The organism is Pauljensenia sp. C0254C2 (genome assembly GCF_056583835.1).
This window is the reverse complement of sequence record NZ_JBWPJO010000009.1, coordinates 1-57671: the sequence shown is the minus strand read 5'-3', so window position 1 is coordinate 57671 and position 57671 is coordinate 1. Positions and strand designations below refer to the sequence as shown.

Below are 57671 nucleotides of genomic sequence, written 5' to 3'. Positions count from 1 at the left end.
AACGCCGCCCTGGCACACGCACTCAGGCACACCCACGAAACGCGTGGTGATAATCGAGAATGCGACATACGTGCCTGTCTCATTGAGCTCGCCAATGACGCCACGCCACTTGGACATGTTGGACAGCAACTCGACAATTTCGTCGAGGCTTGTGCGGTATGGAGGATCGTCGACACGCTCAATGCATGCAATCAGATCGGCCAGTGCGACAGCATGATCAGGCGTGAGAGCTCTCCATGTCACGATATCCGAGTCGCGCTCAACCACTGCTGCCTCCTTCTGATCTAGTGCTCAATCGCATACACAACTTCCGCTCGCTCGTCCACGAACCCGTAATGCTCGTAGATCTCGTGAGCATGTGACGCGTTGTGTGTGTCCACATCCAGACCGAAACGCGTCATCCCCGCGCGGGACGCCGCCACGATCGCGGTGCGCAGCAGCAAGCCCGCCAAACCGTGCCCGCGGTGGTCCGGGTTGACCCCTAACAGTGTCGCATACGCTTCCTTGCGTCCCTCCAGGACCCATCTCAGATCAGGCCTGCCAACAGTCAGATAGCCTGCAAGTTCACCGGAAGGGGAAAGCGCCAGGCATGACCATGACGGAACCAGTTCATCCATTGCCTCGTTCCACCACTGCTCGCGAAAATGCGGCCAGAAGTGAGCGGTAAAGACATCCATGTGGAGCGCTTTGACCTGTTCGGTCGGCACCGAGCCCCACGGAACAATCGTGTAGCCGTCGCGCGGGGTGGGCAGCTGCTCGGAGCCTTCAAGCTCGCGGTACATAAGCTGGAATGTGCGGCAGGCGTAATAGCCTGCGGCGATGTAGAGCCTACGGCGATCCGTCATATGCGAATCGACACCGTTGGCGATGTAGGCGGGCGCATCCGAATCGGCCCCGAAGTGTTCGACCAGCATCTGGCGGGCACGTGCGTCCTGCCAGTACAACAGTGAGCGGCCGATGCCTCGCCCTCGCCAATGCGGATGAACGAACGCGTTGACGATGGCTGTGGCCACGCCGTCGAGGTTACCCATGACACGAACAGATGCAATGGCAACAATCGTGCGCTGCGCATCCAATCCGACGATGACGTCCAGCCAGTCGGTTTCCGTGCAGCCGGCGATCATATCCGCAACGTCGCGAAGCGACGTGCGGTGGATGGCATGGTCATGATCTTCGATTTCGAGGATCAGTCGGTACACGGCGGGACCGTCCTGAGGAAGAATCGAACGCCATCGAAGTCCCAGGTGAGGACCCGGGTAAGAAGCCTGTGCAGGTGGACAGACTCGATCAGCCAAACCAGTCATATCTCTACTTTACCGAGACTTCAGTCCTATTCAGAATCGGATGAGCTGGCTCACGCGTCAATTCGCTCACGATCAACCTGATGTGCACCCTCGACGATGAAGTCACGCCGCGGGGCGACCACCGACCCCATGAGCAATTCGAACACGTCCTCAGCTTCACGCAATGCCTCTTCGTCGGCCAGCGTGACACGTCGAAGAGAACGGTGACGCGGATCCATCGTGGTTTCAGCCAACTGGTCAGCATCCATCTCGCCCAGGCCCTTGTAACGCTGAATAGGTTCCTTCCATGTGCGCCGTACTTTCCTGAGCTCACGCAGTGTGCTGTGCAGTTCCTCTTCGGAATAGGTGTACACGTAATCTCGTGGCTTCTTGCCGTGTGCGGGCAGCTCGATGCGATGCAGCGGCGGCACGGCCGCGTACACTCGCCCGCTTTCCACCATCGGACGCATATAGCGGAAAAAGAGCGTCAGGAGCAGCGTGCGGATGTGCGCGCCATCGACGTCCGCATCCGTCATGAGGATGACTTTGCCGTACCGTGCTTGGTCAATGTCGAATGTGCGGCCGGAGCCAGCACCGATGACCTGGATAATGTTCGCGCATTCAGCATTGGAGAGCATCTCAGCAGTCGATGCTTTCTGCGTGTTGAGGATCTTGCCACGAATGGGGAACAGTGCCTGGAAGCGTGAATCTCGCGCCGCTTTCGCGGTGCCCAGTGCCGAGTCGCCCTCGACGATGAACAGTTCGCAGTGCTCGACATCTTCGGAGCGGCAGTCTGCCAGCTTGGCAGGCAGGGACGATGTTTCAAGAGCGTTCTTGCGCCGCGAAATTTCCTTGTGAACACGCGCCGACACGCGCGCCTTCATCTCACCCACGACTTTCTCAGCCAGAGCCTGCACCTGTTGCTTCACGTCGCGCTTACTGGATTTCAACGTGGATTCCAGAGCGTCGGTCACCACGCGGTTGACGACGGTGCGGATCTGCGGAGTACCCAAAACTTCCTTGGTCTGGCCTTCAAATTGCGGCTCGGGGAATCGCACAGTCACCACAGCGGTCAGCCCCGCCATGACATCGTCCTTCTCCAGGCGACCGTCCTTGGCCGTCACTTTCAGGCGGCGCGCGTTCTTCTCAACGTGGGCGCGCATCACTTTCAACAGTGCCTGGTCGAAACCGGCCAGATGAGTGCCGCCTTTCGGTGTGGCAATAATGTTGACGAAAGACTGCACCTGAGTGTCGTAGCCAATTCCCCACCTCAATGCGCAATCCACCTGGCAGGTGCGCTCCACTTCGACAGGTGCGAGGTGTCCGGTGTCAGGATCGAGTTGCTGGACGGTTTCGTTATAGGTTCCCTCGCCGGTGACATGCCACGTTGCGGTGACAGGCCCGTCGGTGGAAAGCCAGTCAACGAAGTCGACGACGCCGCCGTCAAAACGGAATTCTTCGTGCAGCGGTTCGCCGTCCTCGTTAGTGGTGCGCTCATCCCAGCAGGCGATCGTCAGGCCGGGAACGAGGAACGCGGTCTGGCGTGCGCGGGCAATCAGGTTGTCCCACGAAAAGCCTTCAGAGGAAGGAAAGATCTGAAAATCTGCCCAGAAACGCACGCGCGTGCCTGTCACACCGCGCTTGACTTTACCGACAGTTTGCAGGCGCGAGGATTGCGTATAGGGGCTGAACGGTGAGTTCGGGGTGCGCTGGCGCGAATCATCAAACTCCCCTGGTTCGCCGCGTCTGAAGCACATCTGATAGGTCTTCGAGGAGCGGTCGACCTGCACATCCATACGTGCGGATAAGGCGTTGACGACAGATGCGCCCACGCCGTGCAAACCGCCGGACGAGGCGTAGGAGCCGCCGCCGAACTTACCGCCTGCGTGCAGCTTCGTGTACACCACTTCCACACCGGACAAGCCAACTGATGGAACCGTGTCGACAGGGACGCCTCGACCATTGTCGTGGACAGATGCGGAATGATCCGGGTGCAAGCGCACTTCGATGCGGTCACAGTACCCTTCAAGCGCTTCATCGACTGCGTTATCGATGATTTCCCACAGGCAGTGCATCAACCCCCTGTGATCGGTGGATCCGATATACATGCCGGGGCGTTTGCGCACAGCTTCCAGCCCCTCCAGGACTGACAGGTGCCGTGCGGAATAGGTTGAAGCGTCTGAACTCACCACCCTATTTTAGGGTGCAGCACCGCAAGCTCCTGGATTGCACCGCCGAGATTGTGCCACTGGCGAAAGAAGATGCACGGCGAGCGACCGGTGTGCTGTGATGGAACCATGAACGCAGCGACACTGACACGACCAGACACGACGGAACCGACATTGCGCGCAGTAGACCGATGCGACGCATGCGGCGCCCGTGCATGGGTGCGCGTCACTATGGCCTCAGGGCCACTCCTGTTCTGCGCACACCACGCTCGCCTTCACATGGACGCCCTGCGGGATTCCGCACTGCGCATCGACGACGAGCGCCACCTGATGGATCAGTCCAAGTAATCGCGCAGAACCTGCGACCGTGACGGGTGGCGCAGCTTGGACATCGTCTTGGATTCGATCTGACGGATACGTTCACGCGTCACGCCGTACACCTTACCGATTTCGTCCAGAGTCTTCGGCTGGCCGTCACCCAGTCCGAAGCGCATCGACACGACGCCAGCTTCACGCTCCGACAACGTATCGAGGACGCGGTGGAGCTGTTCCTGCAGCAGCGTGAAGGAAACGGCATCGGCTGGAACGACCGCTTCGGAGTCTTCAATGAGGTCTCCGAATTCTGAGTCGCCATCTTCACCCAAAGGCGTGTGCAGTGAAATCGGCTCACGACCGTACTTCTGAACCTCGACAACCTTCTCCGGCGTCATATCCAGCTCTTTGGCCAATTCTTCCGGGGTAGGTTCGCGGCCCAGATCCTGCAGCATCTGACGCTGAACGCGGGCCAGCTTGTTGATGACTTCCACCATGTGAACCGGGATGCGGATCGTGCGCGCCTGGTCAGCCATCGCTCGGGTAATAGCCTGACGGATCCACCACGTGGCATACGTGGAGAACTTATAGCCCTTCGTGTAATCGAACTTCTCGACCGCACGGATCAGACCGAGGTTTCCTTCCTGGATCAGATCTAGGAACTGCATCCCACGGCCCGTGTATCGTTTGGCCAGTGAGACCACCAGACGCAAATTAGCTTCCAGCAGGTGGTTCTTGGCGTTCTGGCCGTCCTGTGCAATGAAGTGGAGCTCACGACGCGCCTTCGACGTCATCGTGTCCGACTCGTTCTTGAGCTTGTATTCGGCGTACAGGCCGGCTTCAATGCGCCGCGCCAGGTCCACCTCCTGCTCCGCGTTCAGCAGGGAGACTTTACCGATCTGCTTGAGGTAATCCTTGACCGGATCGGCAGTAGCGCCTGCCACGGTGACTTTCTGGACAGGCTCATCGGTCTCATCAGAGTCGGATACGACAAACCCGCCGCGCGTATGGATGCCCTGAGAGGTGCGCTCGCGCAGATCCGCGGCAGCCCCTTTGGCGTCGTCCTCGTCCTCGTCTTCAGGCTCATTGTCCGATTCGGATGAATCGTCCGAATCATCATCCGCCTCATCGACGTCGATTTCTTCCTCGTTGCTCAGATCAATGTTCGAGTCATCAATGTCGTCATCTTCAGGCATCTCTTCTTCTTCGTCGTGCGCCTGAACCGATTTCCTGGGCTTCTCATTGGTCTTCTTAATGGCGGTGCGCTTCGACGTTGTGGACTTCCTGGCAACACTCTTACGGGTCGTCGTCTTCTTCGCAGTCGCGGGCTTCTTAGCGGTCGCTGACTTCTTAGCAGTTGTCGTCTTTTTGGCAGTTGTGCTCTTTTTTTTCTTTGCGGTCGACTTCGACTGAGGCGCGGCCTTCTTCGAGTCGCTTGACGCGGCCGTTTCGGCCGTTGCCTTCTTGGGGCGGGTTGCGCTCACGCTGATTCCCTTCCTCAGATCTGCTTCATACACTGGTGTGAAAGAACCTGAACCATTATAATCCGTCCCCGACAAAACGCCCGTTGGAAACAATAATCACCGGTGTGTAGTGGTCGTTACCACTGGGCACGGGGCATCCAGCAAGATGCGCGAGGCATTCGGGCCGACCGTGGTGCGCCCGGACCCGCCCGGCCGAAGCCCCAGCACAATCAAGTCGGCCGAAATTTCCTCTGCCGCATCCAAGACCGCGTCGGCTACTTCCTGCTCATGCTGCGTGTGGCGGATTTCAAAGGGAATGTCGGCATGGCGCAGATGCGACCACAACAGCTCCTCGGCATCTTCAGCGGTGCGGGCGTCATCTTCACTTTCTCGACGTGCCAACACCACGACCACAGATGTACGCCTGACATCAGCGAGCCTCAACGCTTCCTGCAAAGCTGCTTCCGATTCACGGTTACCGTGATAGCTCAACACAATTGCCATATCGGTCAATCCTTTGTTCCAGCGGATGTTTGTATCTTAGAAGCACTTCATTCGATACGCTTGGCGCATGGAGAATCTCACAGTAGGCGACATGGTGGAGCGCATTGGAGACCACACCCAAGCCGCGCTCACCGACCTGATCAACACCCTCGGCCCCACCCAGGAGCCGGCTGACACCCTCGTTACTGCCGCACGTGACGCCATCGCAGGTGGGAAGCGTTTGCGTGGCCTGTGGGTCATGTTGGGGTATGCGCTCGCCACTGGTCGCGCGTGGGGTGACTGTGATGATTCGATTGCGCGCCTGGCAGGTGCCGCCGAGCTCTACCAAGCGTCCGCACTGGCTCACGACGATCTGATCGACCATGCACAGACTCGACGAGGGCGCCCCACCGCTCACGTTGTTTTCGCGCAGATGCATCGAGACCAGGGGTGGACCGGGGATGCCGGCGAATTTGGAACAGCCGGCGCACTTCTGGTGGGCGATTTCCTGCTCTCGGCCGCTGACTTTACGGCGACACGAGTTGCGAATCCAGCCGTGTTACGCCAGCTCACTCTCATGCATGCTGAAGTCGCCCTCGGCCAGTACCTCGATATTGTCAACGAGCAGCCGGCACTGGACCATTTCGACCTGGACGTCATCATGGAAGTTATCCGCCGCAAGTCAGCGCGCTACTCGGTTGTGCACCCCACGGTCCTCGGATTGCTTGTCGGCGGCCGGGCAGACATGGTCGAGACAGTGCAGCGCGTCATCGAACCGTGGGGCATTGCGTTCCAACTGCGCGACGATGAGCTCGGAGTGTTCGGTGACCCCCAGACCACCGGAAAACCGGCAGGCGGAGACCTGATCGAAGGTAAACGAACGGCACTGCTGGCTTTGACATGGGAGCACGCATCAGCCGAGCAGCGCCATGCGATCGCCACACTGATTGGCAGCCCCGACGGCGTAATCGACCTTCAAGGCATCATCGAGCAAGTCGGGCGGCAGCCCCACGAACAGCTTATTGACACAGTGACGCAGCAGGGGCGCGATGCACTGGCCGCACTTGATGAGCACTCGCGCACACTCCTGAGCGAAATGGAGCCGATGCTGACTACCAGGCGAGCATAGAGGCGATGGCGTTCACCCTGTGCTGACGCCCTTCGAGGAGGGCCTGCATCGGAGTCTGCCCCAGCTCAGCTTCGGGCGTATACAGCCAGGCCACAGCTTCCCGGGGGCTGAAGCCGCCATCAGCCAGCACGGTCAGCGTGCCGGGCAGCGTGTCCAGCGGCTCCCACTTGCCTTCGGACTTGACGATGATCTCGCGCGGAATGGCAGGTTTGCCGTCTTCTCCGGGCACCGTGAACAGGATGCGGTCACGCACCAGTTGCTTGATTCGGCGCGGTTCAATACCCAGCAGTTGTGCAGCAGCGTCCACGCTGATGAGGTCAGTAGGCTCGTTCATGGTCGCTAGCCTAGATGATCGTGCGGCCTTTGGGCGGCGTCTCATCGGGCGCGCCGCAGTCGTATGTAGCCCGCATCCCGTACAATCCAAGACGTGAGTACCAGAAACACAGATGAGAAAGCGTCGTCAGAACCTGACGCGCCATCTTCTGATACCCACGAAACAGTGACTGACCCGCTCATCGGGATGCTCGTCGACCAGCGCTACCGCATCGACCGCAAACTTGCGCGCGGCGGGATGGCAACTGTTTACATCGCGCACGATGAGCGACTGGACCGGCCCATCGCCCTGAAAGTCATGCATCCGCACCTGGCAGAGTCCGCCGACTTCGTCGCCCGCTTCAGACGCGAAGCCCGCGCCGCTGCACGCATCATTCATCCCGGCGTTGTCTCCGTTTTTGACCAGGGCATCGTGCACGGGCAGGGATTCCTCGTCATGGAACTCGTGAGCGGTCCGAATCTACGCACGCTGCTCACCTCGCAGGGCGCCTTTACTCTCTCGCAGGCACTGCGCTACACGCAGGAAATCCTTGATGCTCTGCACGCCGCGCATCGTGTCGGCGTTGTCCACCGCGACATGAAACCGGAAAACGTCCTCATCTCTGAGGACTCGCACGTGCGCGTCACAGACTTCGGCCTGGCACGTGCGGCATCCGAAGTATCGATGTCCACCACTGGTTCCATGCTCGGCACCGTCGCCTACATGGCTCCTGAAATTGCAACCACCGGTCACACCGATGCGCGCACCGACATCTACTCCGTTGGCATGATGCTTTACGAGATGGTCGTGGGCCACGTGCCCTGGGATGGCGCGCCCGCCATGAAAATGGCGTACTCCCATGTCAACGAGGATGTTCCCTCCCCATCTGAAGAGTGTTCGTGGCTTCCTACCGAGATCGATGAACTGGTCGCTACGCTCGCTGCCCGCGACCCGGCAGAACGTCCCCGGGATGCGCGCGACGCACTGGAACTGGTGGCACGGGTGCGCGCCTCCCTGCCGTCCGATCTTGCCGAGCGTCGCGCCGATGTCCAGCCGGTGCAGTCCGGCCAGCCCACGGCACCCATCGAGTTCCACGCGGTCACGACAGCGCTACCTGGCGGCGTCCTCACGCCCTCGTCACAAACCGTCGTCAAAGCATCGGGATCGCTGCCGCGTACCGACCGGCCACACAAGAAGTCGCGTTCGCGTTTGAAAACCGTCATCGCTCTGCTGGCCGTGCTGCTGATCGTCGGATCGGGCGGCGGCTGGTGGTGGTGGAGCCAGTACGGGCCAGGATCCTATCTGACGATGCCGCAAACTGACGGCCGCGCCGTCAAAGCCGTTCAGTCAGAACTCGAAGCTCTGGGATTATCGTCCACGCTCAATGAAGAATTTTCAGATGACGTCAAGAACGGGTTGATCATTCGATCCGATCCGGCCAGCGGGTCGCAGATCCATAAGGACGGCGAGGTCTCCCTCGTCGTTTCCAAAGGTGTGGATATGCGCGCTGTGCCGCAACTGGTAGGCCTGAGTGCGGACCAGGCTCGTGGGGCACTGACCAACGCCGGATTGGCCGCAGGGACAGTGAGCGAGGAATACTCAGATTCCGTTGCCAAGGGACAGGTGATCTCACAATCAGAGGAGGCTGCCGCACAGGTGCGCCACGACACGGCGGTTGATTTCGTCGTGTCGAAAGGTCGTGAGCCGATCACGGTTCCAGACCTAGCGGGAATGACTGGCGAGGAGGCGCGCGCTGCCGTTGAAGAAGCGGGCCTGGCTGCTGAATCCACATCGCAACATTCGGACGCCGTGCCCGAAGGCCAGATCATTTCTCAGTCAGCTGAGGCCGGATCGACATTGCTGCGCGGTGACACGCTGTCATTTGTTGTCTCGGAAGGTCCCGAACTGGTCGAGGTTCCCGACCTGGTGGGCAAGCAGCTCGATCAGGCTGAAAAGACGCTGCGCGATGCCGGGTTCAAAGTGGAGGTCAACAAGATCCTCGGCGGCATTTTCGGCACCGTGCGCTCCACCGACCCCGGGAGCGGACAGATGATCCCGAAGGGATCGACTGTCACGATCACCGTTGTCTAGCGCAGCAGTTCAGCCACCTGGAACGCCATTTCCAGCGATTGCTGGTGGTTGAGGCGCGGATCAACCAGGGTTTCGTAGCGGTCCTTGAGGGACTGTTCATCCAGATGCTCGGAGCCGCCGATAATTTCAGTGACGTCATCACCGGTGAGCTCCACATGGATGCCGCCGGGAACTGTTCCGGCGGCGTCGTGAACCTCGAAGAACCCGCGTACCTCGTCCATGATCGTTTCGAACTGGCGGGTCTTCAGGCCTGTTGAGGACGTGATCGTGTTACCGTGCATCGGGTCGGTTGTCCAGATCACCGGACGGCCATCAGCTTTCACCGCTTCCACAAGAGGTGGAAGCGCATCGCGAATATGTTTCGACCCCATGCGGGCGATGAACGTCAATCGTCCAGGTTCGCCGTCAGGATTGAGGCGGTCGATCAGTGCAATGGCCTCTTCAGGGGTTGTAGTCGGCCCCAGCTTCACCCCCAGAGGATTGCGCACATGTGAGAGCAGCTCCACGTGCGCGCCTTGCGGGTCTCGCGTGCGCTCCCCCACCCACAGGAAGTGGCCGGACGTGTCGTACAGGTCGCCGGTTCGTGAATCTACGCGCGTCATCGCTGCTTCATATTCGAGCAGCAACGCTTCGTGGGAGGAGAACAGGTCGACCTGTCGCAGCGACTCGAAGTCAGCTCCGGCTGCCTCCATGAACTTCACGGCGCGATGGATCTCCGAGGCCAGAGATTCGTAGCGCGCATACGCCGGGTTGGACGTGAAGCCGCGGTTCCAGTGGTGGACCAAGCGCAGATCAGCGTAGCCACCTTTCGTGAAGGCGCGAATCAGGTTGAACGTGGCGGCAGCATGCTGGTAGGTGCCCAGCAGTCGACCGGGGTCGGGTGTGCGCGCCTCCTCGGTGAATTCAAACGAGTTCACCGCATCGCCGCGATACGACGGCAGGGTCACGTCACCGCGTTTTTCGATATCCGATGAACGAGGCTTGGCGTACTGCCCTGCGATACGGCCAATTTTAATGACCGGCAGCGAGGCTCCATACGTCAGGACAACGGCCATCTGCAGGATCGTCTGGATCTTGAGGCGAAGGTGATCAGCAGTGGATTCTGCGAAGGTTTCCGCGCAGTCACCACCAGTGAGCACAAAAGCTTCGCCGCGTCCGGCAGCGGCCAGTTCGTCACGCAGGTCATCCACCTCGCCAGCAAAGACGAGGGGCGGGCGACTGCGCAGTTCAGCGGTCACCGCGCGCAGCGCGTGTTCATCTGGATAGTGCGGTTGCTGGAGGGAGGGATACTGTCTCCACGTATTCCACCCTCCAGCAACCGGTTCGAGCTCTTCAGGCTGTCGCATACTTACTTCTGCGTCGGCGCCAGTGGCTGTCCGATACGATCCATCAGATCAACGAACCACTGCTGGGAGATATCGAAGGGCTTGCCACCCTTGATGCGCGGGAAGGCGATGGCGCACAGACGATCGTCGTTTTCCTCATCGTGACCGATCACGCCGGATTCGCCGCGCAGTGCGCACTCGACGGCAAGGTCTGTCATCGACTGGATCAGACGCAGGTCGTCCTGGTTTGCGCGAGCTGAACGTGAGAAGTATCCGGACTTTTGTACCATGACCTTCTCAGCTCCCAGTCGGTCAGCAAACTGCTTGGCGAACCACTGTCCGGGGTTGATTTCGTCAAGGCGCACATGACCGAACGGGTCGCGCGCCACTTCTTCGCCACGTTCTTCCATTTCAGCGACGATTTCACGCACGCCGGCACCTTCAGACAGGAAGATATTGACATTGCCCTGCTTGTCCATGATGGCGCGCAGGCGGTCGGCCTCCTCGTCAAGGTCGATTGCCATTTCAGGAACGAAGATCGCGTGGATTGACCAGTGTTCCTTGCTCAGTCCCAGCGACGGCACCCATTCCTGCTGGTCGAGCCACTCGGTGTACTTGCGTGAAGCGGCTGCTGTCAGCCATCCGCAGTTACGGCCCATGACCTCGTGGATGATCAGCATGCGTGGTCCCACTCGGTTCTCACCGATGATGTTCTGTGCGAAGACCGAGGCCTGCTCAGCGGCGGTCCAGGCGCCCAGTGACTGACGGATCGGAACCACGTCGTTGTCGATGGTCTTCGGCAGGCCGACAACCGTCAAGTCGTAGTCGTGATCGTGCAGATACTGTGCCAGATCGGCGGCGGTCGTGTTCGTGTCGTCACCGCCAATGGTGTGCAGAACGTCAACATGGTCCTTGCGCAGCTGCTCGGCCGCAACCTGAAGCGGGTCGTCGCCTTCCTTGACCAGGCCACGCTCGACCAGGTTCTTCGCATTGGTCAACTTGACGCGCGAGTTGCCGATCGGTGAACCGCCGAAACGGTGAAGGATGCCGGCCTTCCTGCGGGCCTCCTCGTCGACGACAACGTAGTTGCCAGTCAGCAGCCCGTGGTAGCCGTGCTGGTACGCGATGATTTCAATGGACGGATCAATATCGGTATAACGCTGGATGAGCCCACCAACAGCCGACGACAGGCACGGGGCAAAACCACCAGCAGTGAGCAAAGCTACTCGACGAACCGACATGGCACAAACACCTTTCAGACGATGAAAACTGAACGTCTCTAGTCTACGGGATCGTCAGATGAATCCTCTGGGCGTTTCGGCACAGACACGTCGGGAGCCTTGCGCCCGCCCGGACCTGTCCGACCGTTCGAGGGCACAGGCCCATCAAAATTCCCCTCCTGCGCGAGCTGCGCTTTCCGGTCGGCTGCGTACATGTCGACGTATTCCTGGCCCGACAGCAGCATGATGTTGTACATGATTTCATCGGTGATAGCGCGCAGAACGTAGCGGTCTCGGTCAAGTCCGCGGTAACGCGAAAAGTCGAGCGGCTCACCAATGACCATTCCGATGTCTTCACGCGAGGGGATCCGCTGCCCAATGGGTTGCGCATCGTGCGTGCCGATCATGGCCACTGGGATGACCGGCGCCCCGGAAATCAGTGTTAAACGGGCCACACCTGTCTTACCGCGGTAAAGACGCCCGTCAGGGCTGCGGGTCCCCTCGGGATATATACCGAACAGTTCCCCTTCCTTCAGGCGGTCCACACCGGCCTGCAGCGCGGCTTCCGACGCTCGCCCACCAGAGCGGTCAACTGGGATCGTGCCGACTGCGCGCATGAACTCCTTGGTAGCCCATCCTTTGAAACCGGTGCCGGTAAAGTAGTCAGCCTTCCCCATGAACACCACTTCGCGGTCAATCATGAGCGGCAGAAACACTGAATCCCACACAGCGTTGTGGTTAGACGCCAAAATCGCGGGCCCCTCGCTGGGGATATTCTCCTCTCCGCGAATCCACGGTTTGTATGCGGTGCGAAGAATCGGACCACCGGCAAATTTCAATGTCTGATAGAAAGCCACGAATCCTCCTGGCATCTGCGATGGGCAATCAACCGACTAGGATCCACTGTATGACGATTTCGACTCATCCGGCTCAAGATGGCCATGGCGAGGTCGACCTTCATCCTCACTCCCCGGTTGCACGCCGTTTGGCTGAAGCTGTTCCCGTTGGAGTCCAGGTTGGCCTCGACCAGCTGGGCACGCCGCTGGATGAGGCAACGTGGATCGTCGTTGACTTAGAGACTACCGGCATCGGGACGCGCAGCGCCATCACAGAAATCGGCGCTGTCAAAGTGCACGGTCGGCGCATCACCGACCAGTTTCACACCCTGGTCAATCCAGACCAGCCCATCCCAGCATCCATCACTGCTCTGACCGGCATCAGCGATGAGTCGGTGGCGCAGTGCCCACTGATAACAGACGTCTATCCACAGTTTCACCAGTGGGCAGATTTTGACGAGCAGCCCATCATTGTCGCCCACAACGCACGTTTCGACGTCGGCTTCCTGCGCCGCGCCGCCAATGCGTGTGACATGACGTGGCCGCGCATCCGCATCGTTGACACCCTGGCTCTGGCACGCCTCGCACTCCCCCGCCCCATGATCAGCAACCACAAGCTGGGAACCCTTGCTGCGCATTTTGGTGTCAGCGACTACGACGCGCATCGCGCACTCGGCGACGTACTGGCGACCGTGCAGGTATTCCACGGTTTGTGCGACCTGGTCAGCAAGTCCGGCGCATCAACAGTGGAGGATCTGGTCACACTCGGGCGCCCCGTTCCCCCACGCACACGTCAAAAATCCACACTCGCTGATTCTCTGCCGCAAACACCGGGCACCTACCGTTTCGTCGATGATGCCGGCGGAACGCTGTACGTCGGCTCTGCCCGCAATATCCGCTCACGCGTACGCACCTACTTCACGGCAACTGAGACGCGCCGGAAGGTCCGACGAATGCTGGCGGTCGCCACCGGCGTGGAGGCTCAGTCCACGTCTACTGAACTTGAGGCACGCGTGGAGGAACTGCGTCTGATCCGCACCCTGTCTCCCCTGTTCAACTCCGCTTCGCGCCGTCAAAAAGCCACGCACTGGGTGGTACGGCGCCACGATCGTTTTGAATGCGTGCCGGTGATTGAATCGCACGAAGCCCTCGACGCCCTCGGACCGTATTCGACGCACGCATCTGCACGTGAGGCGATCGACGCACTCCAACAGGCAGGTGCCGACACGATGGATTGTGACGAGTGCAGCGTCATCGATGCGTTGAATGAGCAGATGAATCAGGCTGCAGGCGATGAGCATTTTGAGCGTGCTGCACGTCTGCGCACCCTGCTCGGAACGTATATTCGCGGCATTGAGCAGCAGAGAATTGTCCGGGCGCTCGGGCTGGCTCGGCGGGCCGTATGGGCGCACCATCGCAGTGAAGGCGGGTGGGAGATCGCGCTGACTTCGTTCGGGCGCCTGGTACGCGTCGCGGTCTCGCCGCCGGGTACGTCACCGTTGCCGTGGGTGGAGATGCTCCATGACGAGGATGTCCCCGCTCGCCCAGACGTGTTTCTTGCGGGAACGACGTGGGAGGAGACGCGAGTGCTGTACCGCGATCTGACCAGGCCGGGAGCACGCCTGATTGAATGGGATGGGGTCGTGCCGCTCGGTTCAACGTGGACGTCACCGCTTCGACGCGACACGCTCATCCGCGCCGTTGGACAGGCCAGACGTCCAGAGACCACAATGAACTAGGAACCTACAGGAGAGGATGACCATGCTGACCGCAATTGTTCTTGTCAACGCTGAGATCGACAAAATTCCCGAGGTTGCACAGGCGCTTGCTGACCTGGATGGCGTCAGTGATGTGTATTCAGTGACCGGTGATATCGACTTGGTCGCCCTCGTCAAGGTCCGCGAGTACGAAGACCTTGCCGAGGTCGTGTCAGATCAGCTGGGAAAGGTCCCGGGTGTCACTCAGATGCGTACGCATATCGCGTTCCGCTCATTCGCATCCCAGGACCTTGAAGAGGCGTTCCACCTAGGCCTTGAGTGAGGCCGTCTTGGAGACCTCAATCCACCGCTTGAGCAGATCAGCTGCCTTGCCACTGTCGATCGTCTCGCGCGCCATGTCGATGCCGATGCGCATACGGTCGGTCAGTGAGCCGTGGGTCGGGCCGACGCCATCGTGACGTCCGAATGCTGCCAGTCCGGCTGCGACGTTGAGCAGCACGGCGTCACGGATCGGGCTTTCTTCTCCGTCCATGATGCGGTAGACCACTTTCGCGTTCTCATCGGCTTTGCCACCGCGCAGGTCTTCAAGCGTTCCACGCTTCATGCCGAACTCTGCGACGGGATCGATTTCGCTGAAGGTGATTTCACCGTCGTGCACTGCCCAGATCTGAGCAGGCTCAATTGAGCTGAGCTCATCCAGGCCATGATTCTTTCCGCGGAACACAAGAGCCGACTGGCCGCGCTGAGCGAACACTCCTGCCATGAGCGGTGCGTGACTTTCGTTGGCAACACCAATCGCAGATGTTTCAGGCTTGGCAGGGTTGGTCAGCGGACCGAGGATATTGAACGCTGTTGGGAAGCCAAGAGCGCGGCGCACAGTTGCGGCAAAACGCATTGACGGGTGGAACTTGTTGGCGAACAGGAAGGTAATTCCCAGTTCGTCGAACACCTGAGCCACACCGCTGGGCGACAGGTCGATCTTGATTCCCAGTTCTTCGATCACGTCAGCTGATCCGCACGACGAGGTTGACGCGCGGTTACCGTGTTTGACCAGGGGCACTCCAGCAGCGGCGAGGACAATCGCTGACATGGTGGAGATGTTCACCGTATGTGCCCCATCACCGCCCGTGCCGACAATGTCGAGCACATCGGTGGGAACATCGACAGGTTCGGCGTGATCCTGCATGCCGTCAGCCAGACCGCGGATCTCACTGACGTAGGGACCTTTAGCCGATAGTGCCGTCAGGAAAGCAGCGAGTTTCACGTCGCCCAGTTCGCCCGTCATCACACGGTCCATGACCGCATATGTCTGTTCGTAGCTCAGGTCCTCACCGGCAAGGAGGCGTTCAATAATGTCAGTCCACTCCATGCAAATCACTCCTGAAGGAGGCGTGCCAGAGTTTCCTGCAGCACGATGGGATCAATTGGCTCAGGAACGGTGGCCGCTGCACCGGACCATTGCGCCAGCCAGTCATCTTGCTGGCGTGCCGTGATCATAATGATGGGTGGAACATTATCCATGGTGGTCAGCAGGCGTTTGGCGACAGCCATACCGCCTTCTTTTTCGGTCTCACCGTCAAGGATCAACGCCGCAAACTCAGTATCTTTGACTGCTTCAACGGCTCCGAAAGCGGTGGCAGCTTCAACGTATGTGACGGTGGGAGTGTCTCGACCGGGACGCACGCCCGCCCCCGTTATGACTGCTTTTCGGGTATCCACATCATCACTGAAGACAAGGACGTTCACATTCTGTTCGGTCACGATAGCTCCTTAGTCACGGAAGTCGACTTCGAGTCATTCTATCTGTTTACAGGTCAGAGCGATCCAGCCAGATCAAAAATGGCCACGTCGCGCAGCATCTGAACCTCGCCTGACTGTGATTGATCCGAGGTCGGACGCGGATCGGCCATATCGATGACGACCATGAGTCGTGATCCGACTTTGTGACCTTCCAGCTGCACCAGCTTGGCGACCGGTGCAAGGTTCGGGACGTCCCACATCTGCGTCTGTCCTTCATTCTGCACGCCCACCACTGCTTCAACGGCACGCAGGACAGCGTAATTGTCCTTGGTCAGTTCAGGACCTGTTCCCTCGGAAATGAGGTACGTTCCTGGTTCGGGGTTCGCGCCTTCGGCCAGCGTCAGTTTCGGAGCAGTTCCCAAGTCACCTTCCACGGTGACACCGTCGGGCAACGCTGCGTCTGTAGGCGTGGCGCTCTTGAGCTGGTCCACATCGGCGGTGTCGACCGCATTGTGAATATCAACGACAAAGGTCAGAGTTGACTTGGGCGGAATCGAAGCCTGTCCTTGCTCCCCGTATGCCCACTGCCATGGGATGACCAATTCGACCCGGTCCCCCACGTGTTGACCTGTCAGTCCGGCTTTCCATCCGACAATCACGCGATCCAGTGAGAACGCAATGGGCTTCCCGCCTTCTTTGAAGGTGGAGTCAAATTCCGTTCCGTCCCACAGAACACCCTTGTATGCCACCTGCACGGCATCGGTGGGTTGAACTTCGCGGCCGTCACCTTGCACAAGTGTTGTCGCAATGATGGAGTCGACGGGTTCGGATCCGGTGCTCGGGGTAATAACAGGTTCTTCCCCAAAATCACCTTTCACCTCGGGAATCGTCTGCGTGCCTGAGCGGTCAACTTTTGGCTCATCGGAGGGAGCAGGACGGTTCTCATCACCGGATTGGCTTGCTGCCTGGCCTGATTGACCGGACTGTGAGGAGTCGCCGGACGAGCATGCGCTCATCGTTGCGGCCAGAAAGAGGGTAGCGACAACCGCCGTGATTCGCTGAAATTTCACGTACAGGACCTTTGTTTGAGGTGGGAAATGGTTTAGTGGAAGGATTCTCCGCATGCGCAGGTGTTACGCGCATTGGGGTTGTCGATCGTGAATCCCTGGCGTTCGATCGTGTCTGAAAAGTCGATGGAGGCTCCGGCAAGGTAGGGAACGCTCATACGATCGACGACAACTTCGACTCCTTCGAAGTCACGGATGGCATCGCCGTCAAGCAGGCGATCGTCAAAGTAAAGCTGGTAGATCAGACCCGAGCAGCCCCCTGGCTGAACGGCGATGCGCAGACGCAGGTCGTCGCGGCCTTCCTGGTCCAGCAGGCTCTTAACTTTCGCGGCAGCCGCGTCAGTCAAGGTCACTTCGTGGGCCGGGGTTTGTGTCTCAACGTCAGACATGTTGCTCCTCATCATTTCAGTACTCGTAGATCCAGCCTACGACGCTCATGGGCAACGCGCCATGACCGTGTTCATATCGTGGTGTTTTCCACGCCGGGTATCCACGTGCGCGCCATGCGCATTCCAGCAGCTTCAAGCATCTCGTAATCATCCTGTTCGTTCTCAGCGATACAGGTCGGCATGAGTGCTCCAGGATGCGTGTCAATTATCCCGTGGATCCCCCACTGCGCTTTTTCCGGTGCTGACAGTGTCGTCGATTCGCACACGAGGACGACTGGCAACGCATGGCAACCAGCATGGTCGGTCAGCGTGTCGATGAGGGTATCATGCAGCAGTGGGTCGTGCGCGTAGGGCTCAAGGATGACGACCAGATCCGCCTGCTCCATGCGATGGTCAAGATTGAGGGTTCTGGCCAGGGCCTCGCCTGTGGGCACGATGCTCCCACCACACAGGGCGAGCATGCCGGCCGCTCCTCCTGCCGCGCCACTGCCTTCCAGACGTGACACGTCCGTTGTATCCCGATGTGTGGCAAACAGGCGTGTCAGGCGGCTCGATAAACCCAGGTTCTGGTCATGACGAGCCGTCCCGTCTGCGTGTGTCGACAGTACCGAGGTAAAGCCGAGCAAGCTGCGCCTGGTCGAGGCGAGCGCGACCACCTCGCGTAGCCTGCGGTCCGATTGCGCGCAGTGCAATGCCTGTTCCATCTGCTCGTACGTGTCGACAGGCAGCGAGGTGATGGCACTGAGAAATTCGCTTCCCCCGTCTGTGCAGGAGGTATGACCACCTTCGAGCACGGGAGTATCGCCCTGGTCGAGGAGGCGGCGAAGTTCCCGGCCTGCGTCGCGTGTACTCGTCGCGGAATCTGGGACACGAACGATGAGGCGATCGGATGTGACGAACGGGCCGGGTCCGAACACGATCGGCTCACATGCCGCGTCGCGCACACGCTGAATACCCCGCGCGACCGCTTCCAGTGCTGGGAGGGCGCGCGGGGCGAACCAGTGTCCGACGATAAGGACGCGCACTACCTGCGTGCGCGCTTGGCAGTGCGGGCCAGCAGGAGCGCTTCTGCCAGGATCGCGGCCTTCAGGTCGGGGATGCTCTGCGACTCGTTTTCGGAGTGGGCATTCGTGAAGGGGTCTTCCACGCCCGTCACAAGGACCTCTGCTTGCGGGAAGTGCTTCTTGAAGTGGGAGATGAACGGGATTGATCCGCCCACACCCTTATTCACCGCGTCAGTGTCCCACGCGATGTCCAGCGCCCAGTGCAGATCGCGGGCAGGTTCGGAATCAAGGTCGGCCAGGAATCCCGGTGAGCACTTTTCCACTGAAATGTCGATGGCAGCGCCGAACGGAACATGCGCCTTGAGATGCTCGATCAGCTTGTCTCGAGCCTCGGCCGGGGCCTGGTTGGGGGCCACGCGCATCGACAGGCGGAAACGTGCGTGCGGGGCGATCGTATTGGATGATTCCGCAACAGAGCGAACGTCCATGCCAATAACGTTGATAGATGGCTTTGTCCACACGCGCGCCGCCAGGTCACCCGATCCGGCAAGCGTCACTCCATCAAGGACGCCAGCAGCCTCACGATACTCGTCTTCAGGCCAGTCTATATCGGACGTGTCGGTGGCTTTGAGGCCCTCGACAATCACGTTGCCGTCCTCGTCGTGCAAGGTCGCAATCATGCGCGCAGCGATTGTGACAGCATCCATGATCGGACCGCCGAATGCGCCGGAGTGGACAGCGTGCTCGAGTACGCGCACGTCCACGGTCACCACGGCGTTGCCACGCAGTGACGCAGTCATCGCGGGAATCCCCGGTTTCCAGTTGTCACCGTCAGCAACCACAATGACGTCAGCGTCCAGCTTGTCAGCGTGGGTCGTCAGAAAGTTTTCGAACGAGGGGGAACCAAGCTCCTCTTCACCTTCGATGAAGACACGCACGTTCAGGCCCAGATCATCGGCAAGGGTGCGCAGAGCGCCCAGGTGGACGATCACGCCGGCGCCATCATCGGATGCGCCGCGGCCATAGAGCCTGTCCCCCTTAACGGTGGCGTCGAACGGGTCACCGTCCCAGCGGTCGAGTTCACCAGTGGGCTGAACATCGTGGTGTGCATACAGCAGGACGGTGGGCGCTCCCTCGATGACGGGGGTGTGTCCAACAATGGCTGGTTCACCCTGTCCGCCGAAAGGCGAGTCGGCACGTAGAATCTCAGTCTCCAGGCCAAGATCGTTGAAGAGCTTGCTGACGTGTTCAGCTGATTTCTGCACGTCGTCCTGATGCTCCGGAAGGGAGGAAACTGACGGAATGGATACGAGTGTCTTGAGTTCGTCGAGCAGCTCGTCGAAATGCTGATCGACACGTTCACGCAGCTCCTGGACTGAGGGCGTGAGGTCATCATGAGTAGTGGTAGTCATATCACTGAGTTTAGTAGTTCGGCTTGTGGGTCTCAATCAACTACCCTAAAGGTGTGTTATTCCGTAAGAAATCTTCAGAAGAGTCAACGACAGCCGCTCCCGTCGACGAGCCGACGCATGAAGCGAGCGCAAAGAAGGGCCGTCCGACGCCGACGCGCCGACAGGCTGAGGCGCGCAGGAATCGTCCGCTGGTGCCGGCTGACCGTAAGGAAGCCCGCCGTCAGGCCAAAGAGAAGCGTGATGAGCGTTTCCGCCGTGAACAGGAAGCGATGACGACGGGAGACGAGCGCTATATGCCGCCCCAGCATCGTGGCCCTATCCGTCGTTTCATCCGCGACTACCTGGATGCCCGTTGGTCGATCTGCGAGTTCATGATGCCGGTGATGCTGGTTTTCATCGCATTGTCGCTGGCATTTTCCTTCATCGCACCGGCGCAGCAAACCAACGGTCAGCTCCCCGTCGTCATGATGGTGATGTTCATCTTCTTCTACGGCGCGTTGCTGCTCTGCATTATTGAGGGCGTCATCGTCTGGCAGATCCTCAAACGTCGTATCCGCGAGCGCTTCCCTGACAAGGTGATCCCGCGCGGCTCGTGGTTCTACGCATTTTCACGCATGCTGATGGCACGCCGCTGGCGCTCGCCGGCTCCTCAGGTGGGACGCGGTGAGTTCCCGAAGGGGTCGAAGAAACAGAAAGACTAGTTCAGGGCCAGGGCGCGGTTCATCGCGCCCGGCCACGTCGGCCCTTCGAAGACGAATGCGCTGAATGCTTCAACGAGGTCGGCACCGGCATCCAGCATGGCCTGAGCCTGAGATGCGGTGAAGATCCCGCCCGTGCCGATCAGAAGCTGATGGTCGTCCAGGTGCTCAGCAACCAGAGACACCACATCGAGAGCACGCGGGAACAGCGGGGCTCCTGAAACGCCACCTTCTCCCCACTCGTGATTGATCGTCGTATTGGTGGCCACTATCCCGTCCAATTTCATGTCCCGGCTCATGGAGCACACCTCGATGATGTCGTCATCGCTCAGGTCGGGCGCGATTTTCACCAGCAACGGCACGTGACGGCGCTGCTGCGCCGCATCGGCTCCGCGTCGCGCAGCCTCCAGGATGGGGCGAAGCTGATCGACAGCCTGCAGGTCCCGCAGTCCCGGAGTGTTGGGTGAGGACACGTTGACGACAATGAAGTCCACCCACGGCGCAACTTTCTGGGCACAGATCTCGTAGTCACGAGGCGCCTGGTCAAGTGGAGTGACCTTGTTCTTTCCGATATTCGCCCCGACGATACAGCGCCTGCCGTGACGGGTGGATCGCAGCTCACGTAGCTGCGCAACAGCCTGGTCGACACCCTCGTTATTGAATCCCATCCGGTTGCGCAGGCCGGCCTGGTCCATGAGGCGCCACAGGCGTGGCTGGTCGTTCCCTGGCTGCGGTCGGGGTGTGATCGTCCCAATCTCAACGAATCCGAATCCCAGCGCGCACATGCCCTCAATGGCGCGTGCATCTTTGTCCATTCCGGCTGCAAGACCCAGGCGTCCGTGCACGGTGCGCTCACCGATTGTCGGCAGGGAGCGCGTGGGCCACAGCAGCATGGAGCGTGCATGCGGATCCCAGTATCCGATGGTGGCGCGCATCAGTGCGCGGATTAAGCCGTGTCGTCCTGCCCACGCAACGGCGTTAAGGCCTGCATGGTGGGCACGTTCAGGATCAGTGCGGTGGATGACGCTGCGAAAAAGCCATGAGTAGACGGACATGGATCTAGCCTAGCGTCTCTAGTCCCACCATAACCACCACGCCAGATGCCCGACCGGATCATCCAACAAGATGCGGTCGCATTCGTCGGGTGCCAGACAATGCAGCGCGTATCTGTCGCGCAGATATGGCCAGGCTCGCGTCACACCGTCCGGTAATGAGTGACGTATCACGAGCGCATCGACACTGACTCGTTCGTCTCGTCGCGGCTGGCGAATGACATAACCGCTCACGTACACCTCCTGAGGGAAAGTGATCGCAGCATCGAGCGCGGCTTCAACCGTCGGCCCTCCATTTTGCGAACACTGCAGGTTTTCTACACTCAGCAGGCTCCTCAGCTCGCGAGCATCGTCCCCACCAACCATAGTGAAGCGACAATAATCGTGATCATCCAGCTCCATGTAAGGAGCCAAAAGAACTGTGATGCCACTCGTGTCGAGCCACCCTGTAGGCCCATACATTCCCTCTACCTTCGTCTGCTCGGTCAGCATGATGTCCTCCTTCTGTGTCGGTGCGTGCAGTTCACCGCATGAGGATCGACCTGTGCCAGCACGCGCCTGGGCTTTGTGGATTGACGAGGGTACCCACGGTGCGCTGTGGATAAACGATGGAGCATAATGGCGGGTGTGATCATCGATTTAACCGCATGTCAGAGCCTGGAAGACGTGGAAGCAGCCGTACCGGACGGTGCGCTTGCTGACTACACGTGCATGACGGACGTCAAGCTGCGTTCAAGCTTGGAAGTGGAACGCGGACTGTACATGGCGGAATCACACAATGTGATCATGCGGGCACTTGAGACGGGGCATCACCCGCGCTCATTCCTCATGGCGCCGCGCTGGCTCGAGCAGATGGAGCATCTGCTGGCATCCTCGACAGGAAGTGTTGACGGTGGTGACGTGCCCGTGTATATCGCCTCCGAAGAGGTGCTCGAACACATCACCGGATTTCACCTGCATCGCGGGGCTCTTGCCGCTATGCAGCGTCCCGAGCTGCCGGACGTGTCGGACCTCTTGGCACGTTCGCGCCGGATCGCTGTGCTGGAAGACCTGGTTGATCACACGAATGTCGGTGCAATCTTCCGTTCTGCAGCTGCTCTGGGTGTTGACGCGGTCATCGTCACACCTCGCTGCTGTGATCCGCTGTATCGGCGCTCCGTCCGTGTCTCCATGGGCACGGTCTTTCAGGTGCCGTGGACTCGGCTGGATACCTGGCCAGCCGTTGACGTGCTGCGCGAGGCGGGCTACTGCACGGTCGCCTGCGCACTCAGTGATGACTCACTGAGTCTCGATGAGTTCGTGGCGAACCCTCCGGACAAGAAGGTGGCATTGCTCTTCGGTACTGAAGGCGACGGATTGTCGCGCCGCACCATTGAGCAGACAGATCTGACGGTGCGTATCCCGATGGCCGGCGGAGTGGATTCGCTGAATGTGGCTGCTGCGTCAGCAGTGTTCTTCTGGGCGACTCGCGCACTCAATTAGCTGCGCGATCACCTCAGCACACTGCTCCCATCCTGACACTGGGATCGTCGTGAATCCTGCGGCTTTCACCGGGTAGTCGTTGCCACCCTCGTCAAGCCTGTCCCCGACAAACACTATGTCGCTGGCGGCGATACGTGTTGCCTCGACCAGGTGGCGCATGCCGAACGCCTTGTCAACGCCCTGCCGGGTGATATCGACAGATGTGGACCCGCCACCGCGTACCGACAGCTCAGGAACGTCGCGGGCGACCCGCTCAGCCAGTGCAGCTTTCTTCGTTCCGTCCGGGTCCCATGCGCGCTTGGCCTCCAGGGGCGCTTCCTGCCCCAGGGCAGAGAAGGTGATCTGTGATCCTCGATCTTCAATAATGTCTCCCCAGGTGTGGCTTTCCCAAATTCCCAGGTCGTGTGCGTGCCGAGTCAGGGACTCGATGGCCCGCTGGCGCTCGTCTGCGCTCAGATCCATCGCGTAGATCTGGTGCCACTGCTGGTCGCGATACCTGAAGTAGCGGGTTCCACACGTTGGCATCAGGTGCAGGCGCTCAAGCTGCGCGTCGTCAGCGTGCAGGTGCGCCAGGACCTGTGTGCGGAATTGGCCGATGTGTCCTCCGGAGATGATGCACACGTCGGCAACGTCGAGGAGCGCGCACAGGCGCTCGTCCATCAGGGACGGGAGCGGCGACTTCGAGGGGGCTAACGTATCGTCCAGATCGAAAGCTGCCAGTTTCACTCGACAGGCTCCTCAATGGTGTCGTCAACGTCAGGCTGCTTGAGGGTCTTGAGTGCGACGGTCGAGGCGACGAGGCCTCCCCACACGAGCAGGATCGAGATGACCATCAAGATGAGTGCGCTCGCTGTCATTGTTCCAGTCCTTTCGCGCGCGAGTCGAGGGAGTGATGCCACTTGGTCACCGTCATGATAACGGCGAAGACGATGATTGCCAGCAGCATTCCCCAGCCGAACATGCCGACAAAGGAGGTAGCATGCCCGTCATATCCGTGCATCACATAGTCGATGAGTGCGCTGATAAGCATGAAGCCCAGGACGATCGGGCTGACTACACCCACGACGAGGTCCCAGAAAGCGGGAACTCGGATCGATGAGACCGAGTTGAGGTGCGCACGCAGTCCCTTCAGGCGCGGACCGGCGAACGCGGAAAGCAAGCACAGCGCCATGGCGGAGGCAACCACGCCGATGTTGTTGACGAAGGTGTCGATGACGTCGAGGACATTCAGCCCCGAGCGCACACCGAACAGTCCCAGCGACAGCACCATCGCAGGCACGCCCATAATCATCGCAGCCTTACGCGGGGTGACTCCGAACTTGTCCTGGATGGAGCCGGAAACAACCTGCAACAGTGACAGCAGCGAGGTGATTCCTGCCAGCGTCAGGGACGTGAAGAACAGGACGCCGAAGATGGGGCCGCCTGGCATCATCGAAATAATCTGTGGGAAGGTCACGAACGACAGGATCGGGCCGGTAAGGCCTTCCAGTTCGTTCACGCCAACGTGTTGAGCATGTGCCATGAAGCCGAGGGCGGCGAATACGCCGATGCCGGCGAGCAGCTCGAAGGATGAGTTGGCAAAACCTGCAACAAGGCCGGTTCCGGTCAGGTTTGACTTGGGCTTGAGATAGGAGGCGTAGGTCGCCATGATGCCGAAGCCCACTGACAGCGAGTAGAAAATCTGTGCAAACGCTGCCAGCCACACATGCGGATTCGTCAGCTGATCCCATTGCGGGGTGAAGAAAGCGTTAAGTCCTTCCATGGCGCCAGGCAGGAACAGTGCGCGCACCACCATCACCACGAACAGGATGACCAGTAACGGCAGGAAAATACGGTTCGCCAGTTCCACGCCCTTGGTCAGTCCGCGTCCCACGATGAACAGGACGAACAGCCAGATCACGGCCAGGGGGACCAACACTGACAGGACGGGTGTCCATGACACTGAATCTGATCCGTCGAGTTGGAGGAACGTTTCGAGGAAGAAGGTCTGCGAGTCATCTCCCCATGCCAGGGTGATGGAGTGCCACGCATAGCTGGCCGCCCAGGCAACCACCGCTGCGTAGTAAATGAAGATGACGAAGCAGACGCCGACCTGGAACCAGCCGAGGAATTCTCCGCCGGCTGTCATGCGGCGCAGCGCCCACGGCGGTGAGCCACGCAGTTTATGACCGATCGCGTAGTCAAGAAAGAGGATCGGGATACCGACGCAGACGAGTGAGACGAGGTACGGCACCAGGAATGCGCCACCACCGTTGGCGTAGGCCACGCCTGGAAAACGCCAGATGTTCCCCAGGCCGATAGCTGAACCAATGGCTGAGATAAGGAACGCTGTTTGACCGGACCACGTTTCGCGACGCGGTTTGGTTTGTTGTGAGCTCATTTTCGTCACTCCATCACTTACGGGATGAAGCTCACGCTAGAGTATTGTCAGCGCGCGGTGAAGAAGTATCCGCATATCGGATGGTCTCGCGCCACACGAGAACGAAGGAAGGCCCATGTCGACCCCACACATTGCAGCTGAGCCAGGTGATTTCGCCCCCGCAGTCCTGATGCCGGGTGACCCGAAGCGTGCCCAGCGTATTGCTGAAACAATTTTGGACTCACCACGCCTGGTCACTGATGTGCGCGGCATGCTGGGCTTCACCGGCACTGTCGACGGTCAGCCACTGTCGGTGATGGGATCGGGAATGGGTCAGCCTTCCGCAACGATCTACGTCACCGAACTGATGAAGTTCTTCGACGTTCAGCGCGTGATCCGCGTCGGCACGTGCGGCGGAATCTCACCGAAAGTTCATGTGGGCGACACGATCGTCGCGATCGGTGCACACACGGATTCCGTAATGAATCAGCTGCGCATTCCCGGTGTCAATTTCAGTGCGGTCGCCTCGTTCAACCTGGCGCGAGCCGCCGTCGAGGCCGCAACCGAAGACGACACTGTTCACGTGGGAACGATTATTTCGCGTGACCACTTCTACTTCGCGCCCGACGGTCAGACACAACGCCTGGCGGACTATGGTGTGTTGGGCGTGGATATGGAAGCTGCCGCGATGTATGGCGTGGCGGCAGAGTGCGGCCGAGAGGCACTGACCGTGTTGACGTGTTCGGATCACCTGCTTGACTCGTCGTCGGATATGACGGCGCAGGAACGTGAAACACAGTTTGAGACGACGCTGCGTCTGGCGGTCGCTGCCGCGCTGTCGTGATCTGTCTAAACCAGAGCCGCAAGGTGAAAGAGCCAGGCGATCAGCACGGTCACCGGCAGTGACATGATCGTGGTAATCAGCACAGTGCCCTGCGCGATGTGATTGCCGACGCCTGCCCGCGCTGAGGCGATGAAGGCATTTTGCGCGGTGGGCATCGCGCCCATCACCGTGACTGCCAACAGCGCGTGCCCGTCCATGCCCAGCAGCAGTCCTGCTCCGAACGCGCACGCCGGCTGAACCATGAGTTTGAAGCAGCTGGCGAGTATCACCATGTGCCCGTCCTGGGATCGCACAGTCAGGCGCTGCCCCACCAAGGAAGCGCCAAAACTAATCAGGACCAGCGCCGGCGCGGACTGCCCGATCATCTCGGTCGCGTTGGCGATCAGTGGCGGCACATCCAGGCTCACCGCTGCGCACAGGAATCCGAGGAACGCCGCGATCACCATCGGGTTGGTCACCACGGAGCGCACGATGGTCAAAATCGACAGCGTGATACCCGGCGTACACAGGTCGATGAGGACGAAGAACATCGGGGTGAAGAAGCCCAGCTGAAACACCATGATCGGCACTCCGTGAACCGCTGACCCCAGTACGTAAATCGCGATCGGGATGCCGACGTAGGCCGCGTTGTTCAACGAGGACGACATTGCGCCGACCGTCAGATCGCCAACCGCCGGCCGCATCGTCAGGCGAGCGATCAGAGCGAACACGCTGGCGGTGACGACACCGCTTGCTGCTGCCACGACGAGGGGACGGCCGATGACGACATCAAGATCAGCTGATGCGATCGTGGAGAACAGCAGTGCGGGCGCGGCGATCCAATACACCAGGTCAGTGATGTGTCCAGTAGCATCGGTCTTGAGGATCTTCGTTGCGCGCGCGATCCATCCAACAGCCATAATGACTGCGATGACCGCGATGCCCTCGATGACTTGTCCCACGCGTCTACATTATGGCCACAACCAGGAAAGCGAAAGTCATGTCATGGATTGATCACATGGTGTGGTGGCACGTCTACCCGCTGGGAATGTGCGGCGCCCCCATTCGTCCTCCGTTCGGGGCCGACGCGTCGGCGCACCGGATCACCATGCTGGAAAACTGGCTGGACTACCTGATCGAGCTGGGAGCCAACGGCCTGCTTCTGGGCCCGATCTTCCAGTCAACATCACATGGCTACGACATTCTTGACCACTTCGCAGTTGACCCGCGCCTGGGAGATGAAGCTGACTTTGATCACCTCATTGCCGCGTGCCACGAGCGCGGCATCCGCGTGGCATGTGACGGTGTCTTTTCTCACGTCAGCTCTCGGCACCCGCTGGTCAGCGAGGTTCTCACTGCCGGCCCCGGCAGTGAGCACGCGGAATTATTCGACATTGACTGGGAGGATCCCGCAGGTCCGACTCCACGCATCTTTGAAGGTCACGGTGAGCTGGTTCGGCTCAATCACGCCGGTGCACAGGCACGCGCATACGCCACCGACGTCATGACCTACTGGCTTGAACGCGGCATCGACGCCTGGCGTCTGGATGCCGCCTACTCTGTGCCGAGCGATTTTTGGCGCGACGTTATCGACCCCGTTCGGGCGCGTTTCCCTGAAGCGTGGCTGATGGGTGAAGTAATCCACGGTGACTACAACGACATGATCGAGCAGTGCCATTTTGATTCACTGACCCAATACGAACTGTGGAAGGCAATCTGGTCGAGTATCTCGGATCGAAATTTCTTTGAGCTGCAGTGGTGCCTCGATCGTCACAACCATTTCCTCGATTCCTTCACCCCACAGACATTCATCGGCAACCACGACGTCACGAGAATTGCCTCGCAGATCGGGAGCCAACATGTCGGCGTCGCTCTCGCCATTGTCATGACTGTCGGCGGGATCCCATCGATCTACTATGGCGACGAACAGGGCTATACCGGAATCAAGACCGAGGAGCTCGGCGGCGACGATCAGGTGCGTCCCTCGTTCCCTGATCTGCCCGACCACCTGTCGAATCTGGGCGAATCAGTGTTCCAGACCCACCAGGCGCTCATTGCGCTGCGTCGCCAGCATCCGTGGCTTGTCCATGCGCGCACGCAGGTGTGCGAGGTAACCAACGAGCAGCTGTCGTACCGCTCCAGCGCGGATGGACACACGATCTGCGTTTTTCTCGACCTGCATGATTCTGACGCGCCGCACGTCACGATCACCGAGCCCGGCGGGCAGATTCTTTTCGCATTCTAATTAAAGCCGAGGACGGCGCGGGCGATGCGGTAGATCGATAGCGGGATGACGCGTCCGGGCGTTCCCGGCAGCGAGATCAGCCGTCCGAGCAGACCTGATCTGACCTGCCGAGTGACCTGCGGGTAGTCTCGGTCAGCTTCCGCCCACAGGCGTTCTTTCTCCTGGACGTGTTCTGGTGTGCCAGAGAGCAACAACATCAGGGAGCACACGATGAAATTGATGCGCAGGTAGTGAATCATGTAGCGATACAGGTGTGCAGGGACAGTGGATTCGTCAGGGGTGCCGGCAAGCATCCCCGCGTTGACGCGCAGCAGCTGGTCGATACGTGAAATCATGACTTTTTCGTTCACTGACTGGTCATCGCGGCCAATGAAGTAGCGGTACAGATTCGCATCGATGTAGCGCAGCGTTCGCACATGCGGCAAGGGCACGTAGGAATACAGGTAGTCCACGTAGAAGGTATGCTCCGGCAGGATCATCCCGGATTGTCTGACCAGCTCGGTGCGAAAAATGAGCGTGTGCATCATGAGGTACTGGTCGTAGCGGCACGCACGCATGTCATCCCACCCAATGATGCGATCAGCAGGAAGAACGTTGAGGAAGCGGACCGCATGCTTATGAGATTTTCCCTGTTTCTCGTAGACGTAGTTCGCCACGTACATGTCGACGTCGTCGCCGCGGTCCTGGTCTGCGGCCATCTGATCCAACACGCGTGTCAGCGAGCGCCGGTCGAGCCAGTCGTCAGAGTCCACGACTTTCAGGTAACGGCCAGTGGCCTCGCGGATGCCGGTGTTGAGGGCGCCGCCATGCCCTGCGTTAGCCTGGTGGACTGCGCGGATTTCAGGGAATCTGCGCGCCAGTTTGTCGGCAAGCTCGGGAGTCTTGTCACTCGATCCATCGTCGATGATGAGGATTTCGATGGGGTGCGCATAGCCGATCAGGGACTCCACACATCGGCGCAGATAATCTTGCGAGTTATACGCCGGGATGATGACGCTCAGCAGTGGCTGATGAGATATGTCCACATCGGTCATAGTACGTGATCGAGAATGATCTGAGTGGCAGGAACGGCATCTCGCAGCACAGCTTCGTGGCCGTGATCCTCGATCGACGCGTACGTGCCGTGTGGCAGCAGCTGTGCCACGCGCTTCGTCCAGTCGTGCGGACACACCAGGTCGTCTTCTCCGCGCATGACCAGTGTGGGTGTGGGCACCTGCGGGTAGATGCGTTCAACGCGGTGATCCATCATGGCGCGAATCGTTCGGAAGAACCAGACTGGGCCGGCACGCAGATAATTCGCAACACCCACTGCCATCACGTGCAGCCCATCGTCGGCAAAGTCAGTAATCAGATCCCATGCCTGTTGGTGGAGGGTCCGCCTGGCGGGGTTGATGGTCGGAGCAATCAGAACCAGCTGATCGATCAGGTCGGGCCGTTGCTGCGCCACCTCCACTGCGACCTGGGTGCCCATCGAGTGACCAATCACGATCACGTGACGCAGCTTGTTGTCCCGTATGAAAGCGGCAACGAGTTTGCCGTACTGAGCCATCGACGGGGGGCGCTTCGGAGTGGGTGAATCACCAAAGCCTGGCAAGTCAACCGTATAGGCAGTGCCGTGAGGTGCCAGTTCCCTGGCCAGTCCAGCCAGTGCTCGCCTGCCCATCCCCACGCCGTGAATCATGACGAAGACAGGGCGGGAAGGATCCGGCGCATGTTCCTCGACGCGGTTATCACGCATGGCGTAGACCATGCGGATACGACCGCGCTGGTAGGTGCGTACTTCAACGTCCGAGTCTTCCTGAAAGACCGGGTCGCCCGAGGAATCATCGGTTCCGATATACGCCATCGCTTCTCCTTATTTCAGCTGACCATTCTTCCACAGGTATGACACACTGCCTAATACGAAGGAGGTACCGTGGCTCGACTCGTTCTGATTGATCTTGACGGCACGCTGCTCACACGGACGCAGGACGTGCCACCATCTGCTCAAGCTGCCTGCCGCGAGGCACGCGAGGCCGGACATATTCTGGCCATGTGCACCGGCCGATCCACTCCAGAAATCTACCCGTGGCTGTGGGATCTGGGCTTTTCCGCAGTAATCGGCGGATCAGGTGCCTACGTTGAGGTCGATGGTCAGGTGATCCGAGATGAACGCATCGACCGTGCGGACATTGAATCAGTCAACAAGGTGCTGAGCCGCAATGAGTGTTTGTGGGTGTGGCAAAGTTCCGAGGCCATGCATCCGTCTGCCGACTATTTGTCAGTTTTCCCCGGCAAAGATCCCGACTGGGTGCCGTATATGCGCCAGATCGAACCGTACCTGCGCTCCGGGATACCCGATTCGGCCTCGAAATGTGCGTTCCTGGCACCTCGCGCCGGAATATTTGAGGCGATGAGCAGCCAGCTGGATGAGCGTTTCGACATCATCGGTGGATCGGTGGGTACGGCCGATGCGCGCGTCGGTGAAATCCTCAAAGCACAGTGTCACAAACTGACGGGCGCCCATGTGCTGTGTGGTCACCTTGGAATCAGCATCAGTGACGTTGTAGGAATCGGTGACTCCCCCAATGACCGTGAGCTTCTGGCGGGTGTGGGCACGAGTATCGCGATGGGCAATGGAAGCGAAGACGTCAAGGCGATCGCCTCGTGGGTGACCTCCCCCGTTGACGAGGATGGTCTGGCGCGCGCTTTTGAGTACGCCGGATTGATTACGCGGTAGTTCCCGTTTCGGGCAGGTCATGCAGCAGTGTTGACCGGCGGGCAATCTCCGAGGGGCTCTGAATTGGCAGTCCTCGGATTTTGTCGATCACGATGCAGATAGCAGCCAGGATGGCAACTGGCAGGATCCATGACAGTCCTTGACCATACAGCGGCAGCTTCATGATGGCGGGGATCGCCCGACCAATTTCAATGTCGAAGGAACGCAGAAGGTCGTTGAGTGCGAAAACCGCCGCGAGCGCAACCGGCAGGCGATAGGCCCACACCAGGCGGAAACGCAGTGCGGCCTGGATCAGCGTGAGGAAAATCAGCGTAACGGCTACGGGGTAGAGGAGCGCGTTGAGAGGAGCCGCAATGTCGAGGATGACGGTCAGGCCCAGGTTCGCCATCAGTGCGCCGATGATGGTGAAGATGATGCTCCACCCTCGGTAGTCAACAGCAGGGATCAGGGTCGCGAAATAGGAGGCGGTCGAGGTGATCAGGCCAACCGCCGTCGTCAGACATGCCAGAAGGACGATTCCGGAAAACACCCACGATCCTGCTGATCCGAGGGCGACGTGCGAAGCGTAGGCAAGCAGTTCTGCACCGTTGTTGAATTGCTGGCCAACGGAGCGACCCAGATGCCCCAGCCCCAGGTAGACAAGTCCCAGCAGTACTGCCCCGACCACACCTGACATGATGCAGGCGATGACGGAGGGGCGCCCCGCGGGTACTCCACGCGAGTACAGCGACAGCAGGACAACAATCCCGAAGACCAGTGCAGCCAGCGAATCCATCGTCAGGTAGCCCTCCAGGATGCCGGACGTGAAAGGCGAGGACGCGTATTCCTCGCTCGGCGCACTGGGAGCAGCGCTCAGGCGCGCGGATCCCACGATCACCAGGATGACGATCAATGTCAGAAGGGCAGGAGTCAGATACTTGCCCAGCGCGTCGACGATGCCGGCGCGGCGCAGTGACAGCCATAGGCTCAGAGCAAAGAACGCCACGACGAACAGGAGCAGCGCCACTGTGCCCGATATTCCGGTTGGCCCGACAAACCCCATTTCGTACGCAACGTTCGCAGTACGCGGGATCGCGTAGAACGCGCCGATCGACAGGTAGATCAGTGCCGGGAAGATCATCGCGAAAACCTTGCCGGTTCGCTTGGCAATATCTCCCAGCCCGGCGCCAGACACTGCCACCGCAATAATCGCCAGCATCGGCAGAACCACACCGGTTGACAGGAAACCAAGGATCGCCGGCCAGTAGTTCGTTCCAGCCTGCTGTCCCAGTTGTGGAGGGAAGACCAGGTTTCCCGCTCCGAAGAACATGGAGAACAGCATCAACCCCACGACAATGATGGTGGTCGGGATTCCTGCACGCTTCGCAGATGTCACTGGGCGCCTTTCGATCAACTTTCCTGTGCTGCAGACAGTTTAGCGCTCTCTCCAGCTGAGATGTTCACTCCTTCCGGCGCCACGAGGGTATCTGCCACGGTCACGGTCGTGGCATCGATGGTGCCGTACAGGCAGGTCAGTGTGAGGCCTCCCTCGTCGCGCGTCAGCGTGCCCCAACCGGTGCCCGTCATCACGACGAGGCTGCGGCGCGGCTCGCGGGCAATCCTCAGTTCGCCGGTGAACTGGTTCCACGTGATCCCTGTGAGCTCATCGAAGACGCTCCAACCGGACAGCGCGCGCGTGTAGTGGTCACCGCATTCGATTTCGTTGTACGGATTGCGTGTCGTGCCGTCGTAACGCGCCCACAGTCCGTGCAGGACCGCATAGCCTTCGTCGGTGAGCCCTTCGTGCAGGCAGTGTGCCGCCACCTGATATTCGATGCCCGTCCACACTTCGTCGCAGTATCGTGTGGGCACATCGGGTCGCCCACCGGTCGGCCATGAGCACATCAGCAGACCCGTTTCCTTGCCGGTAGCGAATGAGCGGTAGGGGTGCTCGAAGTCGTCAAAACCGGTGCGTAGGTTCAGGCGTACAACATTCTTCAGCGCCGTCACCACGTGGTCGCGTGGCAGCAGGTATCCCAGGTCAAGCTGGTGCGCCCACCATTGGCCGATGAGCTGGTCAGACAGGCACCCGTCCTTCCACTGGAAGTCGTCGCGATCCCCTTCTTCGAGGACCTGGCGGTAGTACTCGCCGGTGAACAGCGCCTCATCGTAGGCACGTGAGGATGCCTCGAAGCGTTCGCGGTAGTGGCTGGCGCGCTCATCGTCGCCCAGAAGTTTGGAAATCTCTTCCATCGCGCGCAGTGCTGCCAGCCAGTACTTTCCCATGTAGGAGTTAATGCCACACAGGTCAATGTCGTGCGTGGAGGGCTGAATGCCGTGGAGCAGTCCGGTTGAGTCGGGGTCCCATGTGTTTTCGATGTAGTCCATCAGCCGCACCAGGTTCGGCCAGTACTGCTCCAGCCATGCGCTGCCCGCCTGGTAGCGGGCTTCGCGGTAGGTGCGCAGAACGATTGACAGCATTCCGTCAAGCGCCGGATCGCCCGGTCCTCCGATTTCCCGATCCCAGATCTGTGGCGTCTCCAGTGGCAGCAGGACGCGGTGCGGGATGAATCCTTCGGGTGCCTGCGTGATGGTGAACTCTGTTTCGCGCATGGAGCGTTCCATGCGTGGGAAGAGCTTGGCTGTGGCTTGCGCGTAGGCGTGCACGTGCGTGCAATTGAGCGGACATGACCCGCCGACGAATCCAGCCCACATCGGCGTGGATGCGCCCAGGACTCCCTCGAAGGCGAATGTGCGGTCATCAGCACTTTGGAAGTAGCTCGGGGAGCGCACAATTGCGGCCTGTGTGAGCATCCGATCTGCGACTTCGCCGCCCGGTTCGTCGGCCAGGTCAGAGTTCGTCATGGCATCCACCCATGCGCGTGAGTGGTGTTCGAGGGTGTCCCAGTTTTCGTGTACGTACGCGGTGACCTGTGAGGCATCCGACCAGCGTGTGGTGTAGCGGTTTCCCAGCCAGTGTGTGGCCGGAGCGTAGGTGGGTTGTACGCCTCCAAATTGAACGAAGTTGACGTATCTGTTCGGGAAGTGCCATGTGATCGCGACGCGCACTGTGGTGGTTTCACCCGGTTCAAGGAAGAACTGCGAGACCACTCCCCCGTTCCATGTTGATCCTGACGGGCTGGGCATGGGACGCGCTGTGATGCCGTTGGGCTGCGGGTCAGGCAGGTCATCTGGAACACCGTTCCATTCGTCGGGGCCCACCGGCTGGCGTGTCGCCATGAAGTCCATGAACTGCGCCGGATCAGTCCACTGAGGAAGGGAGCTGACGCGCGTGCCTGACACGCTCAGGCTCATGGTGCCTGCGCCGGGATCGCGCGGGGCGGATTCGTTTAAGGAGGGGTTGGTCATGGTGAGTTCGGTCCAACCGTCTGCGCGGTGGACGGTGTTGACGTTGCCGCCGTATCGCGGTGAGTGGACGCCTACCGGGTTGGTCATGCCGTCATGACCGATGGCGTTCTGCAGACCTGCGCCGAGCCAGCCGTTGAGCCCGGTCTTGGGGTCAGTGTTCGTGAAGGTGAAGGTGAAAAGGGCGGCAGGTAGTGCGGAGTCATCTTCGTTCAGCGGGATGAGCGGGGTGAATGCGTCGAGCGTGACTTTCACCGGCAGTGTGTCGTCATCGAATGTCACGGTGCCAAATGGATAGTGTCCTTCGAAGGAGGCACTGGCCATCGGTGAGAAGTCCTCGAGCAGGTCGCGCTGCCAAGTCGGTACGTCATCATCGTTGACCAGGACTGTTGGTTCGTGCGGCTCACCTGGTTGGGCGATCAGGACACACTGTTCGTTGAAAGGCGGCTCCCACTGACTGATGCGTAGGGCAAAGAATGATCCGGGTAGCGTTCCCGTGTGATTTCCGATGTTGTGCAGCTGCCATTGTTTGAGTGATCCGTCCGCAGCGAGCGCCAGGTTTCCCGTTCCGATCCCGCCGAGGGGCAGAGCAGTGAATGGATGTGGGGTGGTCATCGTCGGCCTTTCATGCAATCGATTACATTTTAGGCTAATATTGCTGACAGTCCACGTCAAGACGGGTCTGCAGTGGCGCAGTCATTACACTTGACAGCAACACTGGTTGGCATTTTGCGGAAAAGACACTATGAAAAGAAAACATCAATCCATCGATGCTCCCCAACGCGTGCGCATGATCGATGTCGCTCGCGCCGCAGGGGTGTCAACGGCGACCGTCTCACGCGTGTTGAGCAATGCAGGCACCGTTAAGCCTGACCTCGCTGAACGGGTGATGGAAGCTGTCAGGCGCACGCATTATGTCCCCGATTCAACAGGTCGCGCCCTGCGCCGCCAGCGCTCGGATGTGTGGGCTGTCATCGTGTCGGATATTCAGAACCCGTACTTTTCGCGACTGGTCGCCTCCATTGAGCAGATCGCCACCGCCAACGGCCTGTCGATCGTGTTGTGTAATACGGGTGAAGATCTGGACCGCGAGCGCCGCTTTATTGCCAATGCCATTTCACAGCGCATGTGCGGAGTGATCCTGACCGCGGCGTCGGAAGCTGATGAGAACGTTGAGCTGCTGACCCGGGCCCGCATTGCCACCGTCGTCGTTGACCGGCGTGTCGGATCGTACGAGGGCGACTCGGTGCTCTTGAATAACGTTCTTGTCGGCCGGTTGGCTGCGAATCATCTGATTGAACGCGGGCATCAGCGTGTTCTGTGCTTGTTTGGTCCGTCTGCAGCTTCCACCACGTTTGACCGCTATCTGGGTTTCCAGGCCGCATGGACGGAGGCGCATCGCGATCGTCATGGTTTGCAGCTGGTGGAGACGAATATTCACGCCGGAGGAGCCCGCCAGGCGACCGCGTCCGCTTTGGCTCGAGCCCACCCGCCGACCGCTATCTACGCGGCGAACGCCGTGCTGTCGATGGGTGTGTATCGGGCGGTGCAGGAAAGTGGGCGGCGCATGCCCGAGGATGTGTCACTGATCGGCACCGATGATGCTGACTGGACGACAATGGTGTCACCTCAGGTGACTTTGATTTCGCAGCCCGTGGAGGAAATGGGGACGCGCGCGGCGTCGATTTTGCTGGAGCGGATGGAGGATCCGGACGGGGAGCCACACCATGTGGTCGTGTCGCCATCTCTGATCGAAAGGGAGACGACAGGCACAACCATCGCGCCTTAGACGCTCATGAGGCGCCTCGCCAGACAGCGCGAGACGCCTCATGAATAGACTCGTCTTACTTGTCGAGAGTCTTGAGTGCTTCCAGCGACTTCTCGACATCAACGACGGGACCGCCGTTTGCCGGTGGTTCCTCATCGATCATGATGTCCTGCTCCAGGACGTAGTATCCGTCAAATCCGGCTTCGTCGAGTTTGTTGACGATCTCGGCGAAATCGATGTCGCCCTCGCCAATGGGTGCGAACATGCCGGCCTTGACGCCTTCGCTCCATGTGAGTTCGCCGGGCAGAAGCTTGTCGGTCATTTCCTTGTGGATGTCCTTGGCGTGGACGATGTCGACGCGGTCGGCGTACTTGTTGACCAGTTCGACTACGTCTGCGCCACCGCAGGCGAGGTGGCCGGTATCCAGGCACAGGCCGACCTTCGAGTTGTCCAGGACGCGCTCGACTTCGTCAACGTTTTGCACCATGGTGCCCCAGTGCGGGTGCAGGCACGCGATCACGTTGCGCTCGGCGCATGCGGCTGAGATACGGTCAAGGTTGGTGAACAGTGTTTCCCAGCCCTTTTCGTCCAGGACTGGACGCTCGTCATAGCCTTCAACGCCGGAGTCAGCTGCGAGGATCAAGTATTTGCCGCCTGCGACCTCGAACGCATCGAGTTCTTTCTGGACGGCGGGAATCGGGTCGGTTTCAGGGTCATGCATGATGGCCAGGAAGAATGCACCGACGACGTCGAGTTCGTATTTGGCGACCTCGGTGGCGCGGGCTTCTGCTTCGAGCGGCAGCCATCCCTGGGGGCCGAATTCTGTGGCGGTCAGACCGATCTGCTTCATTTCCGTTAGGACGCGCTCCGGGCTCATCTGGTATCCCCAGCCTGGAACTTCACATACACCCCAGCTGATCGGGGCTCCTGCAATTTTCATCGTGTCAACCTTTCATGTCGTGTGGATATGCGGGCGATTCAGGACAATGTAATGGATGTGCCGGTCAGAGCGGATTCCTGTGCTGCTTCAGCGATTTGCAGCGCCTTGATCCCATCGGTGACGTTCGGGGTCGGTGTCTGGCCGTGTGCAATCGCGTCGAGGAAGGTGTTGAGCTCATTGCTGTATGCCTGGGCGTAGCGTTCCAGGAAGAAGTTGAGGTAAGGCTCTTTCGATGCGGAGAAGTTCGAAGTGGACAGCTCAACGGTTGTGGCGCGCACATTGTCGGCATTGAGCACACCGTCGGCACCGAAGACTTCCAGGCGCTGGTCATATCCGGGGGCGCAGTGGCGCGAGTTGATGATGGTCGCGACAACGCCGTTGGCGTTGCGCAGCAGGATCATTGTTGCGTCGAAGTCGTTGGCTTTCTTGATCTCCGGGTCGAAGTTCTGGCCGTAGGCGAATACCTCGACAATGTCGCCGAGGAAGAAGCGCGCCATATCGAAGTCGTGGATCGTCATGTCCTTGAAGATGCCGCCTGAGGTGGCCACGTACTGCGGGCTGGGAGCTTCAGGGTCACGCGAGGTGATGGTCACCTGCTCAACCTGGCCGATCTCACCCCGATCGACGAGGGCTTTGATCGCGGCGAAGGACGGGTCGAAGCGGCGGTTGAATCCGAGCATGATGGTCGGGTTGAGGCCTTCGAGGTCCTTCTCGAGCTGCTTAGCTGCCTCGTAATCCAGGGCGATCGGCTTTTCGCACAGTGCGGGCAGGCCGGCTTTGGCGGCGGCAATGATGTGCTGTGGGTGCTGCGGTGTCGGGGAGCAGATGACGACTGCGTCTAGGTTGTCGAGGGCGAACAGGTCCTGCGCGTCGGACAGAACCGTTGCGCCGAATCGCCCACCCAGTTCCTGCGCTGCCGGCTGATACGGATCAGCAATTGCCACAAGCTGTGCGTTGGGGTTGGCAGCGATGGTGTTGGCATGCACGTGTGCGATGCGTCCCGCACCGATGAGACCAATATTGACCATAATAAGACCTTCCTTATTGTCATGAACAACCGGCGTTGGCTATCCCGTTGTGCCTCTATCCCACGATCCTATCACGGCTTGTTCTGACATTAAACCCCGATTCGGCGTCTTTCGGCACCGAATCGACGACAGATGACAGGTCTTTGCGAGATCCTCTACACAAGTAGATATGCCGCAGAAGCAATAGTTAGGACAATAACAATGGCGTTGAAGACATTTTGATTGATCCTGTTGGCGACCAGCTTGCCAACGGCACAGCTCGCAATGACGACGGGAGCCAGAATCAGCGCTATTGTCACAACCTCACGCGTTACCAGGCCTATTCCTGCTGAAAACGGCAGCTTGACAAGGTTAATGAGAAAGAAAAACCACGCCTGGGTTCCCAGGAACCTCTGAACATCAAAACCGGAGGCTAAAAAGTACATCGACATGACGGGCCCACCCGAGTTCGCGGACATCGTCGTGAAACCACCTAACGCGCCATAGATTCCGCGCACGCCGCTTCGTGCGACCGCTTTCTTCATCTTCTCCCCATAGGCGTGCATGAGCGCGAGCGTGAGGAATGTCAGTGCCAGGACAATAATTCCGATGGAGCGACGCACAACCGTGTCGGAGGCGAAGTACAGGAATGCCGCACCACAAGCCACACCGATGATGACAGATGGGATCAGCCGAAAAAGGGTTCGCCAGTCACATGTCTTGAAGTACACCCAAACCGCGATTATGTCCCCTACCAGCAACAGAATCAGCAGGACGGCCGTCGATTCCCTTGCCGGTAATACTGCCGCAAACATTGCAACAGCCACGCTGACCACTCCAGGCAGAGCAGTCTTACCCAGACCTACAAATATCGACGCGATCGCTAGGACGATCCACGCTCCCGCTGACAGATCCAACTGACTTCACCTCCCTACATCGCTTTGTCCTCACAAATAATGGTAGATCTTACATGCGAGTACACACCTCTTCGTCGCAGGCAATCTATCACCTCTGAGACCAATTCACACAAACCCCTTTGTTTCTTCATGCATTTGTGACGACATTAGTGTGCGAATACGATCTTTTGCAGAACTTTCTGCCGCCAAAACCTCCAGATATCATGACAAGACTGTTACGAAGCTTACAAGAGTGTGCTACTCTCATTCCTATCGGGTATTAACGCGCGTTAACATAGATGTTGTACTTCGCACAATATTCGAGAATGCGACTCACAACGAAGAGAGTGGATACATGACTAATCAATCGCCTCAGCTTTCGCCTCGTGAGATCGAGGACCTTGTCGAGAAAACTCCAGCATCAGGTAAACACCGCGGTATAGGCGCGTTGCAGCCGTAGCGACCATTGGTTCGTTCCTGTTCGGCTACGACACGGGAGTGATTTCCGGAGCTCTCCCCTACATGCATTTGCCGTGGGATGCAGGCGGAATGCACCTGAACACCATCCAGGAGGGATGGATCGGCGGGACCCTCCTCATCGGTGCGGCAATTGGTGCACTGTTGGGCGGACGACTTTCTGACCGATTCGGACGCCGTCACAACATCATGCTGCTCGCCGCTCTTTTCTTGGCAGGCGCTTTAATGGTCACCCTCGCTCCCAGCCTGTGGTTCATGTACGTGTCCAGATTTATCCTTGGCCTGGCCGTCGGAGGGACATCAGCAACCGTACCGGTATATCTTGCTGAGACGGCTCCCAGAAGAATTCGTGGAACAATCGTCGCAATTGACCAATTGATGATCGTAACTGGTCAGCTCGCTGCGTTCGCATTCAACGCCGTCATCAATCAGGTTCTCGGCGGCCCAAAGCTGACGGTGCAGGCCGATCCGCTTGGCTGCATCGAGCCCGGAACATACAACTGGCAGGACATCTCCTCGTGGATCTACCTCAAGGAACAGGTCAGTGCTAGCTGTACTCTCAACGCTCAGTCAGACCTGATTGCGTGGGCAGATTCGCTCACTCTCACGTCCGGAAACGGGTCCGGATGGCGCTTCATGATTGTTCTGTGCACGATACCCGCAATCGCCTTGTGGTTGGGTATGCGTCTGATGCCGGAGTCGCCGCGCTGGTACGCGGCAAATCAGCGGTACCTTGAAGCAACCGGTGCTCTTAAGCGGGTTCGTGATGATCGCGACGAGCCGCGTTCAAAGGAATTCACAGAAATGGTTTCCGCGACCGAGCGTGACGTCCATATAAAGAAGGGCACATGGAGTGAGATGATCCGGACCAAGTGGCTTCGACGCCTCCTGGCGATCGGCATCCTCATTGCAGTGGGCAACCAGCTCACCGGCGTCAACACCGTTATGTACTACGCGCCGAAGGTCCTCGAACTTGCCGGCATGTCAACAGCTGTAGCCATTACCGCCCAGGTTCTTAATGGAATCTTGTCTGTCGCCGGGTCATCGCTGGGCCTTTACCTGATCTATCGCTTCTCTCGTCGCGGACTGCTGGCGTGGAACGTGGCGGGCATCGCGGCTTCACTGCTCCTGATATCAATCCTGTTCGGCACGCTGATCGAACCTCATATTGAAGCTGGAACGCTGCCGGATCCCATCGCCGCCTACGGAGTTCTCGGGTGCATGGGAATCTTCATGCTCTTCGTCCAGTCCGGAAACAGTGTCGTGTGCTGGACCATGATGGGCGAGATGTTCCCCGCTCGTTTCCGCGGTCTCATGAATGGCACTGCCGTCTTCTGCCTGTGGGTGTCAAACGCAATCCTGACGACCACATTCCCCTGGCTCATGGCGAATCTCGGCGGAATGGTGACATATGCAGTGTTTGCGGGTATCAACGCTTTGGTTCTGCTCGGGCTCTACTTCTTCATGCCGGAAACGTCCGGCAAGTCGCTTGAAGAGATCGAAGAGGAAATGAAGGAAAACTATTCACAGAGCTGGCGTTACCGAACGGAGCGTACACGCTAAACCTGACGTTATACAGAAAGGCTGTGGGATCGAAATGATCCCACAGCCTTTTCGATGTCTGGTGTCACAACGACATGTCGACCACTGCACGACCCTGAATGTTGCCGACAGCCAATTCGTCATAGCCCTTGCCTGCATCTTCGAGCGAGAAACGCCTGGTGACGATCTGCGAGTAGTTGATGTAGCCGTTGGCGGCCATCTCGACAACCTTGGGCAGATCAACTCGTGTACGTGCACCATAGGAGCCGAGAATAGACTGTCCGCGGCGCACCGTGCGGTTGATTTCAACGCCCGCGGTCTGCACACCGGCGCCCAGCCCAATCGGCACCATCCGCCCACCATCTGACAGAGCATTCAGTGCGGACTCCCATGTTTCGGGACGTCCCAGTGCCTCGAATGCAACGTCGACGCCCTTGCCGTCGGTGAGTGCGAAGACTGCGTCGTGAACATCTTCCTTGGTGGAATTCACAACGTCCGTGGCACCCAGTTGCCTGGCCGCTTCGAGCTTGTCGTCGGCCACGTCAATCGCGATGATCTTGCTGGCGCCGAATGCCTTAGCGATCTGGATGATGTTGGAGCCAACGCCTCCGGTCGCCACGACGGCAACAGTTTCACCAAAGCGCAGGTCTGCTCCGCGGCGCACCGCACCGTAGGCCGTCATCGCCGCGCACCCCAGAATCGCGCCTGGGACAAGGTCAACGTCGTTAGGCAGAACGGCAATCGATGTCGACGGAATGACGCAGTACTGAGCCAGCGCGCCCATCGAGTACATGGCGATTTCCTCGCCGTCGGTGCCGAACAGTCGAGTCTGACCGTCGTAGAGTTTTCCTTCCAAACGGTTGAGGTTAAAGAACGTGTCGCACAGGTCATCACGGCCTTCTGCACAGTGATCGCACTGGCCGCACGGCATCAGGAATGCTCCGGCGACCTTTTGCCCCACTTCCAGGTCAGTGTGGTCGTTGTCGGGGCCTACCTCAACAATTTCTCCGGTCACTTCGTGGCCGAGTACGCACGGGTACGGGAAGGCGATTTTGCCGTGAATAACATGCAGATCGGAATGACACATGCCACATGCTGCGACCTTGATCAGAACTTCTCGGCTCCGTGGTTTAGGCGTCTTGATCGTTTCTATCTGCATGCCTTTGGCAGGGTCACGCAGTACCGCAGCCTTCATCGTTTCTGGAATTGCCTCTGACATTTTTCCTCCATTGGATTCAGACACTTCTCACTGCCGACGCACCGGATTGTGCTTTCCGGACCGTACATCAATTCTATCCTCATTTGTAACATTTGTAAATGGAATTGAACGTACAAACTATCGATTACCGAGGGAGTCTACCGATCCGCTGTTCGGAGGACATACGAAACGGCGGGCCAGAGCCGAAGCAAATCGGCCGCTAGCCCACCGTCTCATATTGACTGAGTTGAGTCAGTTGTCTTCGTTCAGAACGTCACACGTTCCTGCGTTGACTGCCTTCCAGATTTCTTCTTCGGTCGGCATTGCCGTGGAGCATTCCAGACGCGCTGCCACGATCGCACCGGCACCGTTGCAGCCCTGAATGATCTTCTCCAAATCCCAGCCCTGCAGCAGACCGTGCACCAGCGAGCCGCCAAATGCGTCACCAGCACCTGCGCCATTCATGGGCACGCACGGCAGTTCAGGCACAACCAGGCGCTCGTCGGCCGTCTTGGCCAGTGCGCCATCACGTCCCTGCTTGACGATGGCGATCTTAACGCCGCGTTCCAAGAGTGCATCTGCAGCACGCTCGGGGTCCTTCTCCCCTACTGCAATTTCGCATTCGGTGCGGTTACCCACTGCCACATCGGTGTATTCGAGACACTCGGCGTAACGCTGTCTAGCGAGTTCAATGTCGTCCCAGAAGATGGGCCGCCAGTCCATATCGAAAATTGTGTATGGCTTGTGGCCGCGCATCTTCAGTGCGTCAATGTGCGTGGTGTAGGAAGGATCCTCCGACAGGCCGGTGCCGCTGAACCAGAAGATCTTGCAGTTCTTCACGGTCTCCTCGGGCAGATCGGAAGTCTTGATCTGCAGGTCCGGAGCCGACGGCTCACGGTAGAAGAAGAATGGCGCGTCGGGAACCAGCTCACAGAAGGTCACCGGCGTGTTCAGGTTAGGATCAGTGATGACGAATTCATCGCTGACGCCCAGACGACGCATTTCGTCGCGAACGTACTTTCCGAATGGATCGTCGCCCACACCTGTCAGGATTGCCGCATCTTCACCCAGTTTTGCCGCTGCCACCGCGACATTCATGGGCGATCCGCCGAGGAACTTTTGGAACGTCTTTACTTGATCAAGGGGCGTGTTCACCTGAAGGGGGTAAACATCCACGCCACTGCGGCCAACGGTTAGAACGTCGTGTACTGCCATGACCTTTCTCCTCACTTCGTCGTGCTATTCAGCTTGGACACTTCCAGTGTACGACAGAGCCGAGCATTTGTCACTACATTTAGTGACGATGCTCGGCTTTGTTCCGTGATCAGTCAGTCTCACAGGCCCTTGGCGGCCTCGATCAGCGTCTGGGCGCTCATCTCGAGTCCCTTGACCATGTCGTATTGGTTGTCCTCATGTTCGACGGAGACATTCATATCCGGGTTGATCGCGGCGACTGCCTGGCAGAACTGCGTCCAGAAGCTGACGTCATTGCCACCACCGAGGTAGACAAAGCGCCATGCCGGATCCTGTGGCCAGACCTGGCACCAGTGTGCCATTGCACTGGGGTAACGATCGTCCTCGTTTTCCGGCCAATGGCCGAATCCTGTATCCAAGACGCCCTTGGTTGCCACGCCAGACTCGATCTTCGTGTCCTTGGCATGGACGTGCAGGATGTGTTTGCCAAGAAGGTCGATACACGCGAGGATGTCCATCTGTTGCCACATCAGGTGGGAAGGATCCAAGTTCACACCAATGTTGCGCACACCTGTACGCTCGACGAAGTCGAGGAATCCGTGTGGGGTGAAGATCGTATTGTGTGGGTGAAGTTCCCAGGCGATCTTCACGCCTGCGTCACCAGCACGCTGATCCATCTCCTTCCAGTAGTCGGCAAGGACATCCAGCTGGTATTCCAACACCTCCCCATACACACCGTCCCACGGGTTGACCACCCACGAGGGATAGCGTGCACTGGAATCAGAGCCGGGTGCGCCCGACATTGTGACAACCTCGTTGACGCCGAGCAGACCAGCTAACTTGATGGCTCGCTTGAGGTCGTAGTCATGTTTGGGACCGACGTCGGGCAAAGGGTTGACGGGGTTACCGTTTGCATTGAGTCCGGCAAGTTTCATCTCCCTGTCAGCGAAGATGCCGAGGTATTCGTCGCGTGCCGTCTGCGAACTCAGAAGCAGATCCACATGCGCGTGCGGGCTGGGTACGAAGCCGCCGACGTTGACCTCGGCACCGTTCAATCCCATTGACTTGGCGATATCGAGTGCCTCTGCCAACGGGTAGGAGCCGAGGCACTGCGTGTAGAAGCTCAGTGTTAAAGACATGGTGTTCCTTCCGGTCGTTGAGAATTACTGTGACTATTTGATGTCGACGCTGGCGCCGCCATTCGCGGCAGATTCTGCGACAGCTGCCTGGATACGCATGGCGCGGTAGCCGTGGTCGAATCCGGGAACCTCGGGAAGTCCCTCGTCGATGCCGGCAACCTGGTCAAGGAATGCGCGTGCCTGGTAGGTGAACTGGTCGATCTGGGTGACACCGACGCCTGCGAACGCCATCGAGGAGCCATCCTTAAAGTACGGGAAGTCGGGTCCCACCAGTATGCGGCGCGATCCTGTCAGGCCGCGCGCTCCTGCGTTGTCAGCCAGCTTGATTTCTGCTGCGCGTGACATATCAAAGGCTGCCTTGGCTTTCGTGCCGCTGACTTCGAATTCAAGCTGGTTCGGATCGCCCACAGTGATGCGTGACACCGCCAGCGATCCGACCGCGCCGGATTCAAAGTGCGCGGTAAAGATGGCCGCATCGTCGTTTTCCACCTTTTCGGTTGCCTTCGCATCGGTGGAAATCCCTCGACCTCCGGACACACCCTGCACTGCCGGTGGACGCATGGTAATCGCAGTGGCGAATGCGGCACCCGAAACGGACTTGATCTGCCCGCATACAAATTCCGCGGTGTCGATCAGGTGTGACCCCACATCTCCGAGGGCGCCTGACCCCATCGGCCCCTTGTACCGCCATGCGATCGGGGTGTTCGGATCGGCTCCGTAGTCGCAGGTGTAGCGACCGGTGAAATGGACGATATCGCCCAGCGCTCCATCCTCGGCCAGTTTGGCAATTTCAGCGATGCCAGGCTGGCGACGGTATCCGAACCCAACGCCTGTAACGACGTCGGCCGCAGCAGCAGCTTCTGCCATTGCACGGGCATCGTCGAGGTTGTCCGTCAAGGGCTTCTCACACAGGACGTGCTTTCCGGCCTTGATCAGTTCCAGGGCGATTTCACGATGCAGTGCATTCGCGACAACGATCGAGACCACGTCGATTTCCGGGTCTTCTGCAATTTCGTGCCAGTCAGTGACGGTCTTGTCGTATCCGTATGCGCGTGCGGCATCTTGCGCGAATGGCTCATAGGCATCGCAGATTGCAGCATATCGAAGCTGCGGCAGCTTATGTGGATCGTAGATAGTCGTGGCCTGCCGCCACGCGTTGGCGTGCGTGCGACCAGCCATTCCTGCGCCGATAACAGCTACTGAAATTGTGTGACCATTCATCATGACTCCCTCGTCGATCATCTGTTGGTGAGTCACCGCCCCGAGCTACGCAAGCGGTGAATTAACGGCGCTATTCATACGCTAACGCGCGTTAACTACGAGTAATAGTATGGTTTGTTCTCACAACTGTCAAGGCGAATCGTAAAGTGAGTCGCACTACGGGCGGGCGAGGTTGCGTGAGGAGGCACGCACGATCAGACGCGGCTCAACGACGCGTTCGGTTCCGACCTGCCGGTTTGCCTCGATCAGGTCAAAACTCAGCTGCGCCTGCTGCGCCGGCTCCTGGTCGATCGAGGTGAGGAGGAACTGCGGATTCTCCGCCAGATAGGTGTTGTCGTAACTCATGACCGGGAAGTCAATACCCGGCCTGGCGCCAGATGCCTTCAGATACGCCACAACATCGATGGCCATCAGATCGTTTTGAACCAGATAACACGTCGCCTCGCGTGACGTCAGTTCTCCTAAACGCCCATCGCGGATCGTGTAGTGCTCCAGTTGCAGCCCAGCCGCATCTGTTTCCTGCTCGATGGCAGCAAGACGATAGCGTGTAGACGCATCGGTCTGATCATTTGTCACGTACACCACCTGCGTACAGCCGGTGTCGACCGCGTGGTGCGCAATCAGGCGCGCTGCTTTGAATTCATCAATATGAACCGTGCTGATGAGCTCATGCGTCAAGGGAACACCGGCGGCAACAACCGGGTAGCGTTCGGCAATCGACTGGTAGATCTGGGAGTCCTGATCGGGGGTGACCAGGATGATGCCACGCACACGTAACTGATCGAATTGGTCCAGCAACCGCTCCAGACGCCCCAGATGCCCGGCAGCTGTCGCGGCCAAGGTGAGCAAACCGCGCCGATCTGCTTCATTCTGGTAGGCGGAGACGAGCGATTCGAAATATGGGTTGCGCAAATTGGGCAGCACCACGCCCACCAGAGTGCTTCGAGCTGATGCCAGAGTCGCGGCCGTGAAGTTTCGGCTATAGCCCAGTTCTCGCGCGACTTTCTGGATTCTCTCCACGGTCTCTGGCGCTACGCGGCCAGAGCCTGACAGTGCGAGGGAGACCAGTCCGCGTGAAACGCCTGCCGCTTTGGCGACATCAGCTTGCCGAACCGGTTTCATGTGACTTCTCCCCTGCTTGTCGATGCACGCTTGACCAACTTGGTCGGCACTGCTATTTCCACGTCATCAGTCCGGCCTTCGCGGCGTTCCAATACCAGCCGAACAGCCAGCTTACTGAGCTGCTCAGCTTCCTGATCCACTGACGTCAATTCGGTTCCAGGGAAACGTGCCAAATATGTATTGTCGAATCCGGCCACACCAACATCCTGGCCGATCGTCAGCCCTGCCTGCAGCAGGACAGAGATGACGCGGAACGCCGTCATATCGTTGTGTGCAACGATTCCAAAGCCTGAGCCATACCGAGCGATGATGTCCTTTACGGTGGTGACGATGTCCTGATCTGAGACCACACGGGTCAGCACGTCCTGTCCGCGTGATGTCACGACTGACGCGTACCCCGCCTGCCTCAGTGAGGCCGTTTCACTCTCCATATCGATGTCGGTACAAATATGGATAACGGGTGCGTATCCCTCGTCCATCAGATCCCCGGTGACGAGGGCACTCCCGCCCTCGTCATCTGCGCGAACCAGATCGATACCGGCAGGCGCTGACGAGGCTGTGAGGATCACAGCGGGTGTTCCCCGTGTCAATGCGGCCAGTTCGTGAGCTTTATGGCGCGGCGACACGAGCAATAATCCGTCGACCCCGAAGTCAAGGAAGCGTTCGATCGCGGATTTTTCGCGTGCAGAATCGGAGGTGGCGATAAACAGCCCCAGGCGTTCAGCGTCGCACGCCTCGCGCGTTTGCTGAGCCAACACGGCATAAAACGGGTTGTTGAGGTTCGGGAGCAGCATTCCGATGACGCCGCTGGATGCTGTCGCCAAGGAGCGTGCTGTCGCATTGACGCGATATCCGCTCTTTTCTATCGCCTTGAGGACTGCCTGGCGTGACGAGGGCGCCACTCTCGGATCATCATTGACAACCAGCGAGACTGTCTGACGGGAAACCCCCGCCATGCGAGCAACATCTGTCTGTGTGATCCGCATGCGGGGGCCTTCCTGTGAGTCTGGACTGTCCTCCAGCTTATCGAGCATCCGGAAACTCGGAGCGCAGACGCTCCAAGACCCGCGTATTCATCTCATCGGCCCATTCATGCCACCCAAAGATGCACACGGAGAAGACTCCATCGAAGTTGACCTCGCGCAGTGCGTCGAACGGTTCGCTCCAGTTGACCTCGCCCTGGCCGATTTCATTGTGCTGGTGGACTCGGGCGTCAACACCGGGCGGGTTGACGATGTAGCGGTTACCGTCATTGGCCGCGCGGTTGTAGGCATCGGCCACGTGCACCTCGCGCAGCTTCGGTGCGCAGTGTTTGATCATCCGTTCGATGTCGCCCTTGCCTTCGGAGATATGGAATGTGTGAGGCCCGCAGTACTCGTAGCCGATCCAGTCCTTGTTGACGCCGCGGATGATGGAATAGGCCTCGTCGTGAGTTTCGACAAAATCGTAAGGGTGCGGCTCCATCGCCAGCTGGATGCCGTATTTTTCGAAGTCACCAGACAGCTCGTCAATCGACTTGTACCACTGGTGTTCACACTGGACGAGGGTGTTGGGGTTGCCGGAGAACTCGGAGACTATTTTGCGCACGTCCAGGCGGTCAGCAGCTTCGAGCAGGGAGCGCCAGTTGCGCACCTGCGCCTGACGTTCCTGTTCGTCAACAGATGACCAGTTAAAGACCGGGTTGAGAGTCTCGATCTTCACTCCCGTATCTTTTTCAGCTTTCTTGAGCTCGTCAATGAGGTCGTCATCCCACTTCGGATGGCGCTGCCAAAAGTGGAACTCTGTGTTGGGTGATAGCTCGACGTAGTTGAAACCAAGCTCACGAGCCTTATGCAGGGTCTGAGCCGTTGACATGGAGCGGTAATACATGTTCGGATCAAGTGCGATGTGAACCATTGCGTCCCTTTCGATGTGAAAAATGTGCGGTGTAAGGATCTGACTCCGTTTGTCGGTCCTGCATTAACGCGCGTTAAATCGATAGTTCCAATGTAGCTGTTTTACACACGAACTTCAATAGCGCGGCGAGTTAGCGAGGCGCTCCCAGGTATAAACAGATCCGGTGAGCGCCCCACTGTCTGTCTCAGGCGTAGAAATCAGGCTTGTCGATCATGCTGACTCGAACAACCTCCCCGCCCTTTTCCTGCGATTCCAGTGCTGCGTTGACAACGGCAGTTGCCGCGTACCCGTCCCACGCCGTCGATCCAGTGTGTTCATCGCGCGCTACTGCGTTGATCCACGCCTGTACTTCCGCGTTGAACGCTGTCTGGAAGCGATCAATGTGCGATCGACAGATCGGATTACGGTTGCCAGCCATGTCGCGGATGTGGATGCCCTCCTGATCTCCGAGGCGCACTGCCGCCGTCTCCAGGACGACTTCACACTCGATGGAGTATCCCCACTGCAGACTGACGTTAACTTCATCATCGAGGCGAATGCCGGTATCTGTGTACATGACCAACACGATGGGCTCATGCAGATCCTCGCGCGCCTTGGTGGTCTGACGTACCGGATCGACGCGAACCTCCACGATTTCTTCGCCCGTCATCCAGCGCATGGTGTCGATCTCGTGGATTGCCGTGTCATCGATGAGCATGCGCGATGAGTAGTTCTCTGGCACACTCGGGTTGCGATGCCTGTTGTGCACCATGAGGATCGGACCGTTTTCACCGGCATCGGCAATAGCCTTGATCGAATTGTAGGCAGGATCGAAGCGGCGCATGAATCCCACGGTAGTCAGGCGCTTACCTGCCTTCTGTTCGGCGTCCATAATGGCCAGACAGTCCTCGGTAGTCGTCGCCAGCGGTTTTTCACAGAGTACATATTTGCCAGCTTCGATCGCGTTGATCACGTCGGGGGCGTGCACACGGCCGAAGGTGGCAATCAGCACTGCATCAACATTCGGATCTGCAATCAGTTCCTGGCCTGACGCATACGCTGTCCCACCAACCGCATCTGCGACCTGCTGCGCGGCCTCCAGGTTGACATCTGCGGCTGCAACAATCTGCCCCCCTGACAAGTCATTGATGATGCGCTCGACATGGGCCCGCCCCATTCCGCCGCAACCAATCACACCGATTCGCACGGTCATCGTCTTCCTCCTATTTGTTCCGATTTGCTAGAGCGTGCCAAGGCCAATGGAGGCCAGATATTCGCGCGTCTTAATGGCATTGGGCAGCGGGAAATCAGGTGCACACGGGTACATGTCCTGCTCGCACACGCAGTAGATCTCTCGATCAAGTTCCGAGAGCGCGTCAATGAGCTGAACCATGTCGGGGGCGCCGGCAGGTGGACGCACTGCTGCTCCCTTCGCGACCGCCTCGCCAAATGGCCAATCCTTCTCATGGGCTTCACGTGCAATGTCCATGTCGAAGGACTTGATATGCACATAGGTAATGCGCTCGGGGTACTTCTTGATCATTTCGATCGGGTCGCCTCCGCCGTAGACGATGTGTCCGGTATCGAGGCAGAGGTTGACATACCGAGGATCGGTGGCATCGAATATGCGGTAGATCTCTTCGGGGGTCTCAATGTGGGAATCGCCGTGCGGATGCAGCACCATTTTCAGACCATAATCATCAAGCAGCAATTGTCCCAGCTTGTTGGCGTTTTCGATGTAGAGCTTCCAGGTGTCTGGATCCAGCACACGATCATCCGTCCATTCCCACGTCTTATCATCGCGGTACAGCGGAGGCAGGTGCACCATGTATTCGGCGCCCACCGCGGCAGCCGTTTCCGCCATCTCACGGAAATGGCGCTCAGTTTCTGGCCATGCTTCCTTCTTGTGCAGGATGCCCCACCCTGTACCTGAGACGACCTTGAAGCCAAATTCATCAGTCCACTTGGTCAGCTCCTTGGGATCAGTCGGGAAGTATCCCCACGGTCCGGTTTCAAGAATCTCAAAGCCTGCCTCGGCCATTTCCTTCATCGCCTGGCGTGGCTCGATCTGCTTGTCATCTTCGGCAAACCACACTCCCCACTGGTCGGGACACACCCCCACGACCAATTTGGAGTATTTCGGGTTTTCGGTGTTCCTGGATTTTCCGCTCATCATTGAACCTTTCTCTTCAGCGCACCTGCCTGAATGGGCTCACGTCGCTCTTCTTTCACCCTTTTGGCGCGCGCCAATAGTGTATCGCGCATCACTGACTTATTCAAGTGAAAGTCACACATTTGTCGCTACATTTCCCAAATCCCTCTATATCAGGCTATTTACCATCATGAAGGGCCTCAAATTTGGAGTAGTGCACCACAATTGACACTTTGTACTAGCAATCGCCAGATGTATACGTTACTGTAATGACCGTACGAGCGAGGTGAGCCTCCTCGGACACGCCATGCACTAGGTGGTGCGAATGCCCACCAAGGCATATCGCGCCCGAGTTGAAGGAGAAACGCTTTGCAGATGATGCAGGCTGAGGCTTATGCCCCAGCGATTTCACTCTCATTGCTCAGCCGCGACTGCTCCATATCCCACGGACAGCGCCATTCTTTCACGCCTGCACCTACTTGCTGCAGACGATCCTGAGACGAATTATCCGCGAGGCCTCGCACACTTTCTCAGATCATCCCACTGACTTCCATAAACAGAATCCGCTATGCCTGGAACCTCAGACGTGAGGGAAGAAACGACATTAATCACGAAAAAACGAGTCTGAGACGGCATATTCAGAAAGGAAAGTTCCACAATGACTGCACTCGTTGACACCAGCATGACCATGCCAGCAATCCGCGAGCAGGAGTACGCCCACAGCGGCACCTTTACAATTGTCCTGACGGTTCTGCTTGCTCTGGCCGCCGTCCTGGCAATCGCCGGCCTGTTCGTTAACCCAGCGCTGACCATCGCAACCGGTCTGGCCACCTCGATCCTGACACCAGTCGTGGTCGTCCGCCAGATCCTGAAAGCGGCTGACCAGATCTGATCTGGTCGCACGACGCATCAAGCGCGGCAGCAGGAACACACCTGTTGCCGCGCTTGCTTTATGTCTTAAGACGCGAGCAGCGGTAGGCGACTGAGCCCAGTCCCCTACCGCCCGCTCGTCATCTTCACAGGTAAAGGCGCTGCGTTGCCTTCTTCTCTTCGTACTCCTTGCGAGCCTCGGTGGTCGAATCGATGCGCGAAACCTCGGCCACTGCAACATCCCACCAACTTGAGCTCGGCGGGTTCGGTCCGTACAGGTCAGTTTCGATGTGGATCATCGTCGCCCTGTCGGATGCTTCGGCCTTGCGGTAGGCATCGCGGAACTCGTCCATCGTTGACACGCGCAGTACGTCCAGGCCCCATGATTCAGCATTCTTGGCGATATCGACCGGCAGGTTGTCACCCGGCTCGTTGTGCGCATTGCCTGCACCCATCGTGTAACGGGTGCCGAACCTCTGGGATCCGTGCGACTCTGACAGCGCGCCGATCGAGGCGAAGCCGTGGTTCTGCAACAGGACATAGATGACTTTCACGCGCTCCTGAACGACGGTGGCCAGTTCCATCGGCAGCATCTGATAGGTACCGTCACCGACGATTGCGACAACCTCGGAATCAGGATGAGCCAGCTTAACACCCAAGCCGGCTGGGATTTCATATCCCATGGTCGAGAAGGCGTACTCCACGTGATATTGCGTCGGGTTCTTCGCCTGCCACAGCGCCTGCAGGTCGCCGGGCATAGATCCGGCAGCGTTGATGACAATGTCGTTGTCACCCATCATCTCGTTCAGTGCGCCGAAGACCTCCAGCTGGGAGGGCAATGGCTGATGATCAAGGTGGTACAGCTCCTTCGTGGTTTTCTCCCACGCTGCCTTCTCATCAGCAATCCTGTGCGAGTACTCATCATCGACATGCCAGCCATCAAGCGCGCCGGTCAGTGCGACAAGTGCCTCACGCGCGTCGGCCACCAGCATTTCTCCTGCATTCTTGACCGCATCGAAAGGCTTGACGTTGATGTTGACAAATGCGACATCCGGGTTCTTGAACTGGGTGTGCGAAGCTGTCGTGAAGTCCGAGTAGCGTGTGCCCACACCGATGATCAGGTCAGCTTCGTCAGCCAGGTGGTTCGCACTGTCGCAGCCCGTCGATCCCACGCCGCCGACGGCCTGAGGGTGATCGAAGTTGATCGCACCCTTGCCTGCCTGAGTGTCAGAGACCGGCATCCCGGTCGCGGCCGCAAAGTCACGCAGGGCCTGGGATGCCTCGGAATACTTCACCCCACCGCCGGCAACAACCAGCGGCTTTTTCGAAGCTTTAATGGCGTCAACCGCACGATCCAGCGACGCCGGGTCCAACGGAGCGCGACGAATGTGCCACACGCGCTTGCGGAACGCCTTGACCGGGAAGTCATACGCCTCGGCCTGCACGTCCTGAGGCAACGCCAGCGTCACTGCACCCGTATCGGCCGGGTCAGTCAGCGCACGGAAAGCCTGCATGAGTGACGGGAGCAGCTGTTCAGGACGATTGATCCGATCGAAGAACACGCTGACCGGGCGGAACGCATCGTTGACCGAGGTATCCAGTGTCTGCGCGTTCTCAACCTGCTGCAGCACGGGATCGGGGTAACGGGTGGCGAAAATATCACTGGGGAACAGCAGAACCGGCAGACGGTTCGTCGTGGCCAGTGCGGCGCCTGTGACCATATTCAGTGCGCCAGGTCCGATCGAAGACGTGCATGCGAAGATACGCTGACGGTTGGTCGCCTTGGCGTAGGCGGCAGCCGCGTTGACCATTCCCTGCTCGTTGCGCGGCATGATGTAGGGCAGGGATCCGCCATCGGGTTCGGGGTTCAGCTCGTTTTGCAACAAAGCCTGTCCGATTCCCAGGACGTTGCCGTGACCGAAAATGCCGAATGCACCGGAGACAAAGCGATGTTCTTCCCCGTCATGCTCGACGTACTGGTTCACCAGGAAGCGGACGATTGCCTGTCCAACTGTGAGGCGTACTTTTTCTTCGTTGGCCATTACTTCACCTCTGATTCTTTAATCGGGAAGAACGGGACTCGTTCGTCAATGTCGAGCCCTTCCCATTCCTGTCGCATCCACGTGTGGACCGGGTCATCTGTCATGAGCCACACTGAGTCTTCAGCCGGGCCGCCCATCACGTTGAGATAGTACATGTCGTATCCGGGCGCAGCTGCCGACGGACCGTGGTAGCCATGAGGCACGATAACGGTGTCACCGGAGCGCACTTCGGTACACACATCGATCGGGTGTCCCGGCGAATCATAGACGCGCTGCAGGCCCAGGCCCTCAGTTTTTTCGTCGCTGCCGGACAGGCCACCCTCGCGAATCTCGAAGTAGTAAATCTCTTCAAGGACGCGTTCGGTCTCTGTGTGCTCATCGTGCTTGTGAGGCGGGTAGGAGGACCAGTTGCCGCCGGGGGTCAGCACTTCGGTGACCAGCAGGTGCGACGTTTCCACCTCATTGCCGAGGGCGTAGTTGTTCACCTGTCGAGTCCAGTTCCCGGAACCACGAATGCCGCTGTTGACGTCGTCAACCGGGCAGTACCGCACGGGCAGATCCTTGGTCGCCTTGGTTGCCGGCAACGCAAAGCGGCCGTCGGTCGTTGCGGTAAGCGTGAATTCCTTGCCGCGCGGGATGTAGATGTAGTCGGTGACTCCGGTCCAGATGGATTCTCGGCCAGCTAGCTCGTAGCGTTCGCCGTCGACCTCGACGGTTGCTGAGCCTTCGAGGGGAAGAACCAGCAGTTCTTCGCCCTCGGTGTCGACTTTCTGGGACTCGCCTGCTTTGAGCGCGACGACGCGCAGCGAGCACCATTCCCAGCCAGCACGTTCAGCGGAAATCGAGGTCTGGAACTTGCCTTCGGCCGTGGATCCGGCCTTGATGACGTATTTTTCGTTGTCGTTCACAGTAACTCCACAGTATTGTCGACAGCTTTGGTGACATCGCCATCGGTCGGGAACAGAAGGGACCGCCCGATGACCAGGCCAAAGACGTTCGGTTGTTGCAGGGCGACGTGCCACTTCTCCAGTGTCACGTCAGCATCCTTGGACACCTCGCCGCCCAGGATCAGCGACGGTAGTGTCGCAGCTTCCATGACGCGCTCCATGTCATCGACACATGGCAACTTCAACCAAGTATAGGCGGATGTGCGACCCAGGCCCGAAGCAATAGCCATCGACTTGATGACGGCATCAGGAGTCAGGTCGTTCACGACGGAGCCGTCCACCCACTTCGACATGAAGGGTTCGATCATGGTGACCAGTCCCCTGTCCGACATTGCGTTGATTGCATCGGCTGTCGCCTTGAGGGTGTTGGCCGTGGCGGGGTCTTCCAGGCAGATACGCGTCAGCGTCTTGCCACCGTCCAGCCTGGCCTTTTCAATGCCGTCCGGATCGTAGCAGTTGAATTGGTCGTCCATTTCGAACTTCGAGCCGCGCAAGCCCACGCGGTTCATCGAGCCGTAGACAAGTTTTCCGTCCAGAGCTCCCAGCAACGTGAGATCCTCAATCATGTCAGCCGTACCCAGGAAGCCGTTGACACCGGGTCTGCTCAATGCTTCCACGCAACGCTCGAGCACGTCGATGCGGCTGGCCATCGCCATGTCATCGCTTCCTGCTCCCAGCGCGCCGCGCGCAGGGTGGTCACAGGCGATGATCATGAGCTTGTCGCCTTTCTTCAACTCGCCCGGCTTGCGTGATTCCAAAGCTTGCGCAATCCGCTGCGGTTCATACATCCTGATCTCGGGAATTTCCCTGATAGCTACCATTTCTTCTCTCATCGTCGTACGAGCCCTATTGCTCACGGTCACTCCACCAGGATCGGTCGGGCCAGCGTTGTGCCCGTCCGGCTCTTGGTTCTTGACTACACTCATTATCTCTCACATAGTTCCCATCGTCAAGATTTTGTCAGTACAATTTAAGGTTTTCCTGTGCAGTTAGATACAACAAGAGGATTTTGACACTGGGTGAACTTCCTTTTTATTTGTCATCTCCAACCCCTTCAAAATGAGGTATCATTCGGAGTTGACATGACTAGCGTGTACACAACATGACGTGGATCCTGGCTAATGCTCCTTCACCATCGTGGCTGATGAGCACCTTTACCGCGAGAACACGACAACAGGCAGTGGGAGATTGACATGACAACTACCAAGTCAGACGAGGAACACCTCGACGAGCCCTTTATCCTCGAAATCACCATTAATCGTGACTCGCCGGTTGCTCTGCATCAGCAGATTTCTGTACCACTGGAACGCATGATCACCAAGGGTGAGATCCTGCCCGGCCAGACAATTGAGGACGAGGTGTCACTGGCGAACCGCTTGCAGATCTCCCGCCCGACGGTTCGACGCGCATTCCAGGATCTGGTGACGAAAGGACTGCTGTCGCGACGTCGCGGTGTCGGAACACGGGTCTCCCCCAGCCCGGTTCAACGCCAGGTGAAGCTGTCAAGTCTGAACGAGGACCTCATCAAAGCCGGCCACACCACCCGCACGGAAATCCTGCGCTACGAGGTGCGTTTTGCTGATGAGGACATCAGTAAGAAACTCGCGTGCGATGAGGGGACGGAAATTGTGTTCTTCGAGCGTTTGCGGTGGCTCGATAACTCTCGCCTTGCCTTGATGCAGAACTACGTGCCCTCCGACATTGCCCCGTCGCTGACCGACCTGGCACGCGACGGCTTCTACCATTGCCTGGCCCAGTCTGGTGTCCACCTCCAGTCGGGCTATCAGCAGATCGGAGCGAAGAATGCCTCAGACTATGAGGCGGAGATTCTGCACGTTGATCCGTCGGCTGCCCTCGTCACCATGAAGCGAACGTCGTATGACGAGTCGGGGCGGATCGTCGAGTACGCGACGCATTGCTACGACGCTGCGCAGTATGCCGTGACGATGCCGCTGGTGACGGCCTAGCGCCTTTTGCCGCTTAATTTTGCAGCCAGAAAACGTAGTTGTTTCCGCCGCGAGGCTCGCCCACAGGCAGGCTGACGTCAGTGGGCAGTCGCAGATCACTGAGCCCGACGATCACGCGCTGGCCGTCAAATTGGCTCCAATATTTCAGAGTCTCGTTCTCTGAGTCGCCCTCCCAGTCGGATTCAACCAACAAAACACAGTGCGCCTTGGCCGCTTGTCTGGTTTCAATACATAGTTGACAGGTGTGTCACGTCATAGTTGACATGGGGTGCAGGCGATGTGTCGGGTCATCGTTGACAGGTGTGTCACGTCATCGTTGACACATGATTGAAACAAACAAAAACGAAGTAATCGTCTCCAGCGTTATCGAAGCAGGCATGACCATCAGCGAGGCCGCGAGACGTTTCGGCATCTCACGCCAATGGGTCTACACCCTGATCCAGCGTTACCAACAAGACGGCCTGACAGGCCTGCAGTCCCGCTCATGCAGACCCCACCGTCACCCCCACCAATGCCCACCCCACGTGGTGGATCACGTGCTGCGTTTACGCGCCACGCTGCTCGAGCAAGGTCTTGATGGTGGGGCTGAAAGCATATGGGCGCGTCTTGACGAACACGAACGCCCCAGCGTGAGCACG

Annotated in this window: 55 protein-coding genes and 1 pseudogene (1 of these 56 running past the window's edge); 15 read left to right on the top strand and 41 right to left on the bottom strand. The window is 58.9% G+C overall.

Translation table 11 applies throughout. From position 1 onward, the window contains the following. The 3 genes in view from AC1DA5_RS07770 to AC1DA5_RS07760 are tightly spaced (at most 50 nt apart) and all read right to left on the bottom strand, a layout consistent with a single transcriptional unit that may run on beyond the window. Positions 1-267, bottom strand: partial view of a GNAT family N-acetyltransferase gene (locus AC1DA5_RS07770; RefSeq protein ID WP_070726565.1) — the start only. It extends 780 nt beyond the left edge of the window; the window shows 267 of its 1047 coding nt (coding positions 1-267); its start codon is at positions 265-267; the stop codon falls past the left edge of the window. Positions 268-284: 17 nt separating this feature from the next. Next, on the bottom strand, positions 285-1304 hold the full coding sequence (locus AC1DA5_RS07765) for a GNAT family N-acetyltransferase (RefSeq protein ID WP_070726562.1): 1020 nt from the start codon (positions 1302-1304) through the stop codon (positions 285-287). 50 nt (positions 1305-1354) lie between these two features. Further along, a complete protein-coding gene (locus AC1DA5_RS07760; protein ID WP_480289792.1) occupies positions 1355-3475 on the bottom strand; it encodes a DNA gyrase/topoisomerase IV subunit B in 2121 nt (706 codons plus the stop codon). Positions 3476-3580: 105 nt separating this feature from the next. Here AC1DA5_RS07760 and AC1DA5_RS07755 point away from each other — a divergent pair, with 105 nt between their 5' ends. Further along, entirely contained in the window at positions 3581-3799 is a 219-nt protein-coding gene (locus AC1DA5_RS07755) for a DUF7455 domain-containing protein (RefSeq protein ID WP_058236562.1), read from the top strand. On the opposite strand, the gene AC1DA5_RS07750 is transcribed toward AC1DA5_RS07755, so the two are convergent. Then, positions 3787-5247 (bottom strand): RNA polymerase sigma factor, encoded by a 1461-nt coding sequence (locus AC1DA5_RS07750; protein ID WP_058236561.1) that lies wholly within the window; start codon positions 5245-5247, stop codon positions 3787-3789. The two genes, AC1DA5_RS07755 and AC1DA5_RS07750, sit on opposite strands and share 13 nt — an antisense overlap. Before the next feature lie 96 nt (positions 5248-5343). Further along, the gene (locus tag AC1DA5_RS07745) at positions 5344-5730 is read right to left on the bottom strand and encodes a universal stress protein (protein WP_058236560.1); all 387 of its coding nucleotides are present in this window, start codon (positions 5728-5730) and stop codon (positions 5344-5346) included. A gap of 67 nt (positions 5731-5797) precedes the next feature. Between AC1DA5_RS07745 and AC1DA5_RS07740 the strand changes: the two genes are divergently transcribed. Then, positions 5798-6838: a polyprenyl synthetase family protein gene (locus AC1DA5_RS07740; protein ID WP_480289789.1), complete on the top strand. Its 1041-nt coding sequence runs from the start codon at positions 5798-5800 to the stop codon at positions 6836-6838. On the opposite strand, the gene AC1DA5_RS07735 is transcribed toward AC1DA5_RS07740, so the two are convergent. Further along, positions 6822-7172 (bottom strand): Rv2175c family DNA-binding protein, encoded by a 351-nt coding sequence (locus AC1DA5_RS07735; protein ID WP_058236558.1) that lies wholly within the window; start codon positions 7170-7172, stop codon positions 6822-6824. The two genes, AC1DA5_RS07740 and AC1DA5_RS07735, sit on opposite strands and share 17 nt — an antisense overlap. Positions 7173-7265: 93 nt before the next feature. Here AC1DA5_RS07735 and pknB point away from each other — a divergent pair, with 93 nt between their 5' ends. Continuing rightward, a complete protein-coding gene (gene pknB / locus AC1DA5_RS07730) occupies positions 7266-9242 on the top strand; it encodes a Stk1 family PASTA domain-containing Ser/Thr kinase (protein WP_480289787.1) in 1977 nt (658 codons plus the stop codon). On the opposite strand, the gene AC1DA5_RS07725 is transcribed toward pknB, so the two are convergent. Genes AC1DA5_RS07725 through AC1DA5_RS07715 form a run of 3 tightly spaced genes read right to left on the bottom strand, consistent with a single transcriptional unit; the run spans position 9239 to position 12644 of the window. Continuing rightward, positions 9239-10588: a class II 3-deoxy-7-phosphoheptulonate synthase gene (locus AC1DA5_RS07725; protein WP_074026158.1), complete on the bottom strand. Its 1350-nt coding sequence runs from the start codon at positions 10586-10588 to the stop codon at positions 9239-9241. The two genes, pknB and AC1DA5_RS07725, sit on opposite strands and share 4 nt — an antisense overlap. 2 nt (positions 10589-10590) lie before the next feature. Next, entirely contained in the window at positions 10591-11808 is a 1218-nt protein-coding gene (locus tag AC1DA5_RS07720; protein ID WP_058236557.1) for a pyrophosphate--fructose-6-phosphate 1-phosphotransferase, read from the bottom strand. A 38-nt stretch (positions 11809-11846) separates the two neighbouring features. After that, positions 11847-12644 (bottom strand): lysophospholipid acyltransferase family protein, encoded by a 798-nt coding sequence (locus AC1DA5_RS07715; RefSeq protein WP_058236556.1) that lies wholly within the window; start codon positions 12642-12644, stop codon positions 11847-11849. Positions 12645-12694: 50 nt separating this feature from the next. Between AC1DA5_RS07715 and AC1DA5_RS07710 the strand changes: the two genes are divergently transcribed. Then, on the top strand, positions 12695-14362 hold the full coding sequence (locus AC1DA5_RS07710; protein ID WP_058236555.1) for an exonuclease domain-containing protein: 1668 nt from the start codon (positions 12695-12697) through the stop codon (positions 14360-14362). A gap of 22 nt (positions 14363-14384) precedes the next feature. Further along, the gene (locus tag AC1DA5_RS07705; protein ID WP_058236881.1) at positions 14385-14663 is read left to right on the top strand and encodes an Lrp/AsnC family transcriptional regulator; all 279 of its coding nucleotides are present in this window, start codon (positions 14385-14387) and stop codon (positions 14661-14663) included. Here AC1DA5_RS07705 and trpD read toward each other — a convergent pair. The 6 genes from trpD to AC1DA5_RS07675 form a co-directional block, all read right to left on the bottom strand. Beyond that, positions 14649-15710: an anthranilate phosphoribosyltransferase gene (gene trpD / locus AC1DA5_RS07700; protein WP_058236554.1), complete on the bottom strand. Its 1062-nt coding sequence runs from the start codon at positions 15708-15710 to the stop codon at positions 14649-14651. The two genes, AC1DA5_RS07705 and trpD, sit on opposite strands and share 15 nt — an antisense overlap. Positions 15711-15715: 5 nt before the next feature. Then, complete coding sequence (locus AC1DA5_RS07695; RefSeq protein ID WP_058236553.1) at positions 15716-16102, bottom strand: DNA-binding transcriptional response regulator; 387 nt, start codon at positions 16100-16102, stop codon at positions 15716-15718. A gap of 53 nt (positions 16103-16155) precedes the next feature. After that, the gene (locus tag AC1DA5_RS07690; protein ID WP_058236552.1) at positions 16156-17151 is read right to left on the bottom strand and encodes an FKBP-type peptidyl-prolyl cis-trans isomerase; all 996 of its coding nucleotides are present in this window, start codon (positions 17149-17151) and stop codon (positions 16156-16158) included. 32 nt (positions 17152-17183) lie between these two features. Next, positions 17184-17537 carry an iron-sulfur cluster insertion protein ErpA gene (gene erpA / locus AC1DA5_RS07685; protein ID WP_058236551.1) on the bottom strand — a complete coding sequence of 118 codons (354 nt, stop codon included), beginning with the start codon at positions 17535-17537 and terminating at the stop codon, positions 17184-17186. A 71-nt stretch (positions 17538-17608) separates the two neighbouring features. Further along, positions 17609-18562, bottom strand: a complete 954-nt coding sequence (locus AC1DA5_RS07680) for a glycerate kinase (protein WP_058236550.1) — start codon at positions 18560-18562, stop codon at positions 17609-17611. Beyond that, positions 18562-19953: a M20/M25/M40 family metallo-hydrolase gene (locus tag AC1DA5_RS07675; RefSeq protein WP_257525453.1), complete on the bottom strand. Its 1392-nt coding sequence runs from the start codon at positions 19951-19953 to the stop codon at positions 18562-18564. Before AC1DA5_RS07675 ends, AC1DA5_RS07680 begins: the two co-directional genes overlap by 1 nt. A 53-nt stretch (positions 19954-20006) precedes the next feature. Here AC1DA5_RS07675 and AC1DA5_RS07670 point away from each other — a divergent pair, with 53 nt between their 5' ends. After that, the gene (locus AC1DA5_RS07670) at positions 20007-20654 is read left to right on the top strand and encodes a DUF3043 domain-containing protein (RefSeq protein ID WP_058236549.1); all 648 of its coding nucleotides are present in this window, start codon (positions 20007-20009) and stop codon (positions 20652-20654) included. Here the strand turns inward: AC1DA5_RS07670 and AC1DA5_RS07665 are convergent. Further along, positions 20651-21706 carry a quinone-dependent dihydroorotate dehydrogenase gene (locus AC1DA5_RS07665; RefSeq protein WP_092648504.1) on the bottom strand — a complete coding sequence of 352 codons (1056 nt, stop codon included), beginning with the start codon at positions 21704-21706 and terminating at the stop codon, positions 20651-20653. The genes AC1DA5_RS07670 and AC1DA5_RS07665 overlap by 4 nt on opposite strands. Positions 21707-21724: 18 nt before the next feature. Further along, positions 21725-22195, bottom strand: coding sequence for a hypothetical protein (locus tag AC1DA5_RS07660; protein ID WP_092648503.1), 471 nt, complete (start codon positions 22193-22195; stop codon positions 21725-21727). A gap of 135 nt (positions 22196-22330) precedes the next feature. Here AC1DA5_RS07660 and AC1DA5_RS07655 point away from each other — a divergent pair, with 135 nt between their 5' ends. Continuing rightward, positions 22331-23185 carry a TrmH family RNA methyltransferase gene (locus tag AC1DA5_RS07655; RefSeq protein ID WP_092649091.1) on the top strand — a complete coding sequence of 285 codons (855 nt, stop codon included), beginning with the start codon at positions 22331-22333 and terminating at the stop codon, positions 23183-23185. Here AC1DA5_RS07655 and AC1DA5_RS07650 read toward each other — a convergent pair. From AC1DA5_RS07650 to AC1DA5_RS07640, 3 genes are read right to left on the bottom strand one after another with little or no spacing between them, the layout of a single operon-like run. Beyond that, positions 23147-23911 carry an HAD-IIB family hydrolase gene (locus tag AC1DA5_RS07650; protein ID WP_480289782.1) on the bottom strand — a complete coding sequence of 255 codons (765 nt, stop codon included), beginning with the start codon at positions 23909-23911 and terminating at the stop codon, positions 23147-23149. The two genes, AC1DA5_RS07655 and AC1DA5_RS07650, sit on opposite strands and share 39 nt — an antisense overlap. Next, positions 23908-24042, bottom strand: a complete 135-nt coding sequence (locus AC1DA5_RS07645) for a methionine/alanine import family NSS transporter small subunit (RefSeq protein WP_092648501.1) — start codon at positions 24040-24042, stop codon at positions 23908-23910. The genes AC1DA5_RS07650 and AC1DA5_RS07645 overlap by 4 nt, the downstream gene beginning before the upstream one ends. Further along, on the bottom strand, positions 24039-25565 hold the full coding sequence (locus AC1DA5_RS07640; RefSeq protein WP_480289780.1) for a sodium-dependent transporter: 1527 nt from the start codon (positions 25563-25565) through the stop codon (positions 24039-24041). Before AC1DA5_RS07640 ends, AC1DA5_RS07645 begins: the two co-directional genes overlap by 4 nt. A gap of 115 nt (positions 25566-25680) precedes the next feature. On the opposite strand from AC1DA5_RS07640, the gene deoD reads away from it, so the two are divergent. After that, on the top strand, positions 25681-26388 hold the full coding sequence (gene deoD / locus AC1DA5_RS07635) for a purine-nucleoside phosphorylase (RefSeq protein WP_058236544.1): 708 nt from the start codon (positions 25681-25683) through the stop codon (positions 26386-26388). A gap of 5 nt (positions 26389-26393) precedes the next feature. Here deoD and AC1DA5_RS07630 read toward each other — a convergent pair whose 3' ends face one another. After that, positions 26394-27329 (bottom strand): AEC family transporter, encoded by a 936-nt coding sequence (locus AC1DA5_RS07630; RefSeq protein ID WP_117394359.1) that lies wholly within the window; start codon positions 27327-27329, stop codon positions 26394-26396. Positions 27330-27367: 38 nt separating this feature from the next. Between AC1DA5_RS07630 and AC1DA5_RS07625 the strand changes: the two genes are divergently transcribed. Then, positions 27368-28612, top strand: coding sequence for an alpha-amylase family protein (locus AC1DA5_RS07625; protein WP_480289778.1), 1245 nt, complete (start codon positions 27368-27370; stop codon positions 28610-28612). Here the strand turns inward: AC1DA5_RS07625 and AC1DA5_RS07620 are convergent. Both AC1DA5_RS07620 and AC1DA5_RS07615 read right to left on the bottom strand, forming a co-directional pair. Next, complete coding sequence (locus AC1DA5_RS07620; protein ID WP_480289777.1) at positions 28609-29637, bottom strand: glycosyltransferase family 2 protein; 1029 nt, start codon at positions 29635-29637, stop codon at positions 28609-28611. The genes AC1DA5_RS07625 and AC1DA5_RS07620 overlap by 4 nt on opposite strands. Positions 29638-29642: 5 nt before the next feature. Further along, positions 29643-30458, bottom strand: a complete 816-nt coding sequence (locus tag AC1DA5_RS07615) for an alpha/beta fold hydrolase (protein WP_058236541.1) — start codon at positions 30456-30458, stop codon at positions 29643-29645. Positions 30459-30527: 69 nt separating this feature from the next. Between AC1DA5_RS07615 and AC1DA5_RS07610 the strand changes: the two genes are divergently transcribed. After that, positions 30528-31331 carry a Cof-type HAD-IIB family hydrolase gene (locus tag AC1DA5_RS07610; RefSeq protein WP_058236540.1) on the top strand — a complete coding sequence of 268 codons (804 nt, stop codon included), beginning with the start codon at positions 30528-30530 and terminating at the stop codon, positions 31329-31331. On the opposite strand, the gene brnQ is transcribed toward AC1DA5_RS07610, so the two are convergent. Both brnQ and AC1DA5_RS07600 read right to left on the bottom strand, forming a co-directional pair. After that, complete coding sequence (gene brnQ, locus AC1DA5_RS07605; protein WP_058236539.1) at positions 31321-32706, bottom strand: branched-chain amino acid transport system II carrier protein; 1386 nt, start codon at positions 32704-32706, stop codon at positions 31321-31323. The two genes, AC1DA5_RS07610 and brnQ, sit on opposite strands and share 11 nt — an antisense overlap. Before the next feature lie 14 nt (positions 32707-32720). Further along, complete coding sequence (locus AC1DA5_RS07600; RefSeq protein ID WP_480289775.1) at positions 32721-35291, bottom strand: GH116 family glycosyl hydrolase; 2571 nt, start codon at positions 35289-35291, stop codon at positions 32721-32723. A gap of 130 nt (positions 35292-35421) precedes the next feature. Between AC1DA5_RS07600 and AC1DA5_RS07595 the strand changes: the two genes are divergently transcribed. Further along, a complete protein-coding gene (locus AC1DA5_RS07595) occupies positions 35422-36465 on the top strand; it encodes a LacI family DNA-binding transcriptional regulator (RefSeq protein WP_480289774.1) in 1044 nt (347 codons plus the stop codon). Between the two features lie 55 nt (positions 36466-36520). On the opposite strand, the gene AC1DA5_RS07590 is transcribed toward AC1DA5_RS07595, so the two are convergent. The 3 genes from AC1DA5_RS07590 to AC1DA5_RS07580 all read right to left on the bottom strand — a co-directional run bounded on the left by AC1DA5_RS07590 (position 36521) and on the right by AC1DA5_RS07580 (position 39308). After that, complete coding sequence (locus AC1DA5_RS07590) at positions 36521-37384, bottom strand: sugar phosphate isomerase/epimerase family protein (RefSeq protein WP_058236536.1); 864 nt, start codon at positions 37382-37384, stop codon at positions 36521-36523. Positions 37385-37422: 38 nt separating this feature from the next. Continuing rightward, a complete protein-coding gene (iolG, locus tag AC1DA5_RS07585) occupies positions 37423-38412 on the bottom strand; it encodes an inositol 2-dehydrogenase (protein ID WP_058236535.1) in 990 nt (329 codons plus the stop codon). A gap of 155 nt (positions 38413-38567) precedes the next feature. Beyond that, positions 38568-39308 carry a sulfite exporter TauE/SafE family protein gene (locus tag AC1DA5_RS07580; protein ID WP_058236534.1) on the bottom strand — a complete coding sequence of 247 codons (741 nt, stop codon included), beginning with the start codon at positions 39306-39308 and terminating at the stop codon, positions 38568-38570. 334 nt (positions 39309-39642) lie between these two features. Here AC1DA5_RS07580 and AC1DA5_RS07575 point away from each other — a divergent pair. Then, positions 39643-41327, top strand: a pseudogene (locus AC1DA5_RS07575) (MFS transporter). 64 nt (positions 41328-41391) lie between these two features. Here the strand turns inward: AC1DA5_RS07575 and AC1DA5_RS07570 are convergent. From AC1DA5_RS07570 to AC1DA5_RS07530, 9 genes are all read right to left on the bottom strand, one after another. Further along, positions 41392-42501, bottom strand: a complete 1110-nt coding sequence (locus AC1DA5_RS07570; protein WP_058236877.1) for a zinc-binding dehydrogenase — start codon at positions 42499-42501, stop codon at positions 41392-41394. A gap of 255 nt (positions 42502-42756) precedes the next feature. After that, positions 42757-43719: a 5-dehydro-2-deoxygluconokinase gene (gene iolC / locus AC1DA5_RS07565; RefSeq protein ID WP_058236533.1), complete on the bottom strand. Its 963-nt coding sequence runs from the start codon at positions 43717-43719 to the stop codon at positions 42757-42759. A gap of 119 nt (positions 43720-43838) precedes the next feature. Beyond that, positions 43839-44837: a sugar phosphate isomerase/epimerase family protein gene (locus AC1DA5_RS07560; RefSeq protein ID WP_480289772.1), complete on the bottom strand. Its 999-nt coding sequence runs from the start codon at positions 44835-44837 to the stop codon at positions 43839-43841. A 33-nt stretch (positions 44838-44870) separates the two neighbouring features. Beyond that, positions 44871-46094, bottom strand: a complete 1224-nt coding sequence (locus AC1DA5_RS07555; protein WP_480289770.1) for a Gfo/Idh/MocA family protein — start codon at positions 46092-46094, stop codon at positions 44871-44873. Between the two features lie 120 nt (positions 46095-46214). Beyond that, positions 46215-47180, bottom strand: a complete 966-nt coding sequence (locus tag AC1DA5_RS07550) for a LacI family DNA-binding transcriptional regulator (protein ID WP_058236531.1) — start codon at positions 47178-47180, stop codon at positions 46215-46217. Then, entirely contained in the window at positions 47177-48166 is a 990-nt protein-coding gene (locus AC1DA5_RS07545) for a LacI family DNA-binding transcriptional regulator (protein WP_074026178.1), read from the bottom strand. The genes AC1DA5_RS07550 and AC1DA5_RS07545 overlap by 4 nt, the downstream gene beginning before the upstream one ends. A 37-nt stretch (positions 48167-48203) precedes the next feature. Next, complete coding sequence (locus tag AC1DA5_RS07540) at positions 48204-49076, bottom strand: sugar phosphate isomerase/epimerase family protein (RefSeq protein WP_480289768.1); 873 nt, start codon at positions 49074-49076, stop codon at positions 48204-48206. 184 nt (positions 49077-49260) lie between these two features. Further along, positions 49261-50268 (bottom strand): Gfo/Idh/MocA family protein, encoded by a 1008-nt coding sequence (locus AC1DA5_RS07535; protein WP_058236528.1) that lies wholly within the window; start codon positions 50266-50268, stop codon positions 49261-49263. Positions 50269-50295: 27 nt separating this feature from the next. Further along, positions 50296-51228: a TIM barrel protein gene (locus AC1DA5_RS07530; RefSeq protein ID WP_058236875.1), complete on the bottom strand. Its 933-nt coding sequence runs from the start codon at positions 51226-51228 to the stop codon at positions 50296-50298. A 637-nt stretch (positions 51229-51865) separates the two neighbouring features. On the opposite strand from AC1DA5_RS07530, the gene AC1DA5_RS07525 reads away from it, so the two are divergent. Beyond that, on the top strand, positions 51866-52099 hold the full coding sequence (locus AC1DA5_RS07525) for a hypothetical protein (protein WP_058236527.1): 234 nt from the start codon (positions 51866-51868) through the stop codon (positions 52097-52099). 124 nt (positions 52100-52223) lie between these two features. On the opposite strand, the gene iolD is transcribed toward AC1DA5_RS07525, so the two are convergent. From iolD to AC1DA5_RS07510, 3 genes are read right to left on the bottom strand one after another with little or no spacing between them, the layout of a single operon-like run. After that, positions 52224-54119: a 3D-(3,5/4)-trihydroxycyclohexane-1,2-dione acylhydrolase (decyclizing) gene (gene iolD, locus AC1DA5_RS07520; protein WP_058236526.1), complete on the bottom strand. Its 1896-nt coding sequence runs from the start codon at positions 54117-54119 to the stop codon at positions 52224-52226. Continuing rightward, complete coding sequence (iolB, locus tag AC1DA5_RS07515) at positions 54119-55027, bottom strand: 5-deoxy-glucuronate isomerase (protein WP_058236525.1); 909 nt, start codon at positions 55025-55027, stop codon at positions 54119-54121. Before iolB ends, iolD begins: the two co-directional genes overlap by 1 nt. Continuing rightward, positions 55024-55887 (bottom strand): Cgl0159 family (beta/alpha)8-fold protein, encoded by an 864-nt coding sequence (locus AC1DA5_RS07510; protein WP_058236524.1) that lies wholly within the window; start codon positions 55885-55887, stop codon positions 55024-55026. The genes iolB and AC1DA5_RS07510 overlap by 4 nt, the downstream gene beginning before the upstream one ends. Before the next feature lie 372 nt (positions 55888-56259). Between AC1DA5_RS07510 and AC1DA5_RS07505 the strand changes: the two genes are divergently transcribed. Next, positions 56260-57033, top strand: a complete 774-nt coding sequence (locus tag AC1DA5_RS07505) for a GntR family transcriptional regulator (protein ID WP_058236523.1) — start codon at positions 56260-56262, stop codon at positions 57031-57033. A gap of 13 nt (positions 57034-57046) precedes the next feature. On the opposite strand, the gene AC1DA5_RS07500 is transcribed toward AC1DA5_RS07505, so the two are convergent. Continuing rightward, positions 57047-57223, bottom strand: a complete 177-nt coding sequence (locus AC1DA5_RS07500) for a hypothetical protein (protein ID WP_157843503.1) — start codon at positions 57221-57223, stop codon at positions 57047-57049. A 133-nt stretch (positions 57224-57356) separates the two neighbouring features. On the opposite strand from AC1DA5_RS07500, the gene AC1DA5_RS07495 reads away from it, so the two are divergent. Continuing rightward, on the top strand, positions 57357-57671 hold a 315-nt coding region (locus AC1DA5_RS07495), incomplete at its 3' end, for a helix-turn-helix domain-containing protein (RefSeq protein ID WP_480289765.1).

Bases quoted from the DNA above. Each gene is read 5' to 3' on its own strand.
- AC1DA5_RS07765 (WP_070726562.1), bottom strand. From the start codon at position 1,304: ATGACTGGTTTGGCTGATCGAGTCTGTCCACCTGCACAGGCTTCTTAC.
- AC1DA5_RS07755 (WP_058236562.1), top strand. From the start codon at position 3,581: ATGAACGCAGCGACACTGACACGACCAGACACGACGGAACCGACATTG.
- AC1DA5_RS07745 (WP_058236560.1), bottom strand. From the start codon at position 5,730: ATGGCAATTGTGTTGAGCTATCACGGTAACCGTGAATCGGAAGCAGCT.
- AC1DA5_RS07740 (WP_480289789.1), top strand. From the start codon at position 5,798: ATGGAGAATCTCACAGTAGGCGACATGGTGGAGCGCATTGGAGACCAC.
- AC1DA5_RS07735 (WP_058236558.1), bottom strand. From the start codon at position 7,172: ATGAACGAGCCTACTGACCTCATCAGCGTGGACGCTGCTGCACAACTG.
- AC1DA5_RS07725 (WP_074026158.1), bottom strand. From the start codon at position 10,588: ATGCGACAGCCTGAAGAGCTCGAACCGGTTGCTGGAGGGTGGAATACG.
- AC1DA5_RS07720 (WP_058236557.1), bottom strand. From the start codon at position 11,808: ATGTCGGTTCGTCGAGTAGCTTTGCTCACTGCTGGTGGTTTTGCCCCG.
- AC1DA5_RS07710 (WP_058236555.1), top strand. From the start codon at position 12,695: ATGACGATTTCGACTCATCCGGCTCAAGATGGCCATGGCGAGGTCGAC.
- AC1DA5_RS07705 (WP_058236881.1), top strand. From the start codon at position 14,385: ATGCTGACCGCAATTGTTCTTGTCAACGCTGAGATCGACAAAATTCCC.
- trpD (WP_058236554.1), bottom strand. From the start codon at position 15,710: ATGGAGTGGACTGACATTATTGAACGCCTCCTTGCCGGTGAGGACCTG.
- erpA (WP_058236551.1), bottom strand. From the start codon at position 17,537: ATGTCTGACGTTGAGACACAAACCCCGGCCCACGAAGTGACCTTGACT.
- AC1DA5_RS07675 (WP_257525453.1), bottom strand. From the start codon at position 19,953: ATGACTACCACTACTCATGATGACCTCACGCCCTCAGTCCAGGAGCTG.
- AC1DA5_RS07665 (WP_092648504.1), bottom strand. From the start codon at position 21,706: ATGTCCGTCTACTCATGGCTTTTTCGCAGCGTCATCCACCGCACTGAT.
- AC1DA5_RS07660 (WP_092648503.1), bottom strand. From the start codon at position 22,195: ATGCTGACCGAGCAGACGAAGGTAGAGGGAATGTATGGGCCTACAGGG.
- AC1DA5_RS07645 (WP_092648501.1), bottom strand. From the start codon at position 24,042: ATGACAGCGAGCGCACTCATCTTGATGGTCATCTCGATCCTGCTCGTG.
- AC1DA5_RS07640 (WP_480289780.1), bottom strand. From the start codon at position 25,565: ATGAGCTCACAACAAACCAAACCGCGTCGCGAAACGTGGTCCGGTCAA.
- deoD (WP_058236544.1), top strand. From the start codon at position 25,681: ATGTCGACCCCACACATTGCAGCTGAGCCAGGTGATTTCGCCCCCGCA.
- AC1DA5_RS07625 (WP_480289778.1), top strand. From the start codon at position 27,368: ATGTCATGGATTGATCACATGGTGTGGTGGCACGTCTACCCGCTGGGA.
- AC1DA5_RS07615 (WP_058236541.1), bottom strand. From the start codon at position 30,458: ATGGCGTATATCGGAACCGATGATTCCTCGGGCGACCCGGTCTTTCAG.
- AC1DA5_RS07600 (WP_480289775.1), bottom strand. From the start codon at position 35,291: ATGACCACCCCACATCCATTCACTGCTCTGCCCCTCGGCGGGATCGGA.
- AC1DA5_RS07595 (WP_480289774.1), top strand. From the start codon at position 35,422: ATGAAAAGAAAACATCAATCCATCGATGCTCCCCAACGCGTGCGCATG.
- AC1DA5_RS07590 (WP_058236536.1), bottom strand. From the start codon at position 37,384: ATGAAAATTGCAGGAGCCCCGATCAGCTGGGGTGTATGTGAAGTTCCA.
- iolG (WP_058236535.1), bottom strand. From the start codon at position 38,412: ATGGTCAATATTGGTCTCATCGGTGCGGGACGCATCGCACACGTGCAT.
- AC1DA5_RS07570 (WP_058236877.1), bottom strand. From the start codon at position 42,501: ATGAAGGCTGCGGTACTGCGTGACCCTGCCAAAGGCATGCAGATAGAA.
- iolC (WP_058236533.1), bottom strand. From the start codon at position 43,719: ATGGCAGTACACGACGTTCTAACCGTTGGCCGCAGTGGCGTGGATGTT.
- AC1DA5_RS07560 (WP_480289772.1), bottom strand. From the start codon at position 44,837: ATGTCTTTAACACTGAGCTTCTACACGCAGTGCCTCGGCTCCTACCCG.
- AC1DA5_RS07550 (WP_058236531.1), bottom strand. From the start codon at position 47,180: ATGAAACCGGTTCGGCAAGCTGATGTCGCCAAAGCGGCAGGCGTTTCA.
- AC1DA5_RS07545 (WP_074026178.1), bottom strand. From the start codon at position 48,166: ATGCGGATCACACAGACAGATGTTGCTCGCATGGCGGGGGTTTCCCGT.
- AC1DA5_RS07540 (WP_480289768.1), bottom strand. From the start codon at position 49,076: ATGGTTCACATCGCACTTGATCCGAACATGTATTACCGCTCCATGTCA.
- AC1DA5_RS07535 (WP_058236528.1), bottom strand. From the start codon at position 50,268: ATGACCGTGCGAATCGGTGTGATTGGTTGCGGCGGAATGGGGCGGGCC.
- AC1DA5_RS07530 (WP_058236875.1), bottom strand. From the start codon at position 51,228: ATGAGCGGAAAATCCAGGAACACCGAAAACCCGAAATACTCCAAATTG.
- AC1DA5_RS07525 (WP_058236527.1), top strand. From the start codon at position 51,866: ATGACTGCACTCGTTGACACCAGCATGACCATGCCAGCAATCCGCGAG.
- iolD (WP_058236526.1), bottom strand. From the start codon at position 54,119: ATGGCCAACGAAGAAAAAGTACGCCTCACAGTTGGACAGGCAATCGTC.
- AC1DA5_RS07510 (WP_058236524.1), bottom strand. From the start codon at position 55,887: ATGGTAGCTATCAGGGAAATTCCCGAGATCAGGATGTATGAACCGCAG.
- AC1DA5_RS07505 (WP_058236523.1), top strand. From the start codon at position 56,260: ATGACAACTACCAAGTCAGACGAGGAACACCTCGACGAGCCCTTTATC.